This is a genomic window from Ruegeria sp. HKCCD7221, from assembly GCF_013031225.1.
Lineage (GTDB): Bacteria > Pseudomonadota > Alphaproteobacteria > Rhodobacterales > Rhodobacteraceae > Ruegeria.
The window spans coordinates 1-53,624 of record NZ_WPZE01000013.1 but is presented as its reverse complement, the minus strand read 5'-3'; the positions used below and the strand labels follow the sequence as shown (position 1 = coordinate 53,624).

41 protein-coding genes and 1 pseudogene are annotated in these 53,624 nt (G+C 54.3%); 23 read left to right on the top strand and 19 right to left on the bottom strand.

Going from position 1 to position 53,624, the window contains the following annotated elements:
- The 5 genes and pseudogenes from GOX73_RS19880 to GOX73_RS19865 all read right to left on the bottom strand — a co-directional run.
- A partial coding sequence (locus tag GOX73_RS19880; protein WP_217351029.1) for a zinc ribbon domain-containing protein occupies positions 1-610 on the bottom strand: 610 nt, incomplete at its 3' end.
- 51 nt (positions 611-661) lie between these two features.
- Positions 662-895: pseudogene (locus GOX73_RS21105) on the bottom strand (recombinase family protein); the annotation flags it as partial.
- Positions 847-1,104 (bottom strand): FCD domain-containing protein, encoded by a 258-nt coding sequence (locus GOX73_RS21100; RefSeq protein ID WP_217351028.1) that lies wholly within the window; start codon positions 1,102-1,104, stop codon positions 847-849. The pseudogene GOX73_RS21105 and the gene GOX73_RS21100, both read right to left, overlap by 49 nt.
- An 87-nt stretch (positions 1,105-1,191) precedes the next feature.
- A complete protein-coding gene (locus GOX73_RS19870) occupies positions 1,192-3,567 on the bottom strand; it encodes a glycosyltransferase (RefSeq protein WP_171135077.1) in 2,376 nt (791 codons plus the stop codon).
- Positions 3,568-4,809 carry a hypothetical protein gene (locus tag GOX73_RS19865; protein ID WP_171127037.1) on the bottom strand — a complete coding sequence of 414 codons (1,242 nt, stop codon included), beginning with the start codon at positions 4,807-4,809 and terminating at the stop codon, positions 3,568-3,570.
- On the opposite strand from GOX73_RS19865, the gene GOX73_RS19860 reads away from it, so the two are divergent.
- Positions 4,809-6,812, top strand: a complete 2,004-nt coding sequence (locus GOX73_RS19860) for a glycosyltransferase family 2 protein (RefSeq protein WP_171135076.1) — start codon at positions 4,809-4,811, stop codon at positions 6,810-6,812. The two genes, GOX73_RS19865 and GOX73_RS19860, sit on opposite strands and share 1 nt — an antisense overlap.
- 773 nt (positions 6,813-7,585) lie before the next feature.
- Here GOX73_RS19860 and GOX73_RS19855 read toward each other — a convergent pair.
- The 3 genes from GOX73_RS19855 to GOX73_RS19845 all read right to left on the bottom strand — a co-directional run bounded on the left by GOX73_RS19855 (position 7,586) and on the right by GOX73_RS19845 (position 12,164).
- Positions 7,586-8,584 carry an NAD-dependent epimerase/dehydratase family protein gene (locus GOX73_RS19855; RefSeq protein ID WP_171127039.1) on the bottom strand — a complete coding sequence of 333 codons (999 nt, stop codon included), beginning with the start codon at positions 8,582-8,584 and terminating at the stop codon, positions 7,586-7,588.
- Positions 8,585-9,902: 1,318 nt separating this feature from the next.
- Positions 9,903-11,054: an NAD-dependent epimerase/dehydratase family protein gene (locus tag GOX73_RS19850; protein WP_171127040.1), complete on the bottom strand. Its 1,152-nt coding sequence runs from the start codon at positions 11,052-11,054 to the stop codon at positions 9,903-9,905.
- Between the two features lie 36 nt (positions 11,055-11,090).
- Positions 11,091-12,164, bottom strand: coding sequence for a polysaccharide biosynthesis protein (locus GOX73_RS19845; protein ID WP_171127041.1), 1,074 nt, complete (start codon positions 12,162-12,164; stop codon positions 11,091-11,093).
- Positions 12,165-12,772: 608 nt separating this feature from the next.
- Here GOX73_RS19845 and GOX73_RS19840 point away from each other — a divergent pair.
- Entirely contained in the window at positions 12,773-13,810 is a 1,038-nt protein-coding gene (locus tag GOX73_RS19840) for a glycosyltransferase family 2 protein (RefSeq protein ID WP_171135075.1), read from the top strand.
- A 1-nt stretch (position 13,811) separates the two neighbouring features.
- Complete coding sequence (locus GOX73_RS19835; RefSeq protein ID WP_171127043.1) at positions 13,812-14,894, top strand: glycosyltransferase family 2 protein; 1,083 nt, start codon at positions 13,812-13,814, stop codon at positions 14,892-14,894.
- Between the two features lie 883 nt (positions 14,895-15,777).
- Here the strand turns inward: GOX73_RS19835 and xylB are convergent.
- Positions 15,778-17,214, bottom strand: a complete 1,437-nt coding sequence (xylB, locus tag GOX73_RS19830) for a xylulokinase (RefSeq protein WP_171127044.1) — start codon at positions 17,212-17,214, stop codon at positions 15,778-15,780.
- 121 nt (positions 17,215-17,335) lie between these two features.
- Between xylB and GOX73_RS19825 the strand changes: the two genes are divergently transcribed.
- The 16 genes from GOX73_RS19825 to iolB all read left to right on the top strand — a co-directional run bounded on the left by GOX73_RS19825 (position 17,336) and on the right by iolB (position 34,406).
- On the top strand, positions 17,336-18,361 hold the full coding sequence (locus GOX73_RS19825) for a LacI family DNA-binding transcriptional regulator (protein WP_171127045.1): 1,026 nt from the start codon (positions 17,336-17,338) through the stop codon (positions 18,359-18,361).
- Positions 18,362-18,456: 95 nt separating this feature from the next.
- A complete protein-coding gene (locus tag GOX73_RS19820) occupies positions 18,457-19,758 on the top strand; it encodes a sugar ABC transporter substrate-binding protein (protein WP_171127046.1) in 1,302 nt (433 codons plus the stop codon).
- A 108-nt stretch (positions 19,759-19,866) separates the two neighbouring features.
- On the top strand, positions 19,867-20,733 hold the full coding sequence (locus GOX73_RS19815; protein ID WP_171125479.1) for a carbohydrate ABC transporter permease: 867 nt from the start codon (positions 19,867-19,869) through the stop codon (positions 20,731-20,733).
- A 12-nt stretch (positions 20,734-20,745) separates the two neighbouring features.
- Complete coding sequence (locus tag GOX73_RS19810; RefSeq protein ID WP_170448185.1) at positions 20,746-21,576, top strand: carbohydrate ABC transporter permease; 831 nt, start codon at positions 20,746-20,748, stop codon at positions 21,574-21,576.
- Positions 21,577-21,588: 12 nt separating this feature from the next.
- Positions 21,589-22,593 (top strand): ABC transporter ATP-binding protein, encoded by a 1,005-nt coding sequence (locus GOX73_RS19805; RefSeq protein WP_171127047.1) that lies wholly within the window; start codon positions 21,589-21,591, stop codon positions 22,591-22,593.
- Positions 22,590-23,363 carry an L-iditol 2-dehydrogenase gene (locus tag GOX73_RS19800; protein ID WP_171127048.1) on the top strand — a complete coding sequence of 258 codons (774 nt, stop codon included), beginning with the start codon at positions 22,590-22,592 and terminating at the stop codon, positions 23,361-23,363. Before GOX73_RS19805 ends, GOX73_RS19800 begins: the two co-directional genes overlap by 4 nt.
- Positions 23,363-24,871 carry a mannitol dehydrogenase family protein gene (locus tag GOX73_RS19795; RefSeq protein ID WP_171135074.1) on the top strand — a complete coding sequence of 503 codons (1,509 nt, stop codon included), beginning with the start codon at positions 23,363-23,365 and terminating at the stop codon, positions 24,869-24,871. Before GOX73_RS19800 ends, GOX73_RS19795 begins: the two co-directional genes overlap by 1 nt.
- Positions 24,855-25,016 carry a hypothetical protein gene (locus GOX73_RS19790; RefSeq protein ID WP_171127050.1) on the top strand — a complete coding sequence of 54 codons (162 nt, stop codon included), beginning with the start codon at positions 24,855-24,857 and terminating at the stop codon, positions 25,014-25,016. Before GOX73_RS19795 ends, GOX73_RS19790 begins: the two co-directional genes overlap by 17 nt.
- 385 nt (positions 25,017-25,401) lie before the next feature.
- Positions 25,402-26,415: an inositol 2-dehydrogenase gene (gene iolG, locus GOX73_RS19785; RefSeq protein ID WP_171127051.1), complete on the top strand. Its 1,014-nt coding sequence runs from the start codon at positions 25,402-25,404 to the stop codon at positions 26,413-26,415.
- A gap of 124 nt (positions 26,416-26,539) precedes the next feature.
- The gene (locus tag GOX73_RS19780; protein ID WP_170427125.1) at positions 26,540-27,481 is read left to right on the top strand and encodes a sugar ABC transporter substrate-binding protein; all 942 of its coding nucleotides are present in this window, start codon (positions 26,540-26,542) and stop codon (positions 27,479-27,481) included.
- An 81-nt stretch (positions 27,482-27,562) separates the two neighbouring features.
- A complete protein-coding gene (locus tag GOX73_RS19775; RefSeq protein ID WP_171127052.1) occupies positions 27,563-28,687 on the top strand; it encodes an ABC transporter permease in 1,125 nt (374 codons plus the stop codon).
- A 1-nt stretch (position 28,688) separates the two neighbouring features.
- Entirely contained in the window at positions 28,689-29,507 is an 819-nt protein-coding gene (locus GOX73_RS19770) for an ATP-binding cassette domain-containing protein (RefSeq protein ID WP_170466954.1), read from the top strand.
- Between the two features lie 84 nt (positions 29,508-29,591).
- On the top strand, positions 29,592-31,424 hold the full coding sequence (iolD, locus tag GOX73_RS19765; RefSeq protein ID WP_171127053.1) for a 3D-(3,5/4)-trihydroxycyclohexane-1,2-dione acylhydrolase (decyclizing): 1,833 nt from the start codon (positions 29,592-29,594) through the stop codon (positions 31,422-31,424).
- Positions 31,421-32,320 (top strand): myo-inosose-2 dehydratase, encoded by a 900-nt coding sequence (gene iolE / locus GOX73_RS19760; RefSeq protein ID WP_171127054.1) that lies wholly within the window; start codon positions 31,421-31,423, stop codon positions 32,318-32,320. The genes iolD and iolE overlap by 4 nt, the downstream gene beginning before the upstream one ends.
- A gap of 50 nt (positions 32,321-32,370) precedes the next feature.
- Positions 32,371-33,552 carry a phytanoyl-CoA dioxygenase family protein gene (locus GOX73_RS19755; protein WP_171127055.1) on the top strand — a complete coding sequence of 394 codons (1,182 nt, stop codon included), beginning with the start codon at positions 32,371-32,373 and terminating at the stop codon, positions 33,550-33,552.
- A gap of 47 nt (positions 33,553-33,599) precedes the next feature.
- On the top strand, positions 33,600-34,406 hold the full coding sequence (iolB, locus tag GOX73_RS19750; protein ID WP_171125446.1) for a 5-deoxy-glucuronate isomerase: 807 nt from the start codon (positions 33,600-33,602) through the stop codon (positions 34,404-34,406).
- 24 nt (positions 34,407-34,430) lie between these two features.
- Here the strand turns inward: iolB and GOX73_RS19745 are convergent, their stop codons facing one another.
- From GOX73_RS19745 to iolC, 3 genes are read right to left on the bottom strand one after another with little or no spacing between them, the layout of a single operon-like run.
- Positions 34,431-35,270, bottom strand: a complete 840-nt coding sequence (locus tag GOX73_RS19745) for a class II fructose-bisphosphate aldolase (RefSeq protein WP_171127056.1) — start codon at positions 35,268-35,270, stop codon at positions 34,431-34,433.
- On the bottom strand, positions 35,267-36,103 hold the full coding sequence (locus GOX73_RS19740; RefSeq protein ID WP_171127057.1) for a 5-deoxy-glucuronate isomerase: 837 nt from the start codon (positions 36,101-36,103) through the stop codon (positions 35,267-35,269). Before GOX73_RS19740 ends, GOX73_RS19745 begins: the two co-directional genes overlap by 4 nt.
- A 9-nt stretch (positions 36,104-36,112) precedes the next feature.
- A complete protein-coding gene (iolC, locus tag GOX73_RS19735; protein ID WP_171127058.1) occupies positions 36,113-37,093 on the bottom strand; it encodes a 5-dehydro-2-deoxygluconokinase in 981 nt (326 codons plus the stop codon).
- A gap of 115 nt (positions 37,094-37,208) precedes the next feature.
- On the opposite strand from iolC, the gene GOX73_RS19730 reads away from it, so the two are divergent.
- Positions 37,209-38,312, top strand: a complete 1,104-nt coding sequence (locus GOX73_RS19730) for a Gfo/Idh/MocA family protein (RefSeq protein ID WP_171135073.1) — start codon at positions 37,209-37,211, stop codon at positions 38,310-38,312.
- 40 nt (positions 38,313-38,352) lie between these two features.
- Positions 38,353-39,486 carry a Gfo/Idh/MocA family protein gene (locus tag GOX73_RS19725; protein ID WP_171127060.1) on the top strand — a complete coding sequence of 378 codons (1,134 nt, stop codon included), beginning with the start codon at positions 38,353-38,355 and terminating at the stop codon, positions 39,484-39,486.
- Here the strand turns inward: GOX73_RS19725 and GOX73_RS19720 are convergent, their stop codons facing one another.
- The 3 genes from GOX73_RS19720 to GOX73_RS19710 all read right to left on the bottom strand — a co-directional run bounded on the left by GOX73_RS19720 (position 39,487) and on the right by GOX73_RS19710 (position 44,766).
- Complete coding sequence (locus GOX73_RS19720; protein WP_171127061.1) at positions 39,487-40,485, bottom strand: LacI family DNA-binding transcriptional regulator; 999 nt, start codon at positions 40,483-40,485, stop codon at positions 39,487-39,489.
- A 613-nt stretch (positions 40,486-41,098) separates the two neighbouring features.
- Positions 41,099-43,201 (bottom strand): DUF1214 domain-containing protein, encoded by a 2,103-nt coding sequence (locus GOX73_RS19715; RefSeq protein ID WP_171135072.1) that lies wholly within the window; start codon positions 43,199-43,201, stop codon positions 41,099-41,101.
- A gap of 53 nt (positions 43,202-43,254) precedes the next feature.
- A complete protein-coding gene (locus GOX73_RS19710; protein WP_217351026.1) occupies positions 43,255-44,766 on the bottom strand; it encodes a DUF1214 domain-containing protein in 1,512 nt (503 codons plus the stop codon).
- Between the two features lie 92 nt (positions 44,767-44,858).
- Between GOX73_RS19710 and GOX73_RS19705 the strand changes: the two genes are divergently transcribed.
- Together GOX73_RS19705 and GOX73_RS19700 are read left to right on the top strand one after the other, a co-directional pair.
- The gene (locus GOX73_RS19705; RefSeq protein WP_171127062.1) at positions 44,859-45,881 is read left to right on the top strand and encodes an AraC family transcriptional regulator; all 1,023 of its coding nucleotides are present in this window, start codon (positions 44,859-44,861) and stop codon (positions 45,879-45,881) included.
- Positions 45,882-46,244: 363 nt separating this feature from the next.
- Entirely contained in the window at positions 46,245-49,565 is a 3,321-nt protein-coding gene (locus GOX73_RS19700) for an adenylate/guanylate cyclase domain-containing protein (protein WP_171127063.1), read from the top strand.
- A gap of 344 nt (positions 49,566-49,909) precedes the next feature.
- On the opposite strand, the gene GOX73_RS19695 is transcribed toward GOX73_RS19700, so the two are convergent.
- Genes GOX73_RS19695 through GOX73_RS19680 form a run of 4 tightly spaced genes read right to left on the bottom strand, consistent with a single transcriptional unit; the run spans position 49,910 to position 53,569 of the window.
- Complete coding sequence (locus GOX73_RS19695) at positions 49,910-50,668, bottom strand: SDR family NAD(P)-dependent oxidoreductase (RefSeq protein ID WP_171127113.1); 759 nt, start codon at positions 50,666-50,668, stop codon at positions 49,910-49,912.
- 18 nt (positions 50,669-50,686) lie between these two features.
- Entirely contained in the window at positions 50,687-51,508 is an 822-nt protein-coding gene (locus GOX73_RS19690) for an ABC transporter permease (RefSeq protein WP_171135071.1), read from the bottom strand.
- A gap of 7 nt (positions 51,509-51,515) precedes the next feature.
- Positions 51,516-52,367, bottom strand: coding sequence for an ABC transporter permease (locus GOX73_RS19685; RefSeq protein WP_171127111.1), 852 nt, complete (start codon positions 52,365-52,367; stop codon positions 51,516-51,518).
- A gap of 38 nt (positions 52,368-52,405) precedes the next feature.
- Positions 52,406-53,569, bottom strand: coding sequence for a PotD/PotF family extracellular solute-binding protein (locus GOX73_RS19680; RefSeq protein WP_171127110.1), 1,164 nt, complete (start codon positions 53,567-53,569; stop codon positions 52,406-52,408).
- Between the last annotated feature and the right edge of the window lie 55 nt (positions 53,570-53,624).

Sequence of the window (53,624 nt, the reverse complement as noted above, 5' to 3'; positions counted from 1 at the left end):
TGATACTGACGACGCGTCGATTTTGGAATGCGCTGAAACTTCCCGCAACCAGAACGCGCAGCGCCTCTGCAGCTTCGCCACGCACATCGGGCTCATTATGAGCTTCGGCAAGGTTGCTGACTTTTGAGTGATAGATTGCTGACATGTTGGGATGCAGCACAGGTTGGGGCGCTGGCGCCGCGTTCAAGTCATTTTCCAATTGGGCTTTCCTCGCTTCCAACTCAGCCATTTTGTCTTTGACGGTCGATGCTGTAGCGCCGTCTATCAGTGCTTGGACGAGATGTTCCAGAGCGTGACTTGTCTTGGCGAGTTCAGCTGCTTCGGATGCATGAGACGTTTGTAACATGGCTCGCAACTGATAGGTCTCTGCGACGAACTCTTTGCAAAATGCACGGAACAGTTCTGGGGCCATCAAGTGATCGGAGAGGACGGTGAGCACCCGGACTACAACCTTGGTTCGTGCAACGGACTTACGATTGTTGCAGGTGCCTTTGCTGCGCGCAGCGGAGCAGCCGATGTGTGTTTGCGAAATCACTGCAATGCCACCGCCGCAGGCACCGCAGCGAAGCAGTCCTGACAACAGGTGTTTTGCGCGTCGGGCGTTGCCCATAGCGCGACTCAGGTTGACCCGCTTGGGGAGCGTGGTTTGTTGCTGGCGCGACTTTGCAGCGTCCCATAGTTCCTGTGGAATAATGCGCAATTTCGGCGTCGGCACTGAAACCCAGTCTTCAGGCGAGTTGAGCCGTAAAATCCGGTGCCCGGTTTTAGGATCCTTGACGTAGCGACGCCTGTTCCAAACCAAGCGTCCAACGTAGAGTTCATTATCTAATATACCGGTGCCACGGCTTATGTTGCCGTGAATGGTGGAAGCGCACCATGCTGTTCCTCGCGGCACAGGAACGGTTGAAGTCTACGCTGGAAGCGAAGGCACTCTTGTTCGAGGAAGCTATTTCCAGATTCTCGGTACCAGATCGCGTGGAACTGCTCATTTTTACAATAGTATTTTTCTGAATCCTGTTCCTCGACAGCAACATTACATCGCTGGTTCGCTTCTGTCAGTTCACCGATTGCCTTGTCAGATACAGGCCTGTAGAGCGCGGGCAAATCGGTTTCGTATCTGCCTGTGAATTTATATCGCAGAGCCGAAGAACTTGTGCCGATTTTGAAAGAGCAGACGAATGCGCATAGCCGTTACTTTGTAGCCACCTTCCCGGCGTGGCGGAGTTTTTTCAGCATCGCGTCAATGATGGGTTTTTCGGATTCCGCGGCGGCCAGCAGATCGCTGCGAAGGCCATCTGGCCGTACGCCGCCGAGTAGGAACGGTACCCATATCAGATATCCTGCTCTGATAGCGCAGCAGGCTAACCGAGTACGGATATTGCGGTCCGAATTCATCAAAAGGCCTTCGGAAAGCCGAGGAAGCCTTCGTTGAAGTTCAGCCAGAAAGTTGAAGTCCAGATCCTCGGGCCGCGTTTGTTCGTCAATCGGCAGAGAACCGTGCCGCGCCCGGCGCACGAAAAAAGCAAGAACTTTACTTATCAACTGGTCCTGCCTTAGCGCATCCAGAGCATGCAACCCGTTCTCAAAATAAAAGTCATGGGTTATTTCCTCGGTTCGAAGCGCCGAATCGTACCGGGCTGGGTGGATTTTTCGCGATTCGGACTTCTCGACAAATCGGTACTCCCCGAGAATGGCAGATGTCATAGCGATCCGTTCGGCCAACGGAAACGCGCAAAGGTTAAAGGCTGCGTCCTCGATATGCAGCCCCGGTATGAACTGCAGGCCGTTTTCAAGAAGGAAACTGCGGCGATAGACTTTGAAGCATGCGGATGTAGTGGAAAGACTTTCGGGCACCTGCGCATAATTAAAGCCCGCTACGTCGCGTGCTGACGCCACGTAGCGTCCGATTACCTCGCCGTCGCGAGTCGCAACACCAGTGCCGATATCGGCGGCGCTTTTGTGCATTGCATGCAGTAAGGTGCCGATTCCGTCGGGGTGATAGATATCGTCGGCATCCCAGAAATGTATATATTCGCCGCGTGCCGCAGCGAGCCCGGTGTTGCGGGCCGCTGAAACCCCGCCATTTTGCGCATGCCGGATCAGTTTCCAGTTATGCCGAGCGCAATATTCCGCGGCGATATTGGCGGATCGATCTGTCGAGCAATCGTCTACGACTAGCACCTCCTTGAACGGATAGGCGCAAGCGGAGATCGTGTCCAATGTCTCGCCGATGTATTCTTCCTTATTAAAAAGAGCGACAACAATACTAACGCGTGGTTCCGCTTCGTCGAAGGACGGCCGCGGCGGCAAGGACCAGGGTTCGGCCGCGAACGAGCTGCGTTGTACAGCGCGCAAGCGACGCCATTCACCGTCCTTGTCAAACCGCCTCCGAAGCCGCTCTTCAGGGCTTGCTCGGTCGGCGGCCGCCCCGAGAATCAGCTTTTCCCATTCGGAAAAGACTCGTTCCGGTGCGTAAAGCACACTCTCCTTCAGGGCAATGTCGCCCCACCGTTTTCGGGCTGTGTCATCCGTTGCCGCGCGTCGCATCGCCGCCGCCAGATGATGGATTTCGTTCACGCCGCCTTCGGCCAGCAGGCCATTGTGCTCGTGGACGATCATCGAGTTTGTGCCCGGACAACAGGTGAACCCGATAGACGGCAAGCCATGGCACGCGGCTTCGGCGATGCAGTTTGGCAGGCCTTCCTCCTTAGACGCGATGACATGAACGTGCGACCGCCCGTATTCACGCCCAATGTAAGGCGTCGGTGGGAAAACCTTGACGCGTCCCACCAGCCCTTCTCTTGCTACGAACCTTTCAAGTTCCGGGCGCACCGGATTACGGGCTCCCTCCGCGGAAAAGATGTGGAAATCCCAGTCGTGCAAGTCATCCGCAATCATGGCAAAAGCACGCACGGCGGCCATCACGTTCTTTACCCTTTTTAGCCCACCGATGTTGAGGAAGATCCTACGGCCGGTGTCCGACCTGAGGGTTAAATTTTCTGGCTCGGCGGGTGCGAAGGCATTCGGGAACGCAACTGAATCTTTCCGAAGCGGCAAGGGCAGACTATCGCGATACTGCGGCAACGTGAAGCGGATGCGTGTGCAAACGGACATCATTGCCAGTCGCTCCAGCTTTGCCTGTTCCGGAGATATGCCCTTTTCGACGGCCCAGTTGTTGTTTATTACCCGTTCCGGGTTGGACCCTTCGTGCAGGACAACTGGGACGCCGGTTTGACAAATCGCAAAGATACTGGGGGCCTCCATAGAGGTTGCATAGAAGTAAACAACGACTTCGGGCCGAAAACTCTCTATTCCGTCGGTTAGCGAACCGGTCGTTCCGTCGAAAGGAATGTGCTCAACAGCTTCGGCGAGAGGATAAAGTGAGCTTCTGCCAGGCTGGTCGCGATAAGAAACAGCAACAACGTGACCCTGCAGAGCCATATGGTTTGCTAGGTTTGCCGCGGTCCGCTCCATCCCACCCGCGCCGACCAGAAGATTTCGGCTAACAATCGAAATGCGCAGCGCCCCATTTCGGTCATTCGGGAATTCCTTAGTCAATTCTTGCATCTACCTGGTGGTACCTTTTAAGGCCTCGCCCGGTTGGCTTTTCTTGGAGCGCCATGGCAGGGAAAGGCGCTTCAGTCTTTTCTGGATCGACCTTTTGTATTTTTCCTTTTTACTCATTTTCTTCTCGCGCTTTGTCTCTTGCTGTGGTTTTTGGAACCTCGCGCGTTCCGCATTGAGCCGTTCGATTTCTCGCGCCAGTTTCTTGACTTCAGTCTCGTTCGAACGTGATCTCGCAATCGCCGCATTCCGCTCCTTGTCGAGTCGGGCGACATTGGCCTGTAGGGTAGAAAGTTCAGTGTTTAGGACATCTGCAAACTTTGTTTGGATTGCGTTACGCTGCAGTTTCTTGGCCTGCGACGAGAGTCGAACCTCGATTTCCCTCTGGAGTCGAAGTTCGTAGGCTGAGTTAATGGAGTCGATTTCCCGCAACTCCGCAAAAACAGTATCACGGTTGAATTTAGAACCCTCTAACTCATTAATTAGTGACGCGATTCGGCCGGCCAAGGGGTTAGAAACAGGCTGTGCTCGCAATTCTGAACGATTGTATTTTCTTTCGACAAGGCGCTCGCGCGCCTCCGGGCTTAACGGGCACGGTGTCGCGTCATCGCCTACATAGCTCCATAGTTTTTCGATTTGCTCGACCGGCGCTTTCAGTAACTTTTCATAATGCAGGACGTAACAATTCGCTGCGCTGTCGCGAAGAGCCATGTAGCTACGAACAAAATATGTCCATTCACAAATTTCCCGCGAACGGCCGGTCGCTTGATGGAGAGATTCTACGGTCGAACCGGCGTTTCGGGCGCAAAAGACATATCGAGGAACAATGCCGACGTTCTGAAACGCCGAACGGTAAACTGGCAGAAGGAGAGACACACGCGGGTCCTTGAATCCCCAAAGCTTCGGATAGGCAGAGGAGCAATCTGCCAAGTGATCGCGCAGATCTTGCAGCTCCGTTGAAATCGTTTCTCGGTGGATTTCGCCGAGCGGCCCAAATTCAAGCGACGCGCCGAGTTTGTCGAGAATCCGCTTGTTGATTTCGACAAGCCGCCTGTCCTCGAAGTATCCTTCGGGGTTCATCTCGTTGGGCCGTTCCAGGGTCTTTTCCATCTCGACGCCCAGCTCTCTCAGAATCTTCGCACAAAGCGATGTGCCGCTACGCCCGCTACCAAGAATCACGACTGCGCGGTTACCCGTGTCCTTATCGGTCGAATAGATAGAAGGCACTGCGCGGTGTTCTGACATTGGGACATATCCTCGAGTGGGTTCTGGGCCAACAATCGTCCCGCCACAATGTAAGGTATTATTTGCAACGCCGGATAGAATGCAAGGACGGTGATTGTTGTGTTTACTACGATGTGCCTTTAACAGTCTTTATTGACCAGCTCAAATGCTGGAGATCGCCCGACAGAGGTCACACCAGCGTGCCATTCCAGAAATTTCGCATTGAGAATTTGGAGAAACCCTTCTTTCCGCGGCATGTCGTTGCATGCGCGAATTTTGAGCCGACGGCACTGGCACAGTCGCGCCGGGCGCCGCGCTTGAAGACACGGTTTGGGTTTGTCGGCTCGGCAGAAGGGTTCGACCTGCTACGCTTCGAGGCACCAACGCTTGCGCTCAACCCAAACACGGCACCGGCGGTTCTGGCCTCTGGCCTGATCGATGCGTTAGTCGTCGAATCCGCTCTCGACGACCTTGGCGGAGAGTGGAAACTTTCTTTCTTTGACTGGTCGAGCGCAGGGCAACAGGCTCGAGACTTGATGCGTCTGGCGGCCAATGCCGGTGTGCCGCGTATTGCTCTTATGAGAGGGAATCGTGGACAAGTTCCCCTTTTCGCGCCCCTTGCGATCGAGGCGGATCATGTCTTCGTCTCGGATCCAGCTGTTCAAGATGCGCTCCGCTGCCAAGGGATTGCCGCGGAACTGATCTCGGCAGCATTTCAACCTGCTCTCTATCATGGTTTCGTTGCTGGCCCGGAGCATGCGCCTAGTGCCTTTCGACTTCTGTCGCTTGATCTGGCGCGCGTTGTAACGGATTCTAGAATCGAGGAACTGCTTGACAGCCTTGCTCCATTTGGTCTTTCCCTCTGCTCCGCCGATCATGTCGTAAAGAAATTCCGTGTCGATTTGCTGCCTTCGACTTTAGTCGATGTCTGCCTTGGCACAGTTTCGGCAGACCAACTGCGCCATCTGTTCGCGGCGTCCGATCTGCTTGTCCAGATCGCTTGGCCAGATCGCGACCCGGGGCCGGACGTGCAGCATGCACTTCATGCTGCCGCAAGTCGGTGTGCTGTCGTTATACTAGGTGAGATCGCTGAAGATGACCCGCGACGTGGTTTCGCTCAGATAGTTCATAACCCCAGAGAGCTTCGCGCCTTCATTAGCCGTTTCAAGATGGACCCTGTATGCGCACAGATGAGCATACAGTCGACATGGCGCAAGGTGCACCGAAACCATTCCGCGGGTTCGTTTGCGCTGCAACTAGCTCGATGCGTGGACACGGAGGCTACCGAGCCTCTTGGCCCGCGCGCAACGGTTGTCTCCCCCACCTACCGTCCCGGTCAGATCGAGAAGGTGCTTCAGATGTTTCGTGCGCAGACCTGGTCGAACAAGGAATTGATTGTTGTCGCAAACACCGACGATCCCGGACAGTGGGACAGCGCCGCCCTTTGTCCAGAAGATTGCGAGCAAATAGTGTTTCTACCGCGTCGGTTTAGCCCCTCGACTGCGCTAAATCTCGGCGCTGCTCGTGGCGGCGGTGACTACGTTATTCGCATGGACGACGATGACAACTACGGTCCAAACTACGTCGAAGATCTCATGCTAGGAGCAGCTGCGTTGTGGCCGGACGTGATGGGTAAGAGGGCGGCATTCTTCCACTATGTGGATGACGGTCGCTTACTTATGATCCCTCCAGTGAACAGGCCGGAATTCTATCAAAGCTCTAGGATCTTCTCGGGCGGCGGCCATCTGGCAGGCTTTTCCCATGTCGTTCAACGCTCCTTGTTGAAAAGGTTGGGATATCCGGAGGGAGTCCTCGCCGCTGCTGACACCAGTTTTTTGGCCGCAATCGAAGATGAGGGCAATCTTCTATGTCTCCGCGCAGATGCACTGAATGCAGTGGTTGAGCGCAGAGGAGACAGCAGTAGTCATACTTGGCATGATGCGCCCGATTCCAACGACGAGATCTTTCAGGAACTGAATTTAACCCTTGAAGGGTTATTGGGCCAGATCGAACCGGGAACCTAAATCGGTCTACCTTTGAATTGCGTCTGTCTTGATCGGTTCGGGATTGCCTATTTGTCCCGTTCTTCGAGGCAGTTTTAGGTGTCAGATATGTAGAAACCGCATCCGATTGAGTTTAGGCATGCGCCTGCTCGTTAAGGAAGGCAATACGCATATTAAGACGGGTCGGAGGAGGCTTTGTGATTTAATCAAGTTTTCGAACTAAACGTATGAGGTTAGGCTCGAGGCCCACACTTAGGTATTTAAACTGTCAAGTGACACGGGACGAGGTAAGCGCACCGGTGTAAAGGATTTGGGGCAAAGCCGGGTTCCCATGCAGCTTGGCTTGATGATTGACGAATGAACTGAAGAACACGGTTTGAAGGTTTACTTCTCGGCATTGGTAGGTTGCGGCGCCGACTTTGTCCTAGTTAAAAACCTAAAGGCGCTTGAATATAAACCCTAGATCGTGGCTGACCGGCGCTACACATGGATCACGAAACGCCAAAACTTTTGAGGCCACCACCTCGAAAGTACTTCCAGCCACAAAAGCCCCAAAGCGACTTACGCCTTACTTACGTTCAGCGAGTGTTTAATGTTCCTTCCACTCTATGGCCCTGGTCTAGATCAAATGGAGATGGCTTTTGCAAAGTTGAAGGCACTGATCAGAAAGGCCGCAGTGTGAACAAAATTTTTTCACGAATTCTGGCAGACTGCTCGTCGGTTCCTCAGTTACGAGTATTTCCACAATTTCGTCAAAATCGTAGGAAAAAAAATTCGATGTAACGCGACTCGCTTTAATCCCTTCGGTATTGCAAGAACCAGTCGATCGTTTTTCCTAAGCCTTCCTCCAGGTCAATCTGCGGACGCCATCCGATTTCTCGATTTGCTTTAGCGGCGTCTGCGAAATTGCGCATTACATCGGCCGATGAGCGCTCTCCTCGACGTCGCTCGATTGCGGGTAGGTTGGCTGCGGCGAACTTCTCTTGTAGTACGACCAGCAGTTCGTTCACGCTAGTCTCTCGTCCTGTAGCCACCTGAAACAACTCGCCCGACAATTCGTCGACTGTCGCCGCCAGCCGAATGGCACGCGTCAAATCGTCGATGTAGATAAAGTCGCGCGTCTGATTACCGTCGCCGTTTACTGTTATCGGCTTTCCGGCCATCGCTTGGCGAATAAACGTTGCGACGACCGATCCCTTGCGCCACGAGCGCGGTCCGTAAATGTTTGAGAACCTTAGCGCAACTGTCGGTACACCGAAGGCTACCGAATAAGCACAGCAATACGCTTCCCCAGCTAGCTTACTAGCTCCATAAGGCGAAACCGGACGGGCAGCGATTGTCTCGGTGATCGGGGGTTTTGAGAGGCCGGCCGGCGCACCAGACGAGGCGAAGACAAAGCGCTGCACTCCGGCGGCACGAGCTCCTTCGAGCATGTTGAGTGTACCGTAAATGTTCGTGTCGCAATCCAGACGCGGGTTCTTGACCGAAGGGCCGACACCAGTATTGGCTGCAAGGTGAACAATGATATCAGCCTCCTTTGTCACCCTTATGACCTCATCCATGTCGCGGATGTCGCCCTCGACCACTCCGAGGCGACGTCCGGAAACCCACACCGGAGCATCCGGATCAACAAGAACCGCTGTATCGAGTGGAGAGGCAGTGACAAACTCATCGAACGAACTCTCCGAAAAGTTGTCGAATGCTATGACTTGATCTTTGGCTCGTTCAGACAGAATCTCCGAAATAAGGTTCGATCCAACAAATCCTGTACCACCGGTCACTAACCATTTCATCGCATACGTTTCCATCAATGCCAGACCGGCAATGCGTTCTCGGTTTTTCTAAATTGCCATCCGCCTGACCTTGCTGCTGTGCAATCGGTCATTTAGTTTACACTCTCACTTATAACGAAGGCTTTGAAGCATGCAATCGCGATTTCGCAGTCCGAAGCATCCGGCCGACAATGCTGACGACCCAAAACCCTCCCTACTGAGGAGTCCTACAGCATTTGGAATGCCTTCGTGAGGCCTGCGTATTTGTTTTCAATCAGCTTGCTTTCACCAAGTAATCCATAGACCATGCTGTCCGTAACAAAGCATGACCTACTTAAGCCGTGATTTTGGTAACTTTTGGGACGAGGTTGGTGGATCAACCAAGGGGTGTGAGTTCCGATTGGGCTGATCGGCCGGCTTTTGGCTGTGGGGTGCAATTTGTTTGCATGCAAGTGAGTTCTGACGACGGCCTGCTGGCCAAGCGTGAATTGTTCGGCGCTCTCGGGCTAAGTGGCTTTGCGTCGGTCGTGTTGTTCTACGGCAAGCGTCGGAGCAGGAACTGCTCCCTGCATGACGACCATAGCGGTCTTTTCAGTGGAATCGATAGCCTATTGCGCGGTTTCGAGAGCTGAAGGGAAGTCGACCCGCAAAAAGTTTTAGATTGCTGTGCAGTTAGTGTCCATTAGGATGGCTTATTGTCACTTCTTTCGTCGATCATTGCTTCGCCAATAGAATTTGCTAACACTGAAAATAGGGCGGCTTTACTGACCCAGTAAATGGGTGTTGATGGATTGATCTTATGAAAATTCAACGAAGGTGTGGTCCTAATACAATTTGGAAACTGGCCGCTTCATGATGTGTCGCAAGCGAAAAATTTATTGGTAGACTTACTCACTGTTAGGTGTGAATACCTTTCAATCGAAGACCAAAATTTTGTCTCGAAAAAATCGTTGAAATCCTGCCTCCGCAACGACAAGACTTTAGTCTGCAGTTTGCCGAAACTTGGGGGCGTTGCTCAATGGCCCTGGCGATGACACCAGTTGGTTTAGAGAAGCACAGATCGACGGGGGGACAAGCGCCTGTATCTTTGGCCGACGGCACCGCAAGGCAACGATCCGATATGACGAATCGTAGCTACAAGCGGCTTAACCGTGCCTAGACTTATTTGGTGGGCAGCAAGGCCGGAAGCGTATCGCTACCCGCATTAACGGCTGCCATAGAGTCTTCTTACCAATCTCAGACTTTGCAACTCTCACGATCTATTGGTTGTTAGCTCTAAGTTTAGGCCCAAGGTTGCAGTGCGCTTAAGTCAGCTACACACGTTCGCCATCTAGAAAATTTACTTCTTCCATTTAACGCCTCGGAAGATTTGTTCCTCTACAATCCGATCTTTGTAGCGCGCAGTAAGTTGCATCATCTCATCCATGACGTCGTCTGTCAGGATGTTGGGCTTGAGGCCCAGATCAAGCAGACCTGTATGTGCAGGATTGTAGTAGTGATCCTCCATCTCTTTGCGAGGATTTTCCAGGTTGCGAATTTCCACATCCAGCCCCAAGCGTTTCCCGGACGCCTGTACACGTGATGCAAGGTCATTAACTGAAAATGTTTCCACGAACTGGTTAAATACCCGCAACTCGCCTTTATCAGCCGGGTTTTCAACGGCCAGCTGTACACATTGAAGCGCGTCTTTGAGGTGCAAATAGCCGCGCGTTTGACCTCCGGCACCATAAACTGTCAAAGGATACCCAGCCACTGCTTGAACCATGAAGCGGTTCAGAACAGTGCCGAAAACCTCGTCATAGTTTAGGAAGGAATACAGAGCATCATCATTGTCATTTTCTTCGGTAGCAACACCGTAGACAGGACCCTGCATGAGGTCAGTTACCCTAAGGTCCCACACCCGCACGTAGAACCATAGCATGTCGGTGTCGAGCACCTTAGTCGTGTGGTAGAAAGAACCTGCAGCGCGCGGGAACAGGAAGGTTCCCTTGCGCCCTTTATGCTCGATTTCGATCCACCCTTCCTCAATGTCTATGTTCGGCGTACCGTATTCGCCCATGGTCCCCAGCTTTACCAAGTGGGCATTCGGAGTATACTCGTTCATTGCGTGAATTACGTTGAATGTCGCGCCAAGATTGTTATCAAGCGTTAGGCGCGCCGCAGCGCGATCCAGCATCGAGTACGGAGCAGAAGGCTGTTCTGCATAATGGATAATAGAATCCGGGCGAAACTCTTCGAAAACCGATGAGATAAAATCCCAGTTGTCCAAATCGCCGATGCGGACTGAAACGTCCTTGCCAGATTTCTCGCTCCACAGCCTTGCCCGCTCTTGCAGATTTGGCACATCAAACAAGGCCGGAGTGTTGATTTCCATCATGAGGCGACGACGCAGGTAATTGTCTACGGCCATCACCTCGTGACCTGCCGCCGATAGCTTCATCGCTGTTGGCCAACCAATGTAGCCGTCACCGCCAAGAACAAGAACACGCATGAAAGGATCCTCCCGAAATAGTTGATTTGAAATGTGTTAGAGGTTTTCGAGCGCTCGGTTTCTCAACCTGTTCGGAAGAACACCTTCGCGCAGCAACATGTCATCAATTTCAGAATCCGACATTAGTTCAGACCGATCCGAGTGATAGATGATAGTACTTGGCTGTGTTGTGATCCAATCATACTTGTACTCTTGGCGCTGCTCAGAAGTATGTCCGGATGGAAGCACGATAAGAAACTTCTCACTCTCAAGGAGTCGATTGCTTTCCTCATCTGTAGAAAGTTCTTCCCAAAGTTTCTCTCCAGGTCGCGACCCTGTTATTTTAGTTTCCACACTAGATGGCGACACGTTGGCGAGAGGGGCGAGCCGAGCGATCATTACCCGCGCCAGATCAACAATCTTCAACACGGGCATTTTCGTAATGAAGATCTCTCCGCCTCGCGCCAGCATCATGCTTTCGATTACCAGATCTGCGGCTTCTCTCATTGTCATCACGAAACGAGTCATTCTCTCATCAGTGATTGTAACAGGCCTACCAGTTTCAATTTGTTGAGCAAACAGCGGAACAACCGAACCACGTGAACCCAAAACATTGCCAAACCTTGTGCAGGCAAAGACTGTTTTCGTCTCTTTTGAACGAAGGAAGTTCATGGCAGTGAACAGGCGCTCTCCCATCAGCTTGGATGTGCCCATCACGTTGGTAGGATTTACGGCTTTATCCGAGGACGTGAAAATCACTTTCTCCAATCCCTGGGCAATGGCCACCCGGCCCACAACTTCGGAACCCTGGATATTCACGTTGATCGCCGAGAAAGGGCTTCGTTCGCAGGACGGAACATGCTTGAGGGCGGCGCAATGAAAGCACAGGTCCATGTCAGAGAATGTGCGACTCATTTCTCGTTCGTCGGTGATGTCGCAATGGTAGAACTCGACACCCTTATTGCCCCGGTATTCGACTTCCATTTCAAACAACGCGCTTTCGTTGTTGTCGATTACGCGGATCAGCTCGGGTTCAAGTTCAATTAGGCAGGCAAAGATTTCTCGTCCTACGGACCCAACGCCTCCTGTAATGACTATGCGCTTTCCTCGGAAGTATTTGACAATATCCATATTTGTTTCTCTGCTCTTCCACGCCAGTGGCTGAATTTTTCAGTTTAGCTTGCCTGTTGAAGCGTGTACTTGGAGGTCCTGATGCTCAGTGTGTATGTTTCTTTTTATCGTCCGTTAGGACACACTTTTAATCCAACGCTCGTGACACATTGTCAATGTTTGAAAAGCCGGGCAAGCTTAGGGTGTCACGGATATGAAGAAATCCCTTTTTTGAGGAAGGCTCTTGACGCTACAGAGCGGTAAATTATCTTACTGTGTTTGTCAGCGGTGCCCCGCGCAGCTTGCCAGATTAGGCCCTCCGCAAGTTGAACGCAAGGTGTATTTCGATAAGTGTGAGTGATTGCACGATGATACCTGTACCTTAGCTCAACCCAATATAGTCCCGGCTGTCCTGTTCAAAACTAACGGCACGTGTTTCTAGCAACTTTTTCTTCTCGTTTTGCAGCTTCGAATTGGCTGACAGGCCATTGCGCACCAACCAGTTAAACAATATTGAAGGAGGGCCGAATGCAGATTGTCAGCGAAATTGTCTGATAGCTGATTGACAACAATCCCGATCATTTGTGTTGGGAAAATAAGGCCTTATATGAGTGGCGGGAGCTAAAGATATGGCAAGTGAGCGGAAGCGTCGGGTGGCTGTGTGCATGCCTGTCTTTAATGCCGAGCCGTGGCTCAAAAACAGTGTTCAATCCATTCTCGGGCAAACTTACGAGGACTTTGATCTATTCCTTTGTGACGACGGATCTACGGACGAAAGTTTCGAGATTGCATCTTCTTTTGAGGACCCAAGAGTACGCCCCTTCAAAAACGATAGAAACAAGGGCCCTGCTGAAACCAGAAACCGGATGAACAGGAATGCAATCGAGCAAGGGTACGACTACATCGCTTTTATGGACGCTGACGATGTTTGTCGCAAAGACAGGCTTAGCGCCCAAATTGATATCCTGGACAGAGATCCGTCCCTGGACATTTGCGGTGCGTCTTGCAGAGTTGCGTTAACAGGAGGTCGTTGGCGGGTGTCAGAGGAGCCGAGCAAAGTAAAAGTTGACTGCTTGTTCCACAACCCGATTCCGACCCCCACGGCTGTAGTCAGAACAAGCTGCCTTGCCCAGACGAAGATTGAATTTGCACCTGGTATGGTACCGTGTGCAGACTATGATTTTTTCTCAAAGCTCGTAATTGAAAGCAATAGACCAGCTATTGGAGTAGATCAGGACCTGCTTACTTACAACTACAATGAGGCCGGTGTCAGTCACAACGATAAGCGGGCAGGTCAGATAAAAGTGGATAAGGAAATTAAGCTAAACATTTCAAGAATCCTGGGATTGGATGTGGACTTTGACCTCGTTTCCTCATTCCATGATGTTGCATTTCGCCAGGAAGATGTTCGTTACAATGATATCTTAAATTTTCTGGTTTTTGCAGTGCAGGTTATCGTCCAAAACGACAGGGGAGGGGCGGTTTTTGAGAAAACGTATCTCAGGAACCGTTTCAGGTCCTGTCTGTCGTTCTACAAATCAAAATTCAATATATTGAAACTTTCTCAAACGTGCGAACTCGAAAAGGCATTTGTAGATTACTTGGGCCTTTCTCATGGAAATGCAATGACAAGCGCGCTGCTCGCAGAAGAGATTTTGGTTCGGTAAGATGTCTCTTTCCGTAATTATTCCGTCATTTAATACTGAAAAATGGATCGAGCTTGCGATCCGTAGTGTTGTCAACGAAGGTGTTGAAGACTACGAAATCATTGTGGTGGACGATGCTTCTACTGACAGCACCGCGGCAGTTGTAGAAGAGTTATCACAGCAAAATGATAAAATAACTTTGATAAAACTTCCGGTTAATACTCCTGGTGGCGCTGGAATTCCTTCGAATATTGGTTTGCAAAGAGCGAAGAAGGATTTTGTGGCCTTTCTGGACAGTGATGATTGGGTCCAGCGTGGGTACTTTTCAAAACAGCTTTCTGCATTGAAGCAATCGGACGCCGATTTTTCAATCTCCTCATATGTGAGTATAGATGCGGAAACGCTTGAGAAGAACCCTGCCTACGATTTTGACGTTTGGTCTGCGGACAAAGGGCGGGATCGAACAATTGACCCGAGAAAAGCGCTAGCTTTGTCTCCAGAACCTTGGCGGAAAATCTACAAATCAGATTTTTTGAGAAAAAAAGGTTTGAAATTTCCCGAGGTAGATCACTTCAATGAGGACTATCCGTTCCATTGGAATGTTTGTACCAATGCAAAATCAGCCGTTTTGGTGCCACAAACCGGGTACCTTCACCGCGTTAATCGAGATGGGCAGACGACAGTAGAATCGGGAAATAGATACACTTCTTTCCTTCCGCACTCGCTTTCCATTGTTGAGGAATTGAAAAAGAAAAACGACAAGAAGGCTTTTGGTTATTTTCAATCTTGGTTAGTTCGACATTCGCAAATTATTGAGGCTCAACTGTCCGAGGAAGAAAAAAAGGGAATATTTTCAGCATTTCATGAGGTTTGCCAGCGTGCCGCCTTTAAAGGCGCTTCTTTTGAATCATGCAGAAATAACAGCGCCAAACGGTTATATATTTTTCAATCCATTCAGGCTGGCGACTATTCCGCCTACACTAACTCTCTTTTTCTAATTCAGCGTAAGTCAAACAGATCAATAAAGCGTCGTTTGTTTAAGAAATTTGGGTTGATAGGGGTTATAAGGTTTGTTTCAGCTCGGGTGGTGCGAGGATCGCTATAGAGTTGGGATCCATAGGCGCCCGGTCGACAGTGTGTCTGGAGACATTCTTCCAAAAGACCCACGGTTAACCATCGCGCTGATATCAGATGCGCTTTCTGTGGGGATGTGCCATTAATTGTAGTGGGCTGAGACAGTGCAATGAACCTAACGAATTTGGTTCATACAGATTCCAGTTAGGTCGACCTTCCAGATTAACTCCGTGGTATGAAGCACAGCGCTCTACTTAACTCAGAAACTTTAGTACGCTCGTGAGCGTTGCCGTTGTCGCCAGAACCGCTAATACGACTATTTCTTCAACTTAGATAGATCGGGCGAGGGGAAGTTTCGCACCCTAGTAAAGCTGCGCGGAGCGCCGTTTGACCCGCTGCATTTCCACGTCGGGCAGATGGAGTTCTAAGAACTGAAAGGCGCCAACCATCCCAAGATCATTCACTTCACCGATCGGCACAAACCGTGGGACGTGAAGTGTCTACATCCGTTGGCACCACTGTATTGGTTGCACAGGAATCAAACTGTTTGGCGAGAAACGCGGTATCAGTCCGTTCGAAGGCACGTTCTAGGCTGGGTTCGGAGTTAGGCCGTCGCAAAAAACCGAAAGGCGCGCCAGCGATAACCTACAGAATTGATCCCAAAAGCTCATCGCCGTTACCGGCGCGGCATCTCTGTAAACTCGCTGTGCAGCGTTCAGGGGGAGCCTTTGTTGGGCAAACTTCGTCAGGTTTTTCCGGGCTAGAAAACAGAGGCAGAAGTGGTTCTGTGGCTCTTTTGTTCGAAATCGCATGTTCTGTTGGTCAAGGTGCGCGTGTTTGCGGATCGTTGAGATCCCAACAAACCCACCGTGGGAAGGGCAGGCGGCGTAAATTTGGTTGACCGTGCCGGGTAATTATTCAGCTAGACTGACTGCTGTATAAAGCTTCCGAAACCGCGCCAACCGTTCGAACAATGGTGCCATATCCGCCGGTTCAAACATGTCTGTTGTTGGTGGTTGAAGTGCAAGGTCAGCTCTGTCCAATGCACCTTTTCCAAAAGCTGCCAGCTGGGCGGCGCCATATGCCGGACCGGAATCTGCCCCATCCGACCGCACAACCGGCTTTTCGGTCACTGTCGCGATCAGCCTCAACAGCAGTTTTGATTTGCTGCCTCCTCCGATTGCTGCGAGTTCCGGCAATTCTTTAATACTGTCACCGAAACTCTGTGCCGCATCGGCAAAGCAGAAAGCAATCGCTTCCACCACGGAACGGCAGATGTCTGCGCGTGTTGTGGAATCCTCCAGGCCAAAGAAACAGGCTCGGATATGCGGGTCGCCATGCGGGCTACGTTCCCCCGTTAGATAGGGCAGAAAAATTGGTACGCGGTCCCCGCTGACCGTTTCGGCAAGCGCAACAACTTCGGCTGCGGACAGTCCCAATTGACCGCCAATCCATGAAATAGGCCTCGCGCCATTCAACATCGCTGCCATTTGATACCAACGGTCGGGCAAAGTGTGCGCAAAAGCATGTACGTAACGTTCGGGATTGGGTTTGTAGGCCCGGTCCGCCACGAACAACTGGCCGGAAGTTCCTAAAGAGATGAAACCTCGCCCCGGTTCGGTGGCGCCCAAAGACACTGCCCCGGTTGCTGCATCTCCACCTCCTGCAACGACTGGCGTGCCGGGTTTCAAGCCCGTCTCAGTTGCCGCTTGCGCTGACACAGCCCCAACGCAATTGTGGCCATCGAATATCTGCGGAAGCCAGTCCCCTGCAACATCAGTGGCTTCGACGATACCGGCGTGCCAGTCGCGCGACGCCTGATCGAGCCACAATGTTCCGGCGGCATCGGATGCGTCGGTTACCAACTCTCCATGCAGGCGCAACCCGACATAATCCTTGGGCAGCAGAATATGGGAAAGCTTTGCATAGTTGGCAGGCTCATGTTTTTTCAACCAAGCAATTTTGGGCGCGGTAAAGCCCGGCAAGGGAGGGACGCCGGCAATATGACCAATCTCCGGCTGGGCCGCGCGTAGGTCCTCACATTCCTGTACTGCCCTGCTGTCATTCCACAGGATTGCCGGGCGGATTGGGCGCAAATCACGGTTCAGCAAAACGGCTCCGTGCATCTGGCCTGACAACCCGATCGCTTTCACCTCGGACAGCGTGATTTGCCCAGATAGTTGGTCCAAGGCGTCGCGTGTCGCCTGCCACCAAAGATCCGGATGCTGCTCTGACCAACCGGGCTGCGGTGAGGACGTTTTTATCCCTACAGAAGACGTCGTCAGAATTCGATCAGTGTCTGCACAGACAAGTTTGACCGCAGACGTTCCGATGTCGATCCCGAGATACATTCAAACCCCTTACCTGCACTAAAGTTCGGAACTTGTCTTACTATTGATCTTTTTGCCGCGCGCAAAGAATATGTAAAAATAGGATAAGATCAAGGCGGCTCAGGTGGGCAGGCAGACAGGTATGACCAAGATAAAGAACATGGAAGAGTTCGCAGCCCTTAGCGGTATCTCGCGGCCAACGGTGTCCAAATACTTCCACGATCCCGATAGCGTTCGCCCAACGACGAGAGCACGGATAGAAGAGGCGTTGGAGCGGTTTGACTACCGCCCAAACATCTATGCAGTGAACCAGAACCGCAAGCTGACCAAGAATATCGGCATCGTCGTACCCTATCTGGCCGATCCGTTCTTTGCCGAAATCGCACGGTATCTAGAGCAAAGCTGTATCGCGGCAGGCTATCGCCCGTTTCTGTTCAGCTCTCATGGCGAACAAAAACTGGAAAATGAAATCCTGGACGGCTTGCAATCTTTGAAGCCTGCGGGCGTTTTGTTGGCGCCTTTGGGACGTATCTCGGACAAGTCCGCGATCGAGAAATTCTGCGCCAGAGTGCCGACGGTTTTGTTTGACAGCAATCTCGACGGTTTGGGCGCGGCGTTTATCGGGTCCGACAACTTCAGCTTTGTGTCTCAGACCGTGGAATACATGACCCGCACGGGTGAGCCGCCTTCGTTCTTCGAAATGCGGACACCTGCGAACCCCAATGCCAATAAGCGACGTAAGGCTTATGTCGACGTAATGGACCGACTGGGCTTTGAGCCTCATGTGATCAAAATTGAAGGCACGGGCTGGGCCTTTGAAGAGATTGGCCGAAAGGGTGCGCTCAAGATTTTGGGTGAACGCAAGCTGCGCACGAATTCGGTCCTGTGCAGCAATGACCGATTGGCCATCGGTTTTCTGGCGGCGTGTTTCGAGCAGGGGATTCGCGTTGGGCGGAAAGACGATTGTGCATTGCGGGTGGCGTCAAACGACGATCATCCGTTCGCAAAATTCACATGTCCGTCGCTGACAACCGCCGCGCATGACTATGATAATGTGGCGGCGCGAAGCGTCGAAACGCTTTTTGAACTTATTGAAAACGGTGGAAAATTTGAGAAACGGACAGAAACCCTTTTCCCGGCGCGATTGGTCCTGAGGGAATCTGCGTGATGAATAAAAATTAACGCGCGTAAAGTTTTTATTGACGGCGCGACAAATCTTGAACTAGGCTCTCTGCACAGCATCCAAGCTCAGGGAGGACAGGGATGTACTTGAAACACGCACTTCGTGCGGCGACTGCGCTGACTTTCGTCGCAACGGCAGCGGCCCACGCACAATCCATAACGATCGCAACCGTAAACAACGGCGATATGATCCGGATGCAGGGCTATACCGACAAATTCACCGAAGCGACGGGCGTTGAAGTCGAATGGGTGACGCTGGAAGAGAACGTTTTGCGCCAGCGCGTGACCACCGACATCACCACCAAGGGTGGTCAGTTCGACATCATGACAATCGGCATGTACGAAACCCCGATCTGGGGTGCGAACGGCTGGCTGGTTCCGCTGGATGGTTTGTCAGAGGAATATGACGTCGGTGACATCCTGCCTGCTATGTCGGGCGGTCTGAGCCATGACGGAACACTTTTTGCTGCGCCGTTTTACGGCGAAAGCTCGATGATCATGTATCGCACCGACTTGATGGAAAAAGCAGGCATGGAAATGCCCGAAGCGCCAAGCTGGCAATTCATCAAAGAGGCCGCAGCGGCCATGACTGACCGGGACGCCGACATCAACGGAATCTGCCTGCGCGGCAAAGCCGGTTGGGGTGAAGGCGGTGCGTTCATCACGGCCATGTCCAACTCGTTCGGCGCACGCTGGTTCGACGAAGATTGGAAGCCCCAGTTTGATCAGCCTGAATGGTCCGACACGCTGAATTTCTACGTTGAAATGATGACAGAATCCGGTCCCGCAGGCTATGCGACCAACGGGTTCAACGAGAACCTGTCATTGTTCCAACAGGGTAAATGTGGCATGTGGATCGACGCCACTGTTGCGGCGTCATTTGTGACCAATCCCGATGACTCGACCGTTGCGGATAGCGTTGGTTTTGCTCTGGCACCCGACACCGGATTGGGCAAGCGCTCCAACTGGCTTTGGGCTTGGGCACTGGCCATTCCGGCCGGTACACAGCAAGAAGACGCGGCCAAGCAATTCATCGAATGGGCCACTTCAAAAGACTACATCGAGTTGGTCGCAGAAAACGAAGGCTGGGCAAATGTCCCACCGGGCGCGCGATCTTCTTTGTATGAGAACCCGGAATACCAGAAGGTTCCATTTGCCAAGATGACATTGGACTCGATCCTGTCGGCTGATCCGAATAACCCGACGGTCAAGCCGGTGCCATATGTCGGCATTCAGTTTGCGGCGATCCCGGAATTTGCAGGTATTGCGACGCAAGTCAGCCAGGAGTTCTCAGCCGTCTATGCCGGACAGCAAACGGTTGAGGAAGCTCTGGCCAAAGCGCAGGCTTTCACAGCCGAAGAAATGGAAGCCGCAGGGTACTGAGGCCTCCTCCCCGGCGGGCGGGCAGCATTGATGCCCCCCGCAATTCTCTTCCACGACTCGCGTTTTTCTCGCAGGCTAAGCTACGCCTGAAAATAGAGGGTTTGCGTTATGGCAACTCAACATTCCCGCTCGGTTGCTCGCCTGATGATGGCACCAGCAGTGGTCCTGCTGCTTGGCTGGATGCTCGTGCCGCTGACGATGACGCTTTATTTCTCCTTCAAGAAATATCTGCCTCTGCGCGGTGGTGATCTGGGCTGGGTTGGAATTGACAACTACGTTCGGTTCGTTTCGTCCAGTTCCTTCTGGCCCGCAGTTCAGGCAACGCTGGTGATCGTCGGAGGCGTTCTGATCATTACTGTTATCCTGGGCATCCTACTGGCAATGCTTCTGGATCAACCGATGTGGGGCCAAGGTATTGTCCGCATCCTCGTGATCGCGCCCTTCTTCGTTATGCCAACGGTATCCGCGCTGGTCTGGAAGAACATGTTCATGGACCCGGTCAACGGTCTGTTGGCCCACCTGTGGCGCTTTTTTGGGGCCGAGCCGATCTCGTGGTTGTCCGAGGCATCCATGACCTCGATCATCATGATCGTGTCCTGGCAGTGGTTGCCCTTTGCCACGCTCATCCTGCTAACCGCGATCCAATCGCTGGACAGCGAGCAGTTGGAAGCAGCCGAGATGGATGGTGCGCCGGTACTGAAGCGCTTCTACCACATCATCCTGCCGCATCTGAGCAGGGCGATCACCATCGTGATCCTGATCCAAACAATCTTTCTTCTGTCGATCTTTGCCGAAATCTTCGTGACCACCGGCGGCGCATTCGGCACCCGCACACTCACCTACCTGATCTTCCAGCGTGTGCTGGAAAGCCAGAACGTTGGCCTCGGATCAGCCGGAGGTGTCTACGCAATCATCTTAGCCAACATCGTTGCCATTTTCCTGATGCGCATCGTCGGCAAGAACCTGGACGCGTGAGGAGGAACGACTATGGCCCGCGCCGTCACAACCCGCCGTAAATCGCTCAATACCGCCTTGGCATGGGCCGTTGGTTTGCTGATCTTTTTCCCGATCCTCTGGACCATCCTGACCAGCTTCAAGACCGAGGCACAGGCGATCGCTAGCCCACCGCTGTTTTTGAACTTCAACTGGACGCTGGAAAACTATGCCATCGTGCAGGAACGCTCGGACTATATGCGGTTCCTGTGGAACTCGGTCATTATCGCTGGCGGGTCGACTGTTTTGGGCGTCATCATTGCAGTTCCTGCCGCATGGGCCATGGCCTTCGTGCCCTCGAAGCGCACCAAGGACATCCTGCTGTGGATGCTGTCCACGAAGATGCTGCCTGCGGTTGGCGTTCTCTATCCGATCTACCTGCTGTTCATTCGGCTGGGACTGCTGGACACGCGCGGAGGGCTGGTCGTCGTCCTGATGCTGATCAACCTGCCGATCATTGTCTGGATGCTGTACACTTATTTCCGCGAAATTCCGGGGGAAATTCTGGAAGCTGCGCGGATGGACGGGGCGACTTTGAAAGAGGAAATCCTCTACGTCTTGACCCCCATGGCTATCCCCGGCATCGCCTCGACCGTCTTGCTGAACTTCATACTAGCCTGGAACGAGGCGTTCTGGACCCTCAACCTGACCGCCGTCGACGCGGCGCCATTGACGGCCTTTATCGCCAGCTATTCCAGCCCCGAGGGCCTGTTCTTTGCCAAACTTAGCGCGGCCTCGACAATGGCAATTGCACCAATCCTGATCCTTGGCTGGTTCAGCCAGAAACAACTTGTCCGCGGCCTGACCTTCGGCGCTGTGAAATAAGGAACACGACACATGGGACGCATCCAACTCAAGTCCGTGACCAAAAGCTTCGGCGATGTGCAGGTCATTCCACCACTTGACCTGACCATCGAAGATGGCGAGTTCACAGTCTTCGTCGGCCCCTCGGGTTGCGGTAAATCCACCCTGCTGCGTCTGATCGCGGGGTTGGAGGATATCACCTCGGGCTCCATCGACATCGACGGTTCTGATGCCACCGATGTCCCGCCGGCGAAACGAGGGCTGGCGATGGTGTTCCAATCCTATGCTTTGTATCCGCATATGACGGTGCGTAAGAACATCGCTTTTCCCCTTCGGATGGCAAAACTGGATCAGGCCGAGATCGACAAACGCGTCGAAGGTGCCGCCAGCGTCCTGAACCTGACCGACTATCTGGACCGCCGCCCAGGACAGCTATCGGGCGGCCAACGCCAGCGGGTTGCCATCGGGCGCGCGATTGTGCGCGAACCGGCGGCATTTCTGTTTGATGAGCCGCTGTCAAACCTCGACGCAGCACTGCGCGTTGGCATGCGGCTGGAGATCAGCGAATTGCACGAACGCCTGGCGACCACGATGATCTACGTAACACACGATCAGGTCGAAGCCATGACTATGGCCGACAAGATTGTCGTCCTTCAGGCTGGCGTTATCGAACAGGTCGGGAGCCCGCTAGAGCTGTACCGGACACCGCGCAACCTGTTTGTTGCGGGCTTCATCGGCTCCCCCAAAATGAACTTCATTGAGGGCGAAGAGGCCGCGAAACACGGCGCTCAGACCATCGGAATACGGCCTGAGCATATCACAGTTTCAGAAGCCGAAGGGGACTGGTCCGGGGTGGTGAGCGTTTCCGAACATCTGGGCTCGGATACATTTTTCCATGTCCACGAAACCGGGCTGGCCGATACGATCACTGTCCGCGCAGATGGCGAGGTCGGTTTCCGACATGGCGACCGCATTCACCTGACACCACGCGCCGATGTGATCCACCGGTTCGATGCGAAAGGCTTGCGGATCGAATGACACGTCTGGCTGGTAAAACCGCCCTGATAACAGGGGCTGCGCGCGGCATAGGGCTGGCCTTTGCCAAAGCCTATGTTGCTGAAGGCGCCCGTGTCGCGATCGCCGATATCGACATCCAGCGCGCGCAGCAGGCCGCGACCGAGATCGGCGTGACGGCTTTAGCAATCGAGATGGACGTGACAAACCAGCAAAGTATCGACGACGCCATCACCCGCACGGCATCCCATTTCGGCCCGATCGACATATTGATCAACAACGCGGCGATCTTCACTGCCGCTCCGATTGTTGAGATTGAGCGCGCCGACTACCAGCGTGTCTTCGACATCAACGTCGCCGGTGCCTTGTTCACCATGCAGGCCGTCGCGCGCCACATGATTGCGCATGGCACCAAAGGCAGGATCATCAACATGGCGTCGCAAGCCGGGCGGCGCGGTGAGCCTCTGGTCGCCGTTTATTGCGCCAGCAAGGCTGCGATCATTTCCCTGACTCAATCTGCGGGCCTGAACCTGATCTCAAACGGGATAAATGTGAACGCGATAGCTCCGGGTGTGGTGGATGGCGAACACTGGGACGGTGTCGATGCGTTCTTTGCCAAACACGAAGACAAACCTTCGGGGCAGAAGAAACGCGAAGTGGCGGCGGCCGTTCCCTATGGCCGCATGGGCCGGGCTGAAGACCTAACCGGGATGGCAGTGTTTCTAGCCTCGGACGAGGCCAAGTACATCGTCGCCCAGACCTACAATGTTGACGGCGGAAATTGGATGAGCTGATGACCCCTGTGGCAGATTCAACCCCTCCCATCCAGCTAAGGCGCGACAAGCTTGCAGACCTGCCAGCGACTGTCAGAACCCCTGCTTATCAACGTTCGGACCTGACGCCGGGCATCGTCCATATCGGGCTTGGCAATTTCCACCGCGCCCATCAGGCTTGGTACATTCATCAGCTTTTGCAGCAGGGCCAGGCCCGCGATTGGGCCATCATTGGAGCAGGCGTACGCAGTTATGATGCCAAGATGCGCGAGAAGTTGCAGGCGCAAGATTGTCTGACCACCCTGATTGAGCTGGATCCCAAAGGAGTATCCGCAGAGGTCATAGGCCCGTTGATTGATTACCTGCCGATCGAAGAGGACAACGCCGCGCTTATCCGGGCGATGGCTGATCCGTCTATTCGGATTGTGTCCCTGACTGTGACCGAGGGCGGCTATTTCCTTAGTGCAAGCACCGGCGGTTTGGACACGGATCACGATGATATCCGCTATGATGCCGCAAACCCAAGCCATCCGCGAACGGTTTTTGGCGCAATGGTCGCAGCGCTCGGGATACGCCGCACGTACGGCTTGTCACCCTTCACCGCGCTGAGTTGTGATAACCTTCAGGGTAACGGCACTATCCTTCGAAACTGTATTGTTGGACTGGCTCGCCTCTCGGACCCTGATCTAGCCGATTGGATCGACCGGAACGGTGCTTTTCCCAATTCGATGGTGGACTGCATCGTGCCGGCAACGACTGATCAGGTGATTGCGCAATGCCAAGCGTTTGGTGTTGATGATCACGCTCCGGTTTCACACGAGAACTTTCGTCAATGGGTCATCGAGGATGACTTCTGTGCCGGACGACCGTCGCTTGAACATGTAGGTGTCACACTGACCAAGGATGTTCACGCGTATGAGGCATTGAAGCTTCGCATATTGAACGGGGGCCACCAACTGCTCGCGAATGTCGGGGAGATACTGAATGTCCCCACGATTTCGGCCTGTATGCAAGACCCCGACATAGCGGCGTTTTTCAGAAAAGTTCAAATCGAAGAAATTCTACCTCAGGTCGACGCTGTTCCTGGAACGACCCCGCAAGAGTACCTTGGGCTGGTTGAACGTCGGTTTGAAAACACTGCAATTCACGACACAACGCGCCGAGTCGCGTTCGACGGATCGGCGCGACACCCTGGATTCGTTCTGCCCTCGGTGCGTGATGCAATTGCTTCAGGCTCTTCGATAAACGGACTCGCTCTAACAGAAGCTTTTTGGTGCAGGATGTGCGCAGGGATTCGCGAAGACGGCTCAGAGATCGCCCCCAATGATCCCGTTTGGGAGGATCTGAGAAAAACGGCGCTGGCGGCCAAAGCTGATCCAGGTCTTTGGCTTGAGCAGGACCTGTATTGTGGCGAATTTGGCCATGGTGCACAGTTTATTGCAGCCTTTTCCGGGTGGTTAAACGAGATTTGGAAAAGTGGGAGCAGAGCAGTTCTTGCCCAATATGTCTCCCATGGCAGACTTGTCTGATGCCGATGATCTTGGTTTCATCGCCAGCAACGGCGGCTTGGCCGATGTGGATGATGAGTTCGACTTTGTATTGACGGTGAACGGGGATTCGGCGGGCGTTACCACTTTCCACTCGGAAAAGGCGACATTGAACGCCGATGATTAGCAACACGCGCTGCCCAGAACCGCCAGGGGCGGTGAGGCAATGATCATCGGATTCGAAGATCTGACCGTTGCCGGGGGCTTTGATTTCGAAGATGTTGTCTTCTTCGTTACCCGTGTTGAGGCGGACGCCGTTTAATCTGGCGTATAGCGGGCGCAAGTAAATCAACGACAGGATGATAAAGCCGAAGGAGATTTCGGCTTCGTTCTGCGTTCAAATTCACCAAGACACAACAAAATCAAGCGCGGGCTGCGTGCCTGCCCAACTGTTGAAGGCCGCTGAGGACAAGGCGATCCCTCGCAACTTTCCCAAGTTGATGAAAAAATATCTTGCAACCGGTTGCAAAGAGAAACATGCTGCGCGCGAAGACTGGATTCGGAGAAGCTGCATGCTCAAGATCGGATTGTTAGGGGCCGGACGGATTGGCCGTGTACATGCGCAAGCCATCAGTGAGCATCCTAAAAGCGTATTGGCTGCGGTGTCAGATGCCGTTCCCAAGGCGGCAGAAAGTCTGGCGGGAGAATATCAGGCCGAAACACGCAGTTCGGAAGACATCATCGCGGATGCGTCCATTGATGCGGTTCTGATTGCCACGCCCACCGATACACATTCCGACCTCATTGAGGCGGCGACTCGCGCGGGAAAAGCCGTACTTTGCGAAAAACCCGTCGATCTGGACCTGAATCGGGCTATTGCGTGTCAGACAAACGCATCGGAAACCGGTCAGCCGGTTATGTTCGGGTTCAACCGTCGGTTTGATCCCAATTTCTCGGCACTAAAAGCCTCGTTCGAGGCAGGAGAGATTGGCAAGGCGGAATTGCTATCGATCACGTCCTTTGACCCGGCCCCGCCACCTATCAGCTACGTCAAAGTCTCGGGCGGTTTGTTCCGGGATATGATGATCCACGATTTCGACATGGCAAACTATTTGATGGGGCAGTTGCCCACAGTGATTTCAGCTGTCGGAACATCAGTTGTCGACCCTGAGATTGGTCTGGCGGGGGACTATGATACCGCTGTTGTTACAATGACTTACGCGGACGGTAGGGTCGCTGTAATCAAGAATTCCAGACGCGCCTTATATGGTTATGACCAGCGAGTTGAGCTGTTGGGGTCGAAGGGGCTGCTTCAGGCGCACAACATCCTGGAAAACTCGGTGGTGAAGTCAACGGTGGATGGTGTTGTCGGTGCCAAGCCGACCTACTTTTTCCTGGAACGTTACATGACTGCTTACCGGACAGAATGGGGCGCATTTGTTGACGCCGTACAAGCCGGGTCGGATATGCCGGTTACTCTGGAAGACGGCGTCGCAGCACTGGCGATGGCCGAAGCTGCGACCCGTTCGGCGCGTTCCGGAATGCCGGTCATGCTGAGTGATGTTTTGAAACCGGTTGCAAAATGATCGGATTTCCTGAAACTGGACACAGCCCCGGTTCACTTGGGGGCGGAGGAGATTCGGCCAATGCCGAATGACTGGGGCTGAAGCCCAGACAATACGATTGACAGTTCTATTGGGAGGAATGGAAATGAAAACGTTCGTAAAAGGGGTTCTGATGGCCAGCGCCGTCGCATTCGCCGGTGCCACTGGCGCGGCAGCGGAGGGCGAGAAGTACATTCTGATCAGCCACGCCCCGGACAGTGACAGCTGGTGGAACACCATAAAAAACGGCATCGCCTTGGCGGGCGAGCAAATGGGCGTTGAGGTTGAATACCGCAACCCGCCGACCGGTGACCTTGCAGACATGGCGCGGATCATTGATCAGGCCGCAGCATCGGGACCAAACGGCATCATCACTACCCTGGCTGACCCGGACATTCTGGAAGGCCCGATCAAGGCGGCCGTGGATTCTGGTATCGACGTCATCATCATGAACACCGGGACACCGGAAAAGGCGCGTGAAGTTGGCGCGCTGATGTATGTTGGCCAGCCTGAATATGATGCCGGTTTCGCTGCAGGCCAACGGGCCAAAGACGATGGCATCGGATCCTTCCTGTGTGTGAACCATTACATCGTGCAGCCGTCCAGCCAGGAACGTTGCCAGGGCTTTGCCGACGGTCTGGGTATCGAGTTGGGCGAGCAGATGATCGACGCGGGTCAGGACCCGGCCGAGATTAAGAATCGTGTTCTGGCGTATCTGTCGGCCAACCCTGAAACAGAAGCAGTTCTGACGCTTGGGCCGACCTCGGCGGACCCGACCATTCTGGCGCTGGAAGAAAACGGCATGGCCGGCGACATCTACTTTGGCACCTTTGACTTAGGTGGCGAGATCGTCAAAGGCATCAAAAGCGGTGTGATCCAGTGGGGCATCGACCAGCAGCCCTTCCTGCAGGCTTACCTGCCGGTTGTCGTGATGGCTAACTACCACCGTTACGGCGTTCTGCCGGGCAACAACATCAACTCGGGTCCCGGTTTCGTGACCGCAGACGGGTTGGAAAAGATCGAAGAATTCGCGGGCGAATACCGCTGATCTTTAGAACTGTGCGGACGCCGGATGTGTGTCCGCACCCCCTTAATCAAGCATTCAGAACGAAGCGCGAAGGAGGCAACAATGGCTGAGTCAGCGCAAACCGCAAGCGGCGGCGACGAGCGGATCAAAGAGATCTCACCCCTGCGCCGAGCCCTGATCCGCCCGGAATTGGGTGGCATGGTCGGCACGGTGGCAGTGTTCACGTTTTTCCTGCTGTTCGCCTTTGATAGCGGCATGTTCACCGCTCAGGGCGTGATGAACTGGTCCGTGGTCTCTGCTCAGTTCATGATCATTGCCGTTGGTGCGTGTTTGTTGATGATCGCGGGCGAATTTGATTTGTCCGTTGGTTCGATGATCGGCTTTGCAGGCATGATGATCGCGATCTTTTCCGTCACGCTCAGCTGGCCGGTCTGGATGGCCATTATTGTAACCTTCGCGCTTTGCGTATCGATCGGGGCGGTCAACGGGTACATTGTCGTGCGTACCGGCCTGCCCAGTTTTATTGTGACGTTGGCTTTCCTGTTCATTCTGCGCGGCTTCACCATCTACCTGCCTCAGACCATCGAGCGGAAAACCATCATTGGCGGCATCCGCGACGTGGCCGAGGGCGACTGGCTGGCGTCGGTGTTCGGCGGCAAAGTTGGGCAGGGCTTTTTCGTCTGGCTCGGTGACAACGGCCTGATCGAAACCTTTGAACGCGGCACACGTCAAGGTCAGCCTGTGGTTGACGGTATTCCGATGCTGCTGATTTGGGCACTGGTGATCATCATCTTTGGCCATGTGCTGCTGACCAAAACCAAGTTCGGAAACTGGATCTTTGCCTCGGGCGGAGACGCCGAGGCCGCAAGGAACTCGGGTGTTCCTGTGAACCGGGTCAAGGTGTTGATGTTCATGTTCACCGCCTTCTGTGCGACCGTCTTTGCGACCTGTCAGGTGATGGAGTTCGGCTCGGCCGGTGCGGACCGGGGCCTGCTCAAAGAGTTCGAGGCCATTATCGCGGTGGTGATCGGTGGCGCGTTGCTGACCGGCGGCTATGGCTCGGTTCTGGGTGCGGCTCTTGGGGCTCTGATCTTTGGTGTGGTTCAGCAGGGGTTGTTCTTTGCAGGGGTCGAAAGCTCGCTGTTCCGGGTGTTCCTTGGCGTGATCCTGCTGGGCGCCGTAATCCTGAACACCTACATCCGTCGCATCATCACGGGAGAACGGTGAGATGACCGAAGATACCAAATTCCATCACGGCGACGCCCAGGACCAGAAACCGATCATTCGGATGGTAGACATTCAGAAACACTTTGGCTCTGTGATCGCCCTTGCCGGTGTCAGCTTTGATCTGAAACCTGGGGAGTGTCACTGTTTGCTGGGCGACAATGGTGCGGGCAAATCGACCTTCATCAAGACTATGTCCGGAGTCCACAAACCAACAGCGGGTGAGATCTTCTTCGAAGATAAGCCCATGCATTTCGAAGACCCGCGTGACGCCATTGCAGCCGGGATCGCGACGGTACACCAGCACCTGGCGATGATCCCGTTGATGAGTGTCAGTCGGAATTTCTTCATGGGCAACGAACCCACGCGCAAAGTCGCCGGGATCAACTTCTTCGACAAGAAGCTGGCCGATGAAATCACCATGGAAGAGATGCGCAAGATGGGCATCAACCTGCGTGGGCCGGACCAGGCTGTAGGTACTTTGTCCGGTGGCGAGCGTCAGACAGTTGCAATTGCTCGTGCGGTGCATTTCGGCGCAAAGATCCTGATCCTGGACGAACCAACTTCGGCGTTGGGCGTGCGCCAGACGTCCAATGTTCTGGCGACCATCGACAAGGTGCGCAGTCAGGGTGTGGGTGTGGTTTTCATCAGCCACAACGTGCGTCACGCACTGGCCGTCGGCGATCGCTTTACCGTGTTGAACCGGGGCCAGACGCTGGGCACCGCGAAACGGGGCGAAATCTCACCCGAGGAACTGCAGGACCTGATGGCAGGTGGTCAGGAGCTGGCCGAGCTGGAAGGGTCTTTGGGCGGCACGGTCTGACGCGTTCCCGCTTGGACTGTACATATTTGAGAAACTGGAATTCAACCGATTGGCCGGGGTGGCCTTAAGTTGAAAGGGATCACAATGGGCAAGACAATTAGACTGACCGCAGCGCAAGCTTTGGTCCGCTATCTGGGCGCGCAGATGAATGAGGCCGGAGAGCCATTCATAGCAGGTGTCTGGGCTATTTTTGGTCACGGCAATGTGGCCGGGCTGGGTGAGGCGTTGCATGCCGTAAAGGACAGCCTGCCGACCTATCGCGGCCACAATGAACAAACCATGGCGCATTGTGCCATCGCCTATGCCAAGCAAATGCGACGTACGAGGGCCATGGCTGTAACCTCGTCCATCGGGCCGGGTGCAACCAATATGGTGACGGCGGCCGCGCTGGCCCATGTGAACCGGTTGCCGGTTCTGATCATTCCCGGCGATGTCTTCGCGACACGAGGTCCCGATCCTGTGCTGCAACAAATCGAGAGTTTTGGCGACGGTACGGTCAGCGCCAATGATTGCTTCAAACCAGTCAGCCGGTACTTTGATCGCATCTCACGGCCGGAACACCTGCTGACCGCGTTGCCGCGCGCGTTCCGCACCATGACGGACCCCGCTGAATGTGGGCCGGCGACTTTGGCATTCTGTCAGGACGTACAGGCCGAGGCGTACGATTATCCGGAAAGCTTCTTTGAACCGCGTGTCTGGTATCAGCGCCGCATCCGTCCGGATGAAGGCGAACTGGCCCGCGCTGTCGCGGCCATCAAGGTGGCCAAACGTCCGGTCATCGTCGCAGGGGGTGGGGTGCACTATTCGGGCGCGACGGATGCGCTGCAGAGTTTCGTGGAAACGCACAACATCCCGCTTACGGAAACGCAGGCTGGTAAGTCCGCCTTGGCATGGGATCACCCGTTGAACCTTGGACCCGTAGGCGTGACCGGTGGCGAACCGGCCAACTCGGTCTGCGCCGAGGCGGATCTTGTGCTGGCCGTTGGCTCTCGCCTGCAAGATTTCACCACCGGGTCTTGGGGCCTGTTTTCCAACCCGGAACGCGAGATGATCTGCCTGAATATGGCTGCCTATGACGCGGAAAAACACGGCGCTATGCCGTTGCAATCGGACGCACGTGTTGGGCTGGAGGAATTGGGTGCAGCATTGCAGGGATACCGCGCCGATCCTGTGACGGACTCACTGAAGGCCGAATGGTACGGCAAGGTCGACAAGCTGACTGATGCGCCGGGCGACGGAAACGCGCTTCCAACAGATATGCAGGTTGTTGGCGCGGTTCAGCGGGCGTCACATGACGATACAGTTGTCATGTGCGCGGCGGGAACCATGCCGGGAGAACTCCACAAACTCTGGAAAGCGCCGCGCCCTGGTGCCTATCACATGGAGTACGGCTTTAGCTGCATGGGCTATGAGATTGCCGGCGCAATGGGAATTAAAATGGCTCAACCGGATCGCGATGTGATCTGCTTTACCGGCGACGGCACCTACATGATGGCGAATTCGGAAATGGCGACGGCGGCGATGATGGGTGTCTCGTTCACCGTAGTCATTACCGACAACCGTGGCTTTGGCTGCATCAACCGTCTTCAGATGGGCACTGGCGGAGCCGAGTTTAACAACCTTCTGGACCATGCAGTGCATGAGAACCCCTCGGCCATTGATTTCGCGGCCCACGCGGCGGCGATGGGGGCGACATCCGTCAAGGTTAGCTCGGTTGCTGAACTGGAAGGCGCGCTTACCAGACGGGGCGATGTCCAAGGGCCTTATGTGGTTGTCATCGACACTGATCCGTACCCCTCGACCGAATACGGCGGTACGTGGTGGGAAGTGGCAGTTCCGGAAGTCAGCATCCGCCCCGAAGTGAACGAAAAACGCGCAGCCTATGAGCTGGCGATTAAGGAAAGAAATACGAAATGAGCGTGAAAATCGGGATTTCTCCGATCGCCTGGCAGAATGATGATTTGCCGGACCTGACGGCGGCTTACACGATGGAGCAAGCACTGAAGGAAGCGCGTGAGATCGGTTATGTCGGTGTCGAACGCGGCCAGCGTATGCCCAGTGATACCGAAGGGTTACGCGCCTATCTCGAAGGCAATAACATCGCGCTGTGCGGCGGGTGGTGCTCGGGCGCGTCGCTGGTCAACGATTTCGCGACAGAGCGCGAAGCGGTGCGCGAACAGGTTGAGCAGTTTGTTGCCCTGAATAGCCCATGCATCGTCTATGCCGAGTGTTCGAACACCGTTCAGGGGCAGGCTGAGACCCCGGTCAATAACCGACCCAAACTGTCCAAGGACGAGGTTCTGGTCTATGCCGACAAGATCACCGAACTGGCCAAATGGATGGGCGATCAGGGGATGCCGATGGCCTACCACCACCACATGGGCACGATCATCGAGACCGAGGATGACGTGAACTGGCTGATGGAAGGATCAGGACCTGAGGTGAAACTGTGCTTTGACACTGGCCACCTGCTGTTCGGCGGTGGCGATGTCATGGTGACCTTGAACCGTTGGGGGGACCGGGTCCATCATGTCCATTTTAAGGACATCCGTCCAACGGTTGTTCAGGATGTGCGTGAAAACGACCGCAGTTTTCTGGATGCCGTTGTTGCCGGTGCGTTCACTGTCCCGGGTGACGGGTGCATCGATTTTCAGGCGGTGGCGAACGCTTTGAAATCCATGGACTACGACGGCTGGATCGTGGTCGAGGCCGAGCAAGACCCGGCCAAGGCACCGCCCTACGAATACTCTAAGAAGGGCTACGAGCATATTCTCGAGGTCTGCGCGAAAGCAGGATTGGAGGTCCAAGCGTAACGATCGGCCCCGCGGGGCGACACCGAAGCCATGAAAAAGGGAGATGTCTCATGGTAAATCAGGAACTGGGTTTTGTTGGTTACTTCGACCGTGAATCCTGTGATCTGGATGAATTCAAGGTGTTGACCTCGCAGAGTCTGGCAGCCGAGGCGGTGCCCCATGCCGCATCGATTAAAAAGAATGTTCCGATCTACGACATGCACGCATTGCGCCCGGTGCTGGAGAACGCAGGCAAGCGCAAAGCTCTGTTGGCCGAGTGGGGCTATGTTTTGGGTAAATCGGCCGGAGTGATCGCTCTGAAAGGAGCGTTCGCTGATACATCCGTCATCGACCGTGCCAGCGATGTTTTCCGCCAGATCATCGTAGAGGAACGTCAAAGCGGTGCTGGCGAAGGTGATCACTTCGCCGCCACCGGCGCGAATGACCGGATCTGGAACGCGCTGCAAAAACAGTGCCTGCGCGACCCTGAAGGTTTTGCGCTCTATTTCGGGAACACGGCGATTGCGGCGGCGTGCGAGGCGTGGTTGGGACCAAATTTTCAGGTTACCGCTCAGATCAATCAGGTGCGTCCGGGCGGCAAGGCACAACAGGCGCATAGGGACTACCACCTGGGGTTTCAGAGCGCGGAAAGAGCAGCGAATTTTCCCGCGCACGCTCATCTGGCTACGGCATCGCTGACATTGCAGGGCGCGGTCGCCCATTGCGATATGCCGGTGGAAAGCGGACCAACCAAGCTGTTGCCCTTTTCCCAGTTGTATCCGCCGGGCTACCTTGCGTTCCACGACGAGAGCCACCGGAACCATTTCGAGGAAACCTGCATTCAGTTGCCGCTGGACAAGGGAGATGCCGTTTTCTTCAACCCCGCGCTGTTTCACGCGGCGGGCGAAAACCGCAGTGCGGATATCGACCGGATGGCCAACCTGTTGCAAATCTCATCCGCTTTTGGACGCGCGATGGAGGCCATCGATCGGCGATCCATGTCCGAGGCGGTGTTCCCCTCGCTTGTCGCCTTGAAACAACGTGGTGAACTGAGTGGTCGCGCGCTGGACTCTACTATTGCAGCCACGGCAGAGGGCTATCCATTCCCGACCAATCTGGACACAGATCCACCAATCAATGGCAACGCTCCGGAAAGTCAGGCCGATATTCTACGTCGTGCGGTGGCAGAAGGATGGAGCGAAGGACAACTGGCCGAGGCGTTCTCGGCCCTACAAACAAGGCAAGCTGCCTGAGGAACTACAGGCGGGCCCGTCAAGCCCGCCTAATACGGAGAGAACACATGTCGGACCTGCTGAAAAAGCCCTTTGGGCGCAGAGGAAAAGTGCATGACATAACTCCGGCCAGTGCCGGGTGGCGCTATGTCGGGTTTGGTCTTTACCATCTGCGGGCAGGGGATAGGGTCAGCGAGGCAACCGGCGATCGTGAGGTCATTCTGGTCATGGTTGAGGGCAAGGCCAGCATTACTGGGGCAGGGCAGGATTGGGGTGTACTGGGCGATCGGATGAACGTGTTCGAGAAGACGCCGCCGCATTGCCTGTACCTTCCGAATGGTACTGATTGGGCGGCTGTGGCTGAAACCGATTGCGTAATCGCTGCGTGTTCCGCGCCAGGCAAAGGTGGTCACGAAGCGCGCCGGATCGGGCCGGACGGTATCACCCTGACGGAACGGGGAAAGGGCGTGAATACGCGCTATATCAACAACATCGCGATGGAGACCGAGGATTACGCCGACAGTCTGCTGGTGACCGAAGTTTTCACGCCCAACGGCCACTGGTCGTCTTACCCCAGCCACCGCCATGACGAGGACGACTATCCACGTATCACCTATCTGGAAGAGACCTATTACCACCGACTGAATCCGGCCAACGGTTTTGGCATTCAGCGGGTCTATACCGATGACGGTCAGTTGGATGAAACCATGGCCGTTTCGGACGGGGATGTTGTGACCGTCCCGCGCGGCCATCATCCCTGCGGCGCGCCTTATGGGTTCGAGATGTACTATCTGAACGTCATGGCGGGACCGCTGCGGAAATGGCGGTTCGTCCCGGCCCCTGAGGTCGAATGGATCATGGAGCGGGACGGATAATCTGTACCAACCCCGCCCCGGGCTTTACCTTTGCGGCGGGGCTCCGAAGGCGCGGATCACCATTCTCGCTGCGGCCTCGACCGGGTCATGGGTTTCTTTCAGAATCGTCACGCGATCGAACCGTTCCGGGTCGCGATTAATCGCCTCGCGCAAGGCGTGGCCGAATGCCATACGTAGCTCTGTTCCGATGTTGAACTTGCAGATCGACGTTTCTCGCGCCAACCGGCTGCGCTGTTCGACCGGCACGCCTGAGCCGCCGTGAATGACCAAAGGCACCTCGGTCGCGGCGTCGATTTCCGCAATGCGCTCTTCGTCCAACCCGCCCTCTTTGTTTTGCTGCAGGTGGACGTTGCCGACCGAGATTGCCATCGCGTCCACACCACTTTCGCGGGCAAAATTTGCGGCCTCGGCCGGGTCTGTGCCGTTCGACCCTTCGCCACCGGAATAGCCCACGAACCCGATCTCGCCCTCACAAGATATACCGGCCGCATGCGCCATCTCGGCTATTGCGGCGGTTTCGTCGATATTCTGTTGCAGGGGCTTGCGCGAGCCGTCGAACATCAGCGACGTAAATCCGCTGTCCAACGCGATCTTGCACTCCTCGAACGTGTAACCATGATCCAGATGCGCTACGACCGGGACCGAGGCGTTCTCGGCCAGGTGGCGGAACATCTTACCCAGAATGGGCAGCGGAGTATGCTCGCGGCAGCTTGGGCCCGCCTGCAGGATCACCGGCGCGTTTTCGGCTTCAGCTGCGGCCACATAGGCGCGCATGTCTTCCCACCCAAGGGTGACAAGGCCACCCACAGCATAACCTTGTTCATACGCCGGGATCAGAACGTCTTTCAGGGTGGCCAGTGTCATTTGAACTTGGCAATCATGTCTTTGATGCCCGGGATCGTTTCGATCTGATAGGCATGGGTGGGTTGAAAAAACTGGACCAGAGAACGCTGTGTAAGACCGCCGAGAATGGTGAAATAATACATCTCGTACCCGGGTAGCACGCAGCAGGGGTGGTAGCCCTTGTCGATGCAGATCGTTGAGCCGTCGACGATGTGATAGGCGTCACCCGGCTCGTTGTCCTCGCGTTGCAACATTTGCAGGCCCGAGCCCCAGTTGGGTTTGAAGCGGAAGTTGTATGTCTCGTCGTGCCGGGTCTCGTCCGGCAGACGATTGGTGTCGTGCTTATGGCTGGGGAAGCCGGACCAGCCGCCTTGGCCAACGGTGAAGAGTTCACTGACCAGTAGACGGCCAACCTTGTCGTGCTGTTTCTGGCCGAGGATGTGCTTGATCTTTCGATGAGTTTTAGTGTCGTCGCTGCCGTATTGAACCAAGTCATGTTTGCGCACGTCGAAAGGGTCCAGCACCTTGTCGTATTTGGCTCCTGCAACGAACACTTCCGTCTCGTCCGACACGCAGACCAATTGGACCTTGGCACCGACAGGAACGTAAACGCCTTCCGGCTCACCGTCCCAAACGTCTTCGCCCCGGTTGCCCAGCTTGGCGAATTGTACGCCCTCAACGTCAACGTCGACACTGCCGGTGGCTGGAACGATGCAGGTCTCATAGCCCGGCACCTGATACTCGAACGCCTCGCCGTTTCTCAGTTTGACGATGTTAAAGTAATTCAGCGGTACAGTAGGGTCATCGGCGTCGACGATGGGTTTGTTCTGATTGTCATAGGGCGCGATATGCATGGAAGTCTCCTATGTCGTAGGGCCGGGGTGAGAGGCGAGAAACGCGTCCAGTTCCGGCGATGTTGGCATAGCCGGGGCACACCCGGGTTTTGATACGACGATTGATGCACAGGCCGAGCCGCGCATAACGGCTTCTTTCAGCTCGCTGCCTGCTGCAATTGAGGCCAACAGGCCAGCCATAAAGCTGTCACCTGCACCATTGGGTTTCACGGCCGTAACCGGATAGATGCCGGTTTCGATTTCTTGCCCGTCAGCAAACGTGACCGCGCCTTTTTCGCCCATCTTGTAAATGACGATCCGGCCCGGTTTTGCGGCCAGTTCCTTTGCCTTGTCCAAGCCCTTGTTGATGCCTCCGGCCATGAACCCGAACTCTTCGTCATTACCGACGATCAGGTCGCTGGCTTCACCTGCGCGGGATAGAACCTCAGCGGCGACCTCCGGGGATGGCCAGCTATACGGGCGGTAGTCAATGTCGAAAATGACCGGCAAATCTGCCTTGCGAGCATTGTCGAACGCGCGAAACGTGGCGCTGCGCGAAGGTTCCGAGGCGAACACCGTTCCGGCAGAGATCACTGCCGAGAACTTACCGTAGTCGACCTCATCCATATCATCTTCGGTCACCTGAAAGTCGACGGCACCGTTTCGGTAGATGACATTCTGGAAATTCTCGATCCGGCTTTCGTAGACGGCCAGCGACATGCGGTATTCGCCACCGACGACCCGGATGTAGGACGTATCGACGCCGTAATGCGCCAGCTTGTTCAAACAGAACCGGCCCACGGCATCATCTGAGACAGAAGTGATCAGCGACGCCTGGCTGCCCAGTTTGACCAGCCCGGCACAGATGTTCGCCGATGACCCGCCCAGATCCGCGTGAAACGTGTTCGCGTCTTCGCTTTTGACGCCAACAGGATCGGCATAAAGGTCCATGCCAGCACGGCCAAAGACCGCAAACCGGTTTCCTTTGATACCGTCTATCAAAGCGTTCACGTCGTTACCTCCGGCAAAAAGGGGCTGGCGAGGATCGTTGGTCCTTGCGTTGAATCGATTCACACGATACTGATTTTGCAACCGGTTGCAAATACATTGTTCGGAGCCGTGACAGATGCCTGAAATCGGAATTGGAATCGTTGGTGGCGGCTATATGGGCAAGGCTCATTCGGTCGCGATGTCTGCCGTCGGCGCAGTGTTCAACACTGCGCTTCGACCGCGCCTTGAGATGATTTGCGCCTCCAGCCCGGAAAGCGCCGAGCGGTATCGTATAGCCTATGGTTTCCGACGGTCGACCGAGGATTGGCGCACGCTGGTCAATGACCCGGCGGTCGAGGCCGTCGTGATTGCCTCGCCGCAAACGACGCATCGTCAGATTGCCGAGGCGGCGTTCGCATTGGGCAAGCCGGTTCTGTGTGAAAAACCACTCGGCTCGTCGCTGGAAGATGGTCAAGCCATGGTCGTAGCGGCTGAGGCAGCAGGTGTCACTAACATGGTCGGGTTCAACTATGTCCGGACCCCGGCAACTCAGTTCGCGCGCCAGTTGATTGCGCAGGGAGAGCTGGGGGACATCACCTGGTTCCGCGGCGAGCATACCGAGGATTTTTATGCCGATCCTGAGGCTCCGGCGACGTGGCGCACGACCGGAATGGCCAACGGAACAATCGGCGATCTGGCCCCCCACATGGTCAACGGCGCCATGGCCCTGGTCGGGCCGATAGTCGAGATTATGGCCGAGGTCGAAACCGTTCACCACGAGCGTCCTGGCGGTCCTGTGACAAATGATGACCACGCTCAGATCATGTGTCGTTTCGCAAATGGTGCGATGGGGAATATTTACGTCAGTCGGATTTCTACGGGCCGCAAGATGGGCTATGCCTATGAAATATCAGGTACAAAAGGAGCTATCCGGTTCGACCAGGAGGATCAGAATGCCCTGTGGCTCTATCGTCGAGAAGGGCCTGAGGCGGAAAGAGGCTTTACCAAGATCCTGACAGGCCCCGCCCATCCGGACTATGAGCCGTTCTGTCAAGGACCTGGACATGGAACCGGGTATCAGGACCAGATCATCATCGAGGCCAAGGATTTCCTCGAGGCAATTCATACCGGAAAAGCTATTTGGCCAACGTTCCGCGACGGGCATGAGGTCAACCGCGTTCTGGCCGCGGCTTTGGCATCATCCGAGCAGCGGCAATGGAAACAAATCGGCGACTTCTGAGCGCTGAAAACTACAAAAACACCAAAGAGAGACAAGAACCATGGCAAAGCTGAAATGGGGAATGATTGGTGGTGGCGAAGGCAGCCAGATCGGACCTGCGCACCGTTTGGGCGCACTGGCCGACGGGATGTTCGAATTCACCGCTGGCGCGCTGGATCATCGGCCCGATGTCGGTCGCGAATACGCCCAAAGACTAGGCGTAGCTGCGGATCGTGCCTATGGCGACTGGCAAGAAATGCTGGTGGGTGAAAAGGACCGGGCGGACCGAATTGATCTGGTGACGATCGCCACGCCGAATTCGACCCATTTCGAAATCACAAAGGCGTTTCTTGAAGCCGGGTTCAACGTCCTGTGCGAAAAACCCATGACCATGACGGTAGAAGAGGGGGAAGAGATCGTGCGCGTGGCAGAAACCTCAGGCAAGATTTGCGCGGTGAACTACTGCTATTCCGCTTATCCGATGGTCCGACAGGCCCGAGCAATGGTGCGAGCAGGGGATATCGGTAAAGTCCGACTGGTCGTGACCAATTTCAGCCACGGCCATCACGGCGACGCCACCGATGCGGATAATCCTCGTGTCCGTTGGCGCTACGATCCCGCCATGGCGGGCGTGTCGGGACAGTTCGCCGATTGCGGTATTCACGCGCTGCACATGGCGAGCTTTATCAGTGATGACGAAGTCAAAAGCCTGTCCGCCGACATGGCATCGACAATCTCAAGCCGCGAACTGGAAGATGACGCGATGGTCAACTTCCGCACCGAAGGCGGCGCGGTTGGACGGTTGTGGACTTCGTCAGTGGCTATCGGCCGCCAGCATGGCTTTGACATTCAGGTGTTTGGTGAAATCGGCGGCCTTCGCTGGGCGTCCGAGCAGCCCAATCAGTTGATCTATACCCCGGTGGGTGGCCGAACGCAGATCATCGAAAAAGGCGAAGGCGGGTTGCATGACGAAGCGCAGCGCCTGTCCCGGGTCGCTATCGCGCATCCTGAAGGGTTCCCTCTGGCGGTTGCAAATATCTATTGCGATTTGGCCGACGCGATTGTGGGAAAGGTCCGGGACAGTCTGCCCACGCCGTCCGATGGGGTTCGTTCCATTGCGGCGGTCCATGCCGCGGTCGCCTCGTCCAAGGCAGACGGAGCCTGGACGGACGCCCGCCCGCCGATTTTCCGTTGATCAGAGGCGGGGCCGCAGAGTGCCCCGCTCGATCAAACGACAGGGAAAAATCCGCGCCTCGGGATAGCGCTGTGGGTCTTTCAGCATCTCTTCGACCAGATCGACCGAAGATGTGATGATTTGTTTGATCGGCTGGTGAATCGTCGTCAGGTTCACGCTTTCCCATCGGGACATCTCCATGTCGTTCAAGCCGATTATTCCGACGTCCTTGCCGGGTTTCAGTCCATGATCCGACAATGCGGACAAGGCGCCGATGGACAGAATGTCATCACCGCAGAAGTACCCTTCTGCCGGATCATCCTTCAACAGCCTCAGCATCTCCTCACGTCCGGCCTCAAATGAATATGCGCCTGCGAACGAGTGAGATACTTCCAGAACAGGGTGTCTCTCGACCTCTTCCATGAAGCCGCGAAATCGGTCCATCGCCGAGGTCGCATCTTTGGGTCCGCCCAGATATCCGATCCGCTTGTAGCCGCGCGCGCGCAGTTCGCGGGCAGCCATACGACCGCATTCGACGTTGTCGATCCCAACCACATGCACCTCGGGTGAGGTCGCCGAGCGCCCAAATGTGTGGACGACGGGAACTCCGGCGTCGTGAAAGGCCTTGGCAAAACTGGGAGGCAAAGTGGACGAAGCAACGATCGCGGCATCGACCGAATATTGCCGCAGCATCCGGACCGAATTGGCCGGTTCCGTTTCATCGGTCAAATTCACGATGAGGGGGCGCAGACCTCGTTCCTGCAATGCACGCGTGAACTGGTCGAACACTTCAAGGAAGATCGGGTTGTGAAAGTTATTGGAAATCAAGCCGATCAGTTTAGTGCGCCCAGTCGTGAGCGAGGAGGCCAGCGCATTTGGGCTGTACCCCAGCTCTTTCGCGGCCTTTTCAACCTTGCTGCGTGTCTTGGCGGAAACGGACGCACCTTCAGTGAATGTTCTGGAAACGGCGGACCGCGAAACACCGGCCAATGCGGCCACGTCCTTTAGGGTCACAGCCATGATTGGCACCCTCGGTTCAGGGTAAGGCTAACTCGTGAATTCATGGTGAAAGCACTATGCACTATTGCATCGGACTTGCAATCGGTTGCAATGCGTTGGCGCAAAGACGCTGGGTACCGTTGTTCATTGGGAGACTGGTGGGTGATGAGAGACCCGAACTCCCGCCATCTTAGTTGCAAACGAAGCGATCTATCCCAACCCGCTCGTACATCAAGGTGTTGTATTCCACTGCCGCCGCCACCATCCTTTTGAAAGATGTCTTGCTTTGCCAGTAGCTTGACACTCTCACAGTCGATAAGGTCCTGCAACACTGCAAGTGTGTTTTGCCCCAAATAAAACCCTGTAATTCAGAAAATGCAGTAGCGTTTGCAGCGGAGGCGCAGCGGTCGCTACCCGCTGACGGGGGTATGGTGGCAACTGGTTACAAAGTGCGTTTAGATACCGTCCCACAAAAATGTGCTGCAAATCTACGTTAGATCTAAGCGGGCTTTTGTATGATCCGCATCGAATGACCGCACCGAGCCCAAAGCGGCCGGTTTTGGAGACGCCCCAATTTCTTGGAGCGTCCATGTTCGCCATAAGACATTTGCTCGTCTAGCCTAAACTTCCAAGACTACTCCACGAGTTCCAAATCACCGGGCCGCCAGCTTTTGTCGAACCATGGTTCAAGCGGCCCGTAAAGGCGCATCATAACATTGAAGCTTCGACCGGGAACTGTTTGCGCCCAGTTGTTTTCCCAACCTTCCGGCGCTTCCGGTCCAAAATAGATGCTGAAGCTACCATCGTCGTTCGGCTTTATTCCGGGCCGGTTGGAGTCGATCCCTCCGGATTGTTGGTCTGTTTCCAAGATCGAACGAGTCTGCCCACTATAGAGCATGAATGACGCAAAGTTCTTGGCAGGGACCGGCGCGGGAAGCGTTACCTTATAGGTCTTTGAACCATCCAGATACTCCCCATCTTTGTCGCGGGCCGTCATTGCATACACCGACCCGGTGCCAACCGGCGGCGCAGTCATTGCAGGTGTGATACCTGTCGCCATGTAAAAGAAGTATGTCCGATCATCCAGAATACGCGCGCCATCCTCAAGGAACAGATAGCTCTGGCGTTGGAACGGCGAGTTCCATTGACGATCTTCATAGAAGTACACCCCCGGATCCCGTGAGGCATATGTGATCGCACGCGCTGTCGCGTTTGCGATGGCTGCGGCTTCTTTGAAGATTCCCTTCATTCTGGCGTCCGGTTCGAACGGTTCGCCTTTTTTGATGCCAATGGAAGCAAATGTCCCAACAATTTCTGGATCAAAAGCGCCGACCGGATTGTTATCCAAGGCTACATGAATCTCCTCGAAGAAGTCTTCGTTGTTGGCATGGACTGTGTTGTGCTGAACGCCGGAGATATTGATGAAGTTCTCCGATGGCGGATTGTCGGCTGCGCTGAGCGGATAGATGTTCAGCCCTGCCTTGATCTCTGCAACTGGTCCTGTTGTGTCACCATCTGCCCCGGGGGAGCGACGCAGCAGCAACCAGTGTTCATTTGTTCTTGTACGAAGTTCAAAATATCCTTCTGGCACTGCAGTTTCATCGTCGTGATGCATCAACAGGTATTTCCCGCCTTCGCCTTTGTCTGCACCAAGCGCGCCAATGTCTGCGACGTAGTCGAACCCTGCGTCGTCCAACAGGCCCAACATGCCAGCGGGCACCTCTATGACCATAGGACCTTCGGAGATATCAACGTTGGAACCAACGTAAATAGTCGTTGTATTAGGCGTCAGCCAGATTGATCTGGCATCCAGAAGATTTTCTGCAATGACGACATCATTGGGTTGTGCGCCTACATCTTCATAGCCTTGAAACATTCCACGCAGAGACGCGATTTTCATGCCATCGAGAAAAGCAGTCGTTGCGCGCATCAAGTCCAGATTGTCGAAGACTTTCTCAACCGTATCTGGTGAAGGCATGCCATCGAAAAACTCAAGTGTGCCAAGTGTCTCTGTTTTCACTCTGTCCGGTGTCAAAACGTTTTGCGGTACGATTGCGGCGAACTCTCTGTCTGATTGTGGAGGCAATGCAACTTGTTCGTTTGCGCCCTCGTTTTGTTGAATCATATCTTCGTTCAGCAAAACGAACTCCACGCGCCGGTTCAGCGCGCGTCCTTCCTCGGACAAGTTCGAGGCAACAGGCGCGATTGGACCTGCTCCCATGGCGACCAGACGTTCCGCCGCGACGTTGTAGGGTTCGCCCATCAGTGCATTGCGTACGGCCGCAGCACGGCGCTCAGCGAGTTCAATGTTGTATGCAAAGTCACCCACCGAGTCCGTATGGCCCACGATCGCCAGTCGCATTTCAGGCAGCGTCGCCATCGCGCTGGCAACTTTGAACAACACCTCGGGTGACGTGCCGGTTAGCGCGTCACTGTCGGTCTCAAAAAAACCGCCGCTCATTGAGACGCGACCATCTTCGCGCAGAGCGGACACAACCGCTTCATCTGTCAGTTCACCGACCGCTCGTGCTCTTTCTTGGCCAAATTGTTGCGCCTTAAGCGGTCCCGTGTTGACTGCGAGTGCAATCGCAATCGCTGTCATACAAGTCTTAATGTTTCTCATTTTGAAACTCCCATTTTCATTGCCTTTATGCGCTTGTCGCGACGTGGCACTTTGGTGTTTGTTGTGGAGAGACGGTGTCCCGAGGCATACACCGCCTCTCCAATTACTGACCAATTGGTTTGTGCCAATACCGGTCAGTGTCCGAATTCAATTGCGAAAAGTTTCAGCTACTCGACCTTCTTGAGATCTCCGAGCATCCAGCCGCTTTCCAGCCAGCCCTCTTCAGGGCCGTAGAGGCGGAACAGGAGGAAGTAGGGCTCGGTGGTTGGGATCCAGTTGCTTTCCATGCCCTCTGGCGCTTCAGGCCCGAAGTAGATGTCGTAAGAACCATCTTCGTTTGCTTGCATCGTGTCGGTGTCGCGCTCGGAAAGTCCCACAGGATCGACGTCGCGGATGAAACTCTTGGTCTCCATCGAATAGACAATGACTGACCAGAAATCCTCGGCGGGTGTGTCCGCTGGCACGTTCAGCTTGTAAGTCTGATTGTGGTCATACATCTCGCCTTCGCTGTCGCGCAGACCAGTTAGGTAGAACGTCCCGCCGCCAAGTTGTTTCGGCAAATAGGTAATCCAGAAGTAGCTGCCGCCGGCACGGGCATCGACAAGCACTTCGGTTTCAGTTTCGTAAGGAAACCCAAGCTCGGCCTGACCCTCTGCAAAGTCCCAGATAAGCCATTGGCTTTTCATGTCGCCGTTTTCGTCCACCCATAGCGGCAACATCGCTTTGCCTGGCGTCACAAAATAATGCTGCATGGATGCATAAGCCAGCAACAGACCTTCCTCCATTGCCTTCACCTGAAGTTCGGTTGGCTCGAACGGCTTACCCTTCTCAATCCCGAGATCCTTCAGAAAGTTCACCATGACTTTGTCTTGAGGACGGATTGGGTTGTTCTGGACGTAGTCGTTTAGGTCCTGAAAGAAGGTATCGTTGTAGTACGGCAGGGAGTCGTAGGGAACCTCAGAGGCTTCATGATAGGTGTTCGGTGGTGGGTTGTCGGCTTCTGACAGGTAGTAGACTTTTATCGTCTGTGCGTATTCAGCCGCGTCCGCATCAGTCGCGCCGTTGGTCAGCTTTGGGCGGAATGAAAACCCGTATTCGTAAGTGTCTGTCTCGAACGGCAAGTATCCCGCGTCAGTCAGTTCCTCGATTGACATGTCGCCATCATAGTCGGGTGGCAGCATGAGATATTTACCACCTTCTCCTTCGTCGAACCCGTCCGGACCAACATCGGCAATCGGGACATCCCAGGCGTTTACAATCGTACCGAAGTAATTGACCTTGTCTGTTGCTGCCGGAACTTCGATCACCAAAGGCCCGGGCTCAGATGTCATGGACGCCCATGCGTAAGCTGTTACATCATTGGCCGTCAGAAACCCGTGTTTGGAGTCGAACGGTTTGTTGAGATACACAATGTCGTTGTAATCCCCGCCCAGATCTCGGCGAATACCTTTCAGGAAGTCGATCATGCCTGCAGCAGGCATGCCCCAAATCGCGGTTTGCGTCGCGCGCTGCACCATTATTTTGTATTCGATGTCTTCAACCTGCGCCGAGCGCGCGAGAATGTCGCCCGTGTCGTTAAATTCCTGCGCCTCGACCTGAGCAGCGGCGCCGCCGACGCAAATGGCCGCAACTAAACACTTGGTCGATAAGTCTGTGAACAATGTGCCCATCTGTTTCATTCGTGACTACTCCCTTGAGGTTTTCGCGAGACTTGCACATCCGAAACGCAGATGCGTATCATTTCACGACAGGCACATTTCCGGAGAACTCAATGGCACTGCCACCGATGATTTCAGCGAAGGCGCTTGGTGCGATGCCGCAGTTTGTCCATGAGGTCGCTGGAGAAAAAAGATTAGCGAAGGCCATGGATGTCGCTGACCTTCCACATCACTTTATCGAAGAACGGTCGGGATACATTTCCGAGCATTCGCTGGCGACATTCGTCGAGGAGGCGGTTCGATTGGCGGGCCATCAAAACATTGGCTTGCTTTGGTCTCCTTACCTAACGGTCGCAGACTACGGGCTTTGGGGAGAGTATGTCCTGTCCGCGCCTACGTTGGGTAACGCGCTACGTCGCGCAACATCGGTTATGCCTTTGCACTCATCAGTTGATCGTGCATGGCTGGAAGCCTCTGGCCGACGTTCGCGCTATTGCTACAAATTCGGAATGCCGGAGCACCCCGCTTACGCCGATATAGCTTTTTCCGCGATCGGCGTTTTCCTAAGTATTTTTCGCGAGTACCTAGGTAAGGAATGGACGCCTACGGCAGTTCTCTTGGATTTTGCAAAAGTACCGAACTCGGTCGAAGTCGAAGACACATATGGGTGTCCCATAGTTTGGAACGCACCAAGGTTGGGTGTGGAATTCGAAAGCTCATTGCTTTTGGTCGAGAACAGAAGGCAATATCGCGTTCGCGGTTTTGTGACGGTTGACGATGTTGCGAGGGAATGCGTCGGCGGACCACCTGAAACAATAGCTGGTCGGGTTGCCGCAATAGCCCGACAGCAACTCCACCACAAAGAAATCTCGGTTGATGCAACCGCTCGCGCACTCGGGCTTGGTGTTCGCGCTCTTCAAAGGAAGCTCGAGGAAGAAGGCGCGCAATTCCGTCGCATAGTAACCGATGTTCGCGTAAGCCGGGCGAAAGAGTTACTTTCATTGCAGTCTGGCACCATCGCCGATATTGCTACTGCGCTTGGATACGAGACAGCCAACAACTTCAGCCGTGCATTTAAGACCGCCACTGGTGTCTCGCCATCTGAGCACCGAATTCTTGGGCGCGATAGGTTCTAAACCTTCTGAAACCGCTCCAGTACCACCGACTGCTTCGTCCGCATAACAGTCATTCAAGCCGAGTGCAGCGAATGTCCGTTCCAAGCCCAGAGCAGAAATACAGCTATCCACTGGATACGGAACCGCACTAAATACTTATGTTACGATACCATCACGTCGTACCGACGCGATGCCGAAGGACCCGTCCCATCCAGAGCGACGAAGTCCTTGACCAAATTCGATACGGTGATTTTCAATGCGTAGAAAGAGTTCAAGTGCGCGGAAATTGCGACTCAGTAAACCGCAACGACCAACCGGAGAAAGGGATGCATGCTGGTGCATCGCAGGCGATAGTTCTGCAGCCGCCGCACGCGAAAGGATCAAATGTCTGAAATCTCGCGCTGGCTAGAGAAACATGGCTTGTCCAAGTATGCTGGGTCGTTTGCAGAGCATGAAATCGAACTAGGTGACTTAACCGAATTAACGGACAAAGATCTCACTACAATCGGGCTTCCCCTAGGTCCGAGGCGCCGTTTCATGAAAGCTGTTCGAGCTGAAGCAAAGGGAGTGACTTACCCGCACAACACCGCGTTAGGTCCCGCGATCGTCGCTGAGCGCCGGCAGCTTACCGTCATGTTTATAGATTTGGTTGGATCAACGGAAATATCCCAGCGCGTCGATCCGGAAGATTTGGCGGAAGTACTCCGGCTGTTCAAAGAAACCTGCGCTGCGTCGGTGGCCGCTTTTGATGGCCACATCGCAAGTTACTATGGTGATGGGATAATGGTCTTTTTTGGGTTTCCTCATGCGCACGAAGATGACCCAGAGCGAGCCATTCGCGCAGGTCTTCGCATTATCCAGGAAATTCCAGCTATCCGCACTCATGCGAAACTGAATGTCCGAATTGGGATCGCAACTGGGTTGGTTGTTGTTGGTGATTTACGTGGAGAAAAAATGTTTGAGGACGGAACGGCGATGGGGGAGACGCCGAACCTGGCCGCACGTCTACAAGCAATGGCTGAGCCCGGGACATTGATCGTCGCTCCCAATACTCATCATTTGGCGGGTGATGCTTTCGAATACGTTCTGCGTGGCGCATTCAAGCTTAAAGGTTTTGCCAGAGAGGTCGAAGCTTGGCAGGTGACAGGAGCACGGGAAACAGTCAGCCGTTTCATGGCAGAGGAAGACGAGTTACTGAACCCTTTGATCGGACGCGCCGCAGAATATGAAACCCTCAATGAAAAGTGGAAGTTGGCAAGTGGCGGTCAAGGACAAGTTGTGCTGGTGTCCGGCGAGCCAGGAATTGGCAAGTCTAGATTGGTTGAAGAATTAAGGCAGAGCATTCCGACGATGTCGCACGCTCAAACGCGATATCAGTGTTCCCCCTACCATTACGCGAGTGCGTTTTATCCTGCCATTCGCCAAATTGAGAATGCTGCGGGCCTTCGTTCAGACGACAAGAACGAAGTGAAACTCAGAAAGATATCCTCTGTTCTAAGTGACCAGTCGGATCACACACTGAAACTGGCCGCGTCCCTACTTTCGGTCCCTTTTGAAGACCAATTGGGTGAACTGAATCTGACGCCACAGCAACTCATGGATCAGACCTTAGAAATGCTGTTGGGCAATCTGACTTCGCAGGCTGAGGAAAAGCCAGTGTTGCTCTTGTTTGAGGACGCGCATTGGATTGATCCGACAACTAAATTGTTGCTCGACCGAGTTGCCGATCGGATTCGTGACCTTCCAGTATTGGTCGTGATGACGTTCAGACCTGAATTTGACCCGGGTTGGGCATTGCAATCCAACCTTTCTAAATTGGTCTTGAAGCAATTGGACTTTCACCAGGTCAAAAACATTGTGGACGAAGTTGCAAAAGGGCATTCGATTTCTGACGAAATGTACAATGTCGTCGCTGCCAGATCCGATGGCGTCCCGCTATATGTCGAAGAAGTGACAAAAGATCTATTGGAATCAGGGGTTTTGACAAAAGGAAGGGACGCATACTCAAAGGGTGGGGCGTCCCCGGCAAGCTCGGTCCCAAGCACTTTGCATGATGCACTTATGGCGCGGCTTGACCGACTGAGTTCCGTCAAGGAGGTCGCCCAGATTGGGGCGGTTATCGGACCTCAATTTTCTTTTCCGTTGATCGCCAAGGTCGCTCGGATCAGCGACAAGGCGTTGCGCGCGGGATTGGAACTTTTGGTCGACGCAGGCATTGTGACAGTTTCTGAACAAGAAAACCTTGAAACTTTCAGCTATCGCCACGCGCTAATTCGCGACACAGCTTACAACAGTCTCTTGAAGAGCGAGCGCAGGGTCTTGCACGCACGTGTTGCGCGAGCGTTAAGTGGTAAATCAACCCATATTGGCGATGCCAGTCCGGAAATACTTGCGCACCACTACACGATGGCGGGTATGAGCAAGGAGGCAATCGACTATCGCTATCTCGCAGGCCAACGCGCAGTCCAACGTTCTGCCAATATCGAGGCGAACACACAGCTTTCTTTGGCGATCGAGCAGTTGAGCCAACTGTCTCATGGTGTTGAGCGGGATCAGAAAGAAATTGAGGTTCAGGTTCTCAGAGCAGGTGTTCTACGATCGACTGCAGGAATAGCTGCCGATGAAACAGGGACCGTTTATGCAAGAATACGCGACTTGTGTGAACGGGTGGACGAAACAGAACATCTGTTCCCTGTTTTGAATGGCTTGTATTCCTTCCATTTGGTGCGTGCTGAGTATGATTTAGCCAGAAGTGTTGCAGCGCAGTTGTTGAATTTGGCAGATACAACGGGTGAGACACACCATCAGATGGTAGGGCATCGAGCCATGGGCGCAGTGCTGTTTCATATTGGAGAACTAAACCCTGCATACGAGCACTTGAGTAAAGCGCTAGAGCTTTACAGTCGGAAACGCGATGGGCACCTGGCCTACATATACGGTTCGGACCACGCAGCGATAACGTCGTGCTTTTTAAGCATGGCTGTATGGATGCGCGGTGCGCCAGACAAAGCACTTGAGATACAAAAACAAGCGGTTGCTGCAGCTCAAAAGCTGGAGCATGCGCACAGCATAGCACAGTCGCTAACCTACCAGTGTATGCTCTATCTTTTGCGCCGCGAACCTGGAAAAGTAATAGAAGCCGCAACTCAGTTGGAGGAACTGTCTTCAAAACACTCGTTCACCTTCATGTCGCTGACTGCAACGCTCTGGCGAAGCTGGGTGGATGCCTACCTTTCCCCTGAGCCCGAAAACATCCACGCATTGCGACAAGCATCGGAAGCGTGGTGGGCCAGCGGAGCTGGGAATTACAAACCTTTCTTTTTGACGATGATTGCGGAACTCACGTTGAAAACGGGTGATCGGGAAAGTGCCTTACAGTTGTTAGCCGAGGCCCGCAGGTACCAAAGCCTTACAAACGAAGGATGGGCGCAAGCTGAGACCGACCGCGTTTATGCTCTCGCAATTTCTGAAAGTCGGTTCGCCGAAGTAGAGTTTTGTGAGGCTTTGAACACGGCAAAACGACAGCAGGCAAGGATGTACGAACTTCGGATTGTTGTAGACTACATCAAGAGTTGCCAAAAATTTAGACAGACCCCCACTCCCAACTTTGGCTTAAATGCTGTCTTAGAAACTATCATAGGAGGAGAGCTAACAGTCGACGTGAACAACGCCCAAAATCTGCTTGATCAGACTACTTTTGATTAACTCTCAAAAATTCAGAGCGGTGCAGTTGGGTAGATTGGGACTCATACTCGGAACTTAACTAGGTGTTCGTCTGTTTGAGCGTTCGACAGAAACTGTATCCAGGAGTATCCGACCCGCGTTTCTTTATAAGCCGCTTCCTGGCGAACAGTACTCAATTCCACTCAATTTCTGCACTGCCCAATAAGTGGACATTCTTGCCAGAGCAGCGAATGACCAAATCGTCCGCATAGCAGTCATTCAAGCCGAGTGCAGCTAATAGCTGCTTTGAGCCCAAAGCAGACTGAAATGTGCTCGCCAAAATGAATTGCGGCTATAGACATTCTCTTGAGCGGTCTAAACCATCACTAAATGCATTCACCGCCATCGATAACCAGGGCTTGCCCCGTCATAAAAGCGGATTCATCAGAAGCTAAATAGACGATCCCATGGCCAATCTCTTCAACTGTCGCCCATCGACTCATGGGGATCGCCTGCTCGATGTAGCTTTCCAGTTTGGCCCGGCCACCCATCTGCTTTTCGAAGCCTGCATTGAAAGGGGTGTCTACAAATCCTGGACATAGGGCATTGAAACGGATTGCATGGACAGCGTAGTCGGCTGCCATCTGCCGGACCATCGCAACAGCAGCGTGCTTTGTAGTCGCATAGGCGATCATACCCCGGTCATATTGAACCCCAGAATTGGAGGCCGTGACGATCACGCTGCCTCCACCGTGTGATTTCATATGGGGGACGGCTGCACGCGCGGCAATGAAGTGAGCGCGGACATTCAATGCCCAAGAAGCATCCATTCCATCTGGTTCCACTTCTTCCAGCGTTCCTTCGATCTGCAACCCAGCGTGAGAGTGCAACACGTCAAGACGACCGAAGTTTTTAACTGCTTCGTCTATGGTTCTGGTAAGGGCATCGTCGTCGGTCACATCAAGCTGTATGGCAGATGCTTGATTTCCCTGTGCAACGATCGCGGCCACAGTGGCTTCAGCAAGTGTTGCATCGCGATCGGTTACCACAACATGCGCACCCTCTTGTGCCATTGCCATTGAACCCGCCCGACCAATTCCTGATCCCGCGCCCGTCACGAGCGCGACCTTACCTGCAAGCCGCATGTCACTTGGCTCCTTTATTTAATTATTCGATTTTGAGGCGCCTCGGCGCAAAAGCAGCTGCGCTGCAACGAGCAACAAGAGCGACGCGCCCATAACCATAGTGCCGATGGCATTGATCTCGGGCGTTACGCCGCGCCGGATGGATGAGAATATGTAGATTGGCAGGGTTGTTTCTGAGCCAGCTACGAAGAACGCGATGATGAAATCATCAAATGAGAAAGTGAAGCTAAGCAGGAAGCCTGCCAAAATTGCCGGTGCTATCAACGGCAGGGTCACCTGTCGAAAGGTGCCCCAGGGCGTCGCAAAGAGGTCAGCCGAAGCTTCCATGAGCGCGCGGTCCATACCCGATAGCCTTGCACGTACGATGATTATGACCAGCGCCATTGTGAACATGGTGTGTGCGGCGACAAGCGTGGGCATCCCCATGGAAAGTTGCGGGGGATTTGCTCCATCGGGCCATAGGCTTGCAAGAAGCGGGTTTAGCCAACCGAATACGGTGACGAGGGCAATGAGTGTCGCGATGCCGATGACGATACCAGGTATCATTATCGCAATATAAATCATCGCATCAAACAAAGTTCGGAGCCATCCCGTAACCCCTTGTAAAGCGATGGCTGCCATGGTTCCGAGAGTGGATGCGAGGCAAGCAGTTATGAATGCCGCAAGCAGACTGGTCTCGAGCGCGTCCATAACAAATGGGTTGTCAAGCGCTTTACCATACCATTGGGTCGAGAACCCCATAAACTGGCTTGCGTGTCGTCCGGCATTAAAGCTGAAAAGCGCGATGATGCCGATCGGAATATAGAGAAAAAGGTAGACGCAAATCGCGTATAAGCGCATCGGACCCTCACATCAGCGAGACATCTTCGCGCTGGCCACCCAGGCGCGAGATGAATTTCATGTAAATTGAGACAGTGACAAGCATCACGACAACCAGAGTCATTGCGACCGCCGATCCGTACGCCCAGTTCCGAGACTGCAGGAACAGGTCCACCAGCGCATTTCCGACGAAAAAGACCTTTCCGCCGCCCAAGATCGCTGGGATCAGAAACTCGCCCATCAGCAAGATGAAGACCAGCATGCAGCCAGTTGCGATACCAGGTACCGACAAAGGAAGTGTCACCTGACGGAACGTACGCCATGGGGTAGAGCCGAGATCAGCCGATGCTTCCAGAAGGCGTTTATCCAGTTTGTCCAAGCTTACAAAAATCGGGAAAACCATCAGAGGTAGATAACCATAGACAATTCCCACAAGTACAGCGAATGGCGTATTTATCAGGCGCACATCGTCGATGCCGATCGTCTCCAGTAAAGCGGGCAAGCCACGCCCCCCAAGGATGAAAATCCAAGCGTATGACCGGATCAGGATCGATGTCCAGAACGGCACGATCACCAGAATCAACAGTGAAGTTCTCCACTTTGGTGAACAACGCACCGCAAGAAAGTAGGCGAGCGGGTAGGCAATTACCAACGCAGCGATGGTTCCCAGAGGTGCAAGGATCAAAGTGTTCTTAAACGCCGTCCATCGCGCAGGAAGGTTGGCATATTGTTCCAACGTAAACGCTGGTACGTAGCCTCCGGCGGCACCCCGTTCGCCAAAGGAAAAGACGAAGACGACCAGCAGAGGAAGGGCAAGCATTACCAAAAGCCATATTCCTGCTGGAGCCAGCAACAGTGCTTTTCTGCCTCGTTCGGTCATATTGTCCTCGTCTTTTCCGATATTGGCGGCCTTGCCGCTTAGGCCGACTTGAAGCGGGCGAGCAACTCGGCACGGTTTGGATCGGTCAGCGTAGCCGCTGCGCCGAACTCGAGCGCATTCAGAAGGTCAGCTGCCGGATAAAGGATCGGATCTTCCAGCAGTTCCTTCGGCAGCAACGCATTGGTGCGAGCATCAGCCGATGGATAGCCATGAGCGAGGACTTCCTTCGCATTAACTTCCGGGTTCAGCAGGAAGTCGATCAAGGCATAAGCGGCATCCATATGGGGTGCACCCTTAGGAATAGCGTAGTAGTCGGACCAGAGTTCACCGCCCTCAGTTCCCAGAACGTAGGCGATTTCAGGCATGTCGACATTCATCTGCTTACCGTCACCTGTCCAGCACATCGTCATCCAGGCGTCACCGTTACGCATCGGTGGCTGATAATCCGACGAGATTGCAAACAGATGTGGTTTGGCATCCAGCAACAATTTCTCGGCATCCGCCAGTTCCTTCTCATCGACCGAGTTGAAGGAGTAGCCGAAGTATTTCAGGGCGTTACCGATGGTGGTGAGTTGGTAATCATGCACCATTGTCCGGCCTGAGTAACTTGCCATAGTCAGGTCCCAGAACTCTTTCCATGTGGTCGGAGTCGGAGCGCCGTCAAGCTTGCTGGTATTCACTGCAAAGCCAGTTGTGCCCCAGTTTTTTGGCACCGCGTAAAGCTGGCCATCGACAGAACCGGCATCCGAAAAGCGCTGTTCGAATGAACCTGCGTCGTAGTTTGGCAGTTTGGACGTATCGAGCGGGATGATCAGATCTTCACCCACATACGTAGTGATCGTGTAGTTAGTTGGAACGAAAACGTCCCAGCCAGACCCTCCAGCCTGTAGTTTTGCCAACATCTCTTCGTTCGAGCCAAAAACATTGACCTGAACATGGGCGCCAGTGGCTTCCGTGAAGGCTTCGAAGTTCATCTCGTCATGATAGTTCGGCCACGTGGCGAGGATCACTCGGTCGCCAATGTCTCCGGCAGCAAATGCCGGGCGTGGACGCAACCCAGGCATGGCCGTGCCCAGAACGGCCGTTGCCATCCCAAGACCTGTCACGCCTAAGAAATGTCGCCGTGTAACCGAACCCTTTTGGTACCGGCGAAGCTCTTCCATGAACTTTTGCTTGGAAATAGTCCCATTATCCTTGGTCATTGTGAACCTCTCTGTTGTTGGATTGCGGGATTTGTTATTTTTCCAGGATCAGCAG

What these genes read in the sequence shown, in the direction of transcription:
- GOX73_RS19870 (WP_171135077.1), bottom strand. Translation starts at nt 3,567, where the DNA reads ATGCAAGAATTGACTAAGGAATTCCCGAATGACCGAAATGGGGCGCTG.
- GOX73_RS19865 (WP_171127037.1), bottom strand. Translation starts at nt 4,809, where the DNA reads ATGTCAGAACACCGCGCAGTGCCTTCTATCTATTCGACCGATAAGGAC.
- GOX73_RS19855 (WP_171127039.1), bottom strand. Translation starts at nt 8,584, where the DNA reads ATGAAATGGTTAGTGACCGGTGGTACAGGATTTGTTGGATCGAACCTT.
- GOX73_RS19850 (WP_171127040.1), bottom strand. Translation starts at nt 11,054, where the DNA reads ATGCGTGTTCTTGTTCTTGGCGGTGACGGCTACATTGGTTGGCCAACA.
- GOX73_RS19845 (WP_171127041.1), bottom strand. Translation starts at nt 12,164, where the DNA reads ATGGATATTGTCAAATACTTCCGAGGAAAGCGCATAGTCATTACAGGA.
- GOX73_RS19840 (WP_171135075.1), top strand. Translation starts at nt 12,773, where the DNA reads ATGGCAAGTGAGCGGAAGCGTCGGGTGGCTGTGTGCATGCCTGTCTTT.
- GOX73_RS19835 (WP_171127043.1), top strand. Translation starts at nt 13,812, where the DNA reads ATGTCTCTTTCCGTAATTATTCCGTCATTTAATACTGAAAAATGGATC.
- xylB (WP_171127044.1), bottom strand. Translation starts at nt 17,214, where the DNA reads ATGTATCTCGGGATCGACATCGGAACGTCTGCGGTCAAACTTGTCTGT.
- GOX73_RS19825 (WP_171127045.1), top strand. Translation starts at nt 17,336, where the DNA reads ATGACCAAGATAAAGAACATGGAAGAGTTCGCAGCCCTTAGCGGTATC.
- GOX73_RS19820 (WP_171127046.1), top strand. Translation starts at nt 18,457, where the DNA reads ATGTACTTGAAACACGCACTTCGTGCGGCGACTGCGCTGACTTTCGTC.
- GOX73_RS19815 (WP_171125479.1), top strand. Translation starts at nt 19,867, where the DNA reads ATGGCAACTCAACATTCCCGCTCGGTTGCTCGCCTGATGATGGCACCA.
- GOX73_RS19810 (WP_170448185.1), top strand. Translation starts at nt 20,746, where the DNA reads ATGGCCCGCGCCGTCACAACCCGCCGTAAATCGCTCAATACCGCCTTG.
- GOX73_RS19805 (WP_171127047.1), top strand. Translation starts at nt 21,589, where the DNA reads ATGGGACGCATCCAACTCAAGTCCGTGACCAAAAGCTTCGGCGATGTG.
- GOX73_RS19800 (WP_171127048.1), top strand. Translation starts at nt 22,590, where the DNA reads ATGACACGTCTGGCTGGTAAAACCGCCCTGATAACAGGGGCTGCGCGC.
- GOX73_RS19795 (WP_171135074.1), top strand. Translation starts at nt 23,363, where the DNA reads ATGACCCCTGTGGCAGATTCAACCCCTCCCATCCAGCTAAGGCGCGAC.
- GOX73_RS19790 (WP_171127050.1), top strand. Translation starts at nt 24,855, where the DNA reads ATGGCAGACTTGTCTGATGCCGATGATCTTGGTTTCATCGCCAGCAAC.
- iolG (WP_171127051.1), top strand. Translation starts at nt 25,402, where the DNA reads ATGCTCAAGATCGGATTGTTAGGGGCCGGACGGATTGGCCGTGTACAT.
- GOX73_RS19780 (WP_170427125.1), top strand. Translation starts at nt 26,540, where the DNA reads ATGAAAACGTTCGTAAAAGGGGTTCTGATGGCCAGCGCCGTCGCATTC.
- GOX73_RS19775 (WP_171127052.1), top strand. Translation starts at nt 27,563, where the DNA reads ATGGCTGAGTCAGCGCAAACCGCAAGCGGCGGCGACGAGCGGATCAAA.
- GOX73_RS19770 (WP_170466954.1), top strand. Translation starts at nt 28,689, where the DNA reads ATGACCGAAGATACCAAATTCCATCACGGCGACGCCCAGGACCAGAAA.
- iolD (WP_171127053.1), top strand. Translation starts at nt 29,592, where the DNA reads ATGGGCAAGACAATTAGACTGACCGCAGCGCAAGCTTTGGTCCGCTAT.
- iolE (WP_171127054.1), top strand. Translation starts at nt 31,421, where the DNA reads ATGAGCGTGAAAATCGGGATTTCTCCGATCGCCTGGCAGAATGATGAT.
- GOX73_RS19755 (WP_171127055.1), top strand. Translation starts at nt 32,371, where the DNA reads ATGGTAAATCAGGAACTGGGTTTTGTTGGTTACTTCGACCGTGAATCC.
- iolB (WP_171125446.1), top strand. Translation starts at nt 33,600, where the DNA reads ATGTCGGACCTGCTGAAAAAGCCCTTTGGGCGCAGAGGAAAAGTGCAT.
- GOX73_RS19745 (WP_171127056.1), bottom strand. Translation starts at nt 35,270, where the DNA reads ATGACACTGGCCACCCTGAAAGACGTTCTGATCCCGGCGTATGAACAA.
- GOX73_RS19740 (WP_171127057.1), bottom strand. Translation starts at nt 36,103, where the DNA reads ATGCATATCGCGCCCTATGACAATCAGAACAAACCCATCGTCGACGCC.
- GOX73_RS19730 (WP_171135073.1), top strand. Translation starts at nt 37,209, where the DNA reads ATGCCTGAAATCGGAATTGGAATCGTTGGTGGCGGCTATATGGGCAAG.
- GOX73_RS19725 (WP_171127060.1), top strand. Translation starts at nt 38,353, where the DNA reads ATGGCAAAGCTGAAATGGGGAATGATTGGTGGTGGCGAAGGCAGCCAG.
- GOX73_RS19720 (WP_171127061.1), bottom strand. Translation starts at nt 40,485, where the DNA reads ATGGCTGTGACCCTAAAGGACGTGGCCGCATTGGCCGGTGTTTCGCGG.
- GOX73_RS19710 (WP_217351026.1), bottom strand. Translation starts at nt 44,766, where the DNA reads ATGAAACAGATGGGCACATTGTTCACAGACTTATCGACCAAGTGTTTA.
- GOX73_RS19705 (WP_171127062.1), top strand. Translation starts at nt 44,859, where the DNA reads ATGGCACTGCCACCGATGATTTCAGCGAAGGCGCTTGGTGCGATGCCG.
- GOX73_RS19700 (WP_171127063.1), top strand. Translation starts at nt 46,245, where the DNA reads ATGTCTGAAATCTCGCGCTGGCTAGAGAAACATGGCTTGTCCAAGTAT.
- GOX73_RS19695 (WP_171127113.1), bottom strand. Translation starts at nt 50,668, where the DNA reads ATGCGGCTTGCAGGTAAGGTCGCGCTCGTGACGGGCGCGGGATCAGGA.
- GOX73_RS19690 (WP_171135071.1), bottom strand. Translation starts at nt 51,508, where the DNA reads ATGCGCTTATACGCGATTTGCGTCTACCTTTTTCTCTATATTCCGATC.
- GOX73_RS19685 (WP_171127111.1), bottom strand. Translation starts at nt 52,367, where the DNA reads ATGACCGAACGAGGCAGAAAAGCACTGTTGCTGGCTCCAGCAGGAATA.
- GOX73_RS19680 (WP_171127110.1), bottom strand. Translation starts at nt 53,569, where the DNA reads ATGACCAAGGATAATGGGACTATTTCCAAGCAAAAGTTCATGGAAGAG.